The sequence below is a fragment of the Candidatus Thiodubiliella endoseptemdiera genome, assembly GCF_964212635.1.
In the GTDB taxonomy this organism is placed as follows: Bacteria; Pseudomonadota; Gammaproteobacteria; order PS1; family Pseudothioglobaceae; genus Thiodubiliella; species Thiodubiliella endoseptemdiera.
The window spans coordinates 687,322-744,992 of sequence record NZ_OZ156463.1 but is presented as its reverse complement, the minus strand read 5'-3'; the positions used below and the strand labels follow the sequence as shown (position 1 = coordinate 744,992).

Annotated in this window: 48 protein-coding genes (2 of these 48 only partly in view); 23 read left to right on the top strand and 25 right to left on the bottom strand. The window is 36.3% G+C overall.

The genetic code is table 11. The features are described 5' to 3' along the window. On the top strand, positions 1 to 24 hold the end of the coding sequence (locus tag AB8525_RS03875; RefSeq protein ID WP_369178735.1) for a restriction endonuclease. The gene continues 753 nt to the left of window position 1, outside the view; only the last 24 of its 777 coding nucleotides appear in the window; its start codon lies off the left edge, out of view; its stop codon occupies positions 22 to 24. Next, positions 21 to 1,103 carry a site-specific DNA-methyltransferase gene (locus AB8525_RS03870; protein ID WP_369178733.1) on the top strand — a complete coding sequence of 361 codons (1,083 nt, stop codon included), beginning with the start codon at positions 21 to 23 and terminating at the stop codon, positions 1,101 to 1,103. The genes AB8525_RS03875 and AB8525_RS03870 overlap by 4 nt, the downstream gene beginning before the upstream one ends. Before the next feature lie 160 nt (positions 1,104 to 1,263). On the opposite strand, the gene AB8525_RS03865 is transcribed toward AB8525_RS03870, so the two are convergent. The 9 genes from AB8525_RS03865 to AB8525_RS03825 all read right to left on the bottom strand — a co-directional run bounded on the left by AB8525_RS03865 (position 1,264) and on the right by AB8525_RS03825 (position 5,782). Further along, positions 1,264 to 2,205 carry an MBL fold metallo-hydrolase gene (locus AB8525_RS03865; RefSeq protein WP_369178731.1) on the bottom strand — a complete coding sequence of 314 codons (942 nt, stop codon included), beginning with the start codon at positions 2,203 to 2,205 and terminating at the stop codon, positions 1,264 to 1,266. A 53-nt stretch (positions 2,206 to 2,258) separates the two neighbouring features. Then, positions 2,259 to 2,408, bottom strand: coding sequence for a hypothetical protein (locus AB8525_RS03860; RefSeq protein WP_369150026.1), 150 nt, complete (start codon positions 2,406 to 2,408; stop codon positions 2,259 to 2,261). A 29-nt stretch (positions 2,409 to 2,437) separates the two neighbouring features. Beyond that, positions 2,438 to 3,076 (bottom strand): DUF302 domain-containing protein, encoded by a 639-nt coding sequence (locus AB8525_RS03855; RefSeq protein WP_369178729.1) that lies wholly within the window; start codon positions 3,074 to 3,076, stop codon positions 2,438 to 2,440. A 92-nt stretch (positions 3,077 to 3,168) separates the two neighbouring features. Then, positions 3,169 to 3,324, bottom strand: coding sequence for a hypothetical protein (locus AB8525_RS03850; protein WP_369178727.1), 156 nt, complete (start codon positions 3,322 to 3,324; stop codon positions 3,169 to 3,171). A gap of 20 nt (positions 3,325 to 3,344) precedes the next feature. Beyond that, on the bottom strand, positions 3,345 to 3,740 hold the full coding sequence (locus tag AB8525_RS03845) for a CBS domain-containing protein (protein ID WP_369152692.1): 396 nt from the start codon (positions 3,738 to 3,740) through the stop codon (positions 3,345 to 3,347). Then, on the bottom strand, positions 3,737 to 4,087 hold the full coding sequence (locus AB8525_RS03840; protein WP_369152690.1) for a P-II family nitrogen regulator: 351 nt from the start codon (positions 4,085 to 4,087) through the stop codon (positions 3,737 to 3,739). The genes AB8525_RS03845 and AB8525_RS03840 overlap by 4 nt, the downstream gene beginning before the upstream one ends. Positions 4,088 to 4,119: 32 nt before the next feature. Next, positions 4,120 to 4,872, bottom strand: a complete 753-nt coding sequence (locus tag AB8525_RS03835; protein ID WP_369178725.1) for a DUF1538 domain-containing protein — start codon at positions 4,870 to 4,872, stop codon at positions 4,120 to 4,122. Next, the gene (locus AB8525_RS03830; protein ID WP_369178723.1) at positions 4,866 to 5,597 is read right to left on the bottom strand and encodes a DUF1538 family protein; all 732 of its coding nucleotides are present in this window, start codon (positions 5,595 to 5,597) and stop codon (positions 4,866 to 4,868) included. Before AB8525_RS03830 ends, AB8525_RS03835 begins: the two co-directional genes overlap by 7 nt. Further along, on the bottom strand, positions 5,594 to 5,782 hold the full coding sequence (locus AB8525_RS03825; RefSeq protein WP_369152685.1) for a hypothetical protein: 189 nt from the start codon (positions 5,780 to 5,782) through the stop codon (positions 5,594 to 5,596). The genes AB8525_RS03830 and AB8525_RS03825 overlap by 4 nt, the downstream gene beginning before the upstream one ends. 54 nt (positions 5,783 to 5,836) lie before the next feature. On the opposite strand from AB8525_RS03825, the gene mltG reads away from it, so the two are divergent. From mltG to AB8525_RS03800, 5 genes are read left to right on the top strand one after another with little or no spacing between them, the layout of a single operon-like run. Further along, on the top strand, positions 5,837 to 7,633 hold the full coding sequence (gene mltG, locus AB8525_RS03820; RefSeq protein ID WP_369178721.1) for an endolytic transglycosylase MltG: 1,797 nt from the start codon (positions 5,837 to 5,839) through the stop codon (positions 7,631 to 7,633). Positions 7,634 to 7,638: 5 nt separating this feature from the next. Continuing rightward, a complete protein-coding gene (tmk, locus tag AB8525_RS03815; RefSeq protein WP_369178719.1) occupies positions 7,639 to 8,253 on the top strand; it encodes a dTMP kinase in 615 nt (204 codons plus the stop codon). Further along, a complete protein-coding gene (locus AB8525_RS03810) occupies positions 8,250 to 9,254 on the top strand; it encodes a DNA polymerase III subunit delta' (protein WP_369178717.1) in 1,005 nt (334 codons plus the stop codon). Before tmk ends, AB8525_RS03810 begins: the two co-directional genes overlap by 4 nt. Positions 9,255 to 9,257: 3 nt before the next feature. Next, on the top strand, positions 9,258 to 10,541 hold the full coding sequence (gene hemL, locus AB8525_RS03805) for a glutamate-1-semialdehyde 2,1-aminomutase (RefSeq protein ID WP_369178715.1): 1,284 nt from the start codon (positions 9,258 to 9,260) through the stop codon (positions 10,539 to 10,541). 6 nt (positions 10,542 to 10,547) lie between these two features. Next, on the top strand, positions 10,548 to 11,201 hold the full coding sequence (locus tag AB8525_RS03800) for an HAD family hydrolase (RefSeq protein ID WP_369178713.1): 654 nt from the start codon (positions 10,548 to 10,550) through the stop codon (positions 11,199 to 11,201). A 240-nt stretch (positions 11,202 to 11,441) separates the two neighbouring features. Here the strand turns inward: AB8525_RS03800 and AB8525_RS03795 are convergent, their stop codons facing one another. Then, positions 11,442 to 12,671, bottom strand: coding sequence for an IS256 family transposase (locus tag AB8525_RS03795; RefSeq protein ID WP_369150210.1), 1,230 nt, complete (start codon positions 12,669 to 12,671; stop codon positions 11,442 to 11,444). 133 nt (positions 12,672 to 12,804) lie between these two features. On the opposite strand from AB8525_RS03795, the gene AB8525_RS03790 reads away from it, so the two are divergent. The 3 genes from AB8525_RS03790 (at position 12,805) to AB8525_RS03780 (ending at position 18,149) form a co-directional block, all read left to right on the top strand. After that, complete coding sequence (locus tag AB8525_RS03790; protein WP_369178711.1) at positions 12,805 to 13,488, top strand: hypothetical protein; 684 nt, start codon at positions 12,805 to 12,807, stop codon at positions 13,486 to 13,488. Next, positions 13,455 to 17,636, top strand: coding sequence for a tandem-95 repeat protein (locus tag AB8525_RS03785; protein WP_369179007.1), 4,182 nt, complete (start codon positions 13,455 to 13,457; stop codon positions 17,634 to 17,636). The genes AB8525_RS03790 and AB8525_RS03785 overlap by 34 nt, the downstream gene beginning before the upstream one ends. Before the next feature lie 93 nt (positions 17,637 to 17,729). Beyond that, positions 17,730 to 18,149, top strand: a complete 420-nt coding sequence (locus AB8525_RS03780) for an N-acetyltransferase family protein (protein ID WP_369178291.1) — start codon at positions 17,730 to 17,732, stop codon at positions 18,147 to 18,149. Between the two features lie 55 nt (positions 18,150 to 18,204). On the opposite strand, the gene AB8525_RS03775 is transcribed toward AB8525_RS03780, so the two are convergent. After that, a complete protein-coding gene (locus AB8525_RS03775; RefSeq protein WP_369178289.1) occupies positions 18,205 to 18,741 on the bottom strand; it encodes an ATP-binding protein in 537 nt (178 codons plus the stop codon). Positions 18,742 to 18,767: 26 nt separating this feature from the next. Here AB8525_RS03775 and AB8525_RS03770 point away from each other — a divergent pair, with 26 nt between their 5' ends. The 3 genes from AB8525_RS03770 (at position 18,768) to AB8525_RS03760 (ending at position 27,099) form a co-directional block, all read left to right on the top strand. After that, positions 18,768 to 19,124, top strand: a complete 357-nt coding sequence (locus AB8525_RS03770) for a multiprotein-bridging factor 1 family protein (protein ID WP_369150205.1) — start codon at positions 18,768 to 18,770, stop codon at positions 19,122 to 19,124. A 105-nt stretch (positions 19,125 to 19,229) separates the two neighbouring features. Continuing rightward, positions 19,230 to 20,126, top strand: a complete 897-nt coding sequence (locus AB8525_RS03765; protein WP_369152671.1) for a hypothetical protein — start codon at positions 19,230 to 19,232, stop codon at positions 20,124 to 20,126. A gap of 16 nt (positions 20,127 to 20,142) precedes the next feature. Then, a complete protein-coding gene (locus AB8525_RS03760; RefSeq protein ID WP_369178709.1) occupies positions 20,143 to 27,099 on the top strand; it encodes a cadherin-like domain-containing protein in 6,957 nt (2,318 codons plus the stop codon). Between the two features lie 98 nt (positions 27,100 to 27,197). On the opposite strand, the gene AB8525_RS03755 is transcribed toward AB8525_RS03760, so the two are convergent. After that, the gene (locus AB8525_RS03755; RefSeq protein WP_369150197.1) at positions 27,198 to 27,392 is read right to left on the bottom strand and encodes a hypothetical protein; all 195 of its coding nucleotides are present in this window, start codon (positions 27,390 to 27,392) and stop codon (positions 27,198 to 27,200) included. A gap of 49 nt (positions 27,393 to 27,441) precedes the next feature. On the opposite strand from AB8525_RS03755, the gene AB8525_RS03750 reads away from it, so the two are divergent. Then, positions 27,442 to 27,912, top strand: coding sequence for an N-acetyltransferase family protein (locus AB8525_RS03750; RefSeq protein ID WP_369150196.1), 471 nt, complete (start codon positions 27,442 to 27,444; stop codon positions 27,910 to 27,912). 54 nt (positions 27,913 to 27,966) lie between these two features. On the opposite strand, the gene AB8525_RS03745 is transcribed toward AB8525_RS03750, so the two are convergent. The 3 genes from AB8525_RS03745 to AB8525_RS03735 form a co-directional block, all read right to left on the bottom strand. Beyond that, positions 27,967 to 29,196: an IS256 family transposase gene (locus tag AB8525_RS03745; RefSeq protein ID WP_369150210.1), complete on the bottom strand. Its 1,230-nt coding sequence runs from the start codon at positions 29,194 to 29,196 to the stop codon at positions 27,967 to 27,969. Between the two features lie 213 nt (positions 29,197 to 29,409). Next, positions 29,410 to 29,925, bottom strand: coding sequence for a DsrE/DsrF/DrsH-like family protein (locus AB8525_RS03740; protein ID WP_369152668.1), 516 nt, complete (start codon positions 29,923 to 29,925; stop codon positions 29,410 to 29,412). Between the two features lie 28 nt (positions 29,926 to 29,953). Next, on the bottom strand, positions 29,954 to 30,178 hold the full coding sequence (locus AB8525_RS03735; RefSeq protein ID WP_369152666.1) for a sulfurtransferase TusA family protein: 225 nt from the start codon (positions 30,176 to 30,178) through the stop codon (positions 29,954 to 29,956). Between the two features lie 109 nt (positions 30,179 to 30,287). Here AB8525_RS03735 and AB8525_RS03730 point away from each other — a divergent pair, with 109 nt between their 5' ends. After that, entirely contained in the window at positions 30,288 to 31,622 is a 1,335-nt protein-coding gene (locus tag AB8525_RS03730) for a M48 family metalloprotease (protein ID WP_369178707.1), read from the top strand. On the opposite strand, the gene rpiA is transcribed toward AB8525_RS03730, so the two are convergent. From rpiA to AB8525_RS03700, 6 genes are all read right to left on the bottom strand, one after another. Next, a complete protein-coding gene (gene rpiA, locus AB8525_RS03725; RefSeq protein ID WP_369178705.1) occupies positions 31,612 to 32,271 on the bottom strand; it encodes a ribose-5-phosphate isomerase RpiA in 660 nt (219 codons plus the stop codon). The genes AB8525_RS03730 and rpiA overlap by 11 nt on opposite strands. A gap of 722 nt (positions 32,272 to 32,993) precedes the next feature. Beyond that, complete coding sequence (locus tag AB8525_RS03720; protein WP_369179005.1) at positions 32,994 to 33,095, bottom strand: transposase; 102 nt, start codon at positions 33,093 to 33,095, stop codon at positions 32,994 to 32,996. Between the two features lie 265 nt (positions 33,096 to 33,360). Further along, entirely contained in the window at positions 33,361 to 35,958 is a 2,598-nt protein-coding gene (locus tag AB8525_RS03715) for a DEAD/DEAH box helicase family protein (protein ID WP_369178703.1), read from the bottom strand. After that, positions 35,951 to 36,931 carry a virulence RhuM family protein gene (locus tag AB8525_RS03710; protein ID WP_369152656.1) on the bottom strand — a complete coding sequence of 327 codons (981 nt, stop codon included), beginning with the start codon at positions 36,929 to 36,931 and terminating at the stop codon, positions 35,951 to 35,953. Before AB8525_RS03710 ends, AB8525_RS03715 begins: the two co-directional genes overlap by 8 nt. A 25-nt stretch (positions 36,932 to 36,956) precedes the next feature. Further along, on the bottom strand, positions 36,957 to 38,954 hold the full coding sequence (locus AB8525_RS03705; RefSeq protein ID WP_369178701.1) for a DNA methyltransferase: 1,998 nt from the start codon (positions 38,952 to 38,954) through the stop codon (positions 36,957 to 36,959). 185 nt (positions 38,955 to 39,139) lie between these two features. Beyond that, the gene (locus tag AB8525_RS03700) at positions 39,140 to 42,907 is read right to left on the bottom strand and encodes an AAA family ATPase (protein ID WP_369178699.1); all 3,768 of its coding nucleotides are present in this window, start codon (positions 42,905 to 42,907) and stop codon (positions 39,140 to 39,142) included. Positions 42,908 to 43,262: 355 nt separating this feature from the next. Between AB8525_RS03700 and AB8525_RS03695 the strand changes: the two genes are divergently transcribed. The 4 genes from AB8525_RS03695 to AB8525_RS03680 all read left to right on the top strand — a co-directional run bounded on the left by AB8525_RS03695 (position 43,263) and on the right by AB8525_RS03680 (position 45,218). Then, positions 43,263 to 44,447 (top strand): IS3 family transposase, encoded by a 1,185-nt coding sequence (locus tag AB8525_RS03695; RefSeq protein WP_369150786.1) that lies wholly within the window; start codon positions 43,263 to 43,265, stop codon positions 44,445 to 44,447. A gap of 81 nt (positions 44,448 to 44,528) precedes the next feature. Then, a complete protein-coding gene (locus tag AB8525_RS03690; RefSeq protein ID WP_369149988.1) occupies positions 44,529 to 44,675 on the top strand; it encodes a hypothetical protein in 147 nt (48 codons plus the stop codon). Next, positions 44,641 to 45,060, top strand: a complete 420-nt coding sequence (locus AB8525_RS03685) for an IS3 family transposase (RefSeq protein ID WP_369178693.1) — start codon at positions 44,641 to 44,643, stop codon at positions 45,058 to 45,060. Before AB8525_RS03690 ends, AB8525_RS03685 begins: the two co-directional genes overlap by 35 nt. Before the next feature lie 44 nt (positions 45,061 to 45,104). Continuing rightward, a complete protein-coding gene (locus tag AB8525_RS03680; protein ID WP_369179003.1) occupies positions 45,105 to 45,218 on the top strand; it encodes an IS3 family transposase in 114 nt (37 codons plus the stop codon). A 144-nt stretch (positions 45,219 to 45,362) separates the two neighbouring features. Here AB8525_RS03680 and AB8525_RS03675 read toward each other — a convergent pair whose 3' ends face one another. Both AB8525_RS03675 and AB8525_RS03670 read right to left on the bottom strand, forming a co-directional pair. Further along, on the bottom strand, positions 45,363 to 45,995 hold the full coding sequence (locus AB8525_RS03675) for a hypothetical protein (protein ID WP_369178691.1): 633 nt from the start codon (positions 45,993 to 45,995) through the stop codon (positions 45,363 to 45,365). Beyond that, complete coding sequence (locus tag AB8525_RS03670) at positions 45,988 to 49,209, bottom strand: DUF637 domain-containing protein (protein WP_369178697.1); 3,222 nt, start codon at positions 49,207 to 49,209, stop codon at positions 45,988 to 45,990. The genes AB8525_RS03675 and AB8525_RS03670 overlap by 8 nt, the downstream gene beginning before the upstream one ends. A 387-nt stretch (positions 49,210 to 49,596) precedes the next feature. Between AB8525_RS03670 and AB8525_RS03665 the strand changes: the two genes are divergently transcribed. The 4 genes from AB8525_RS03665 to AB8525_RS03650 are packed head-to-tail and all read left to right on the top strand — an operon-like array spanning position 49,597 to position 50,969. Next, a complete protein-coding gene (locus AB8525_RS03665; protein ID WP_369150253.1) occupies positions 49,597 to 49,923 on the top strand; it encodes a transposase in 327 nt (108 codons plus the stop codon). Positions 49,924 to 49,982: 59 nt separating this feature from the next. Continuing rightward, positions 49,983 to 50,426 carry an IS3 family transposase gene (locus AB8525_RS03660; RefSeq protein WP_369178695.1) on the top strand — a complete coding sequence of 148 codons (444 nt, stop codon included), beginning with the start codon at positions 49,983 to 49,985 and terminating at the stop codon, positions 50,424 to 50,426. Continuing rightward, complete coding sequence (locus AB8525_RS03655) at positions 50,392 to 50,811, top strand: IS3 family transposase (protein ID WP_369178693.1); 420 nt, start codon at positions 50,392 to 50,394, stop codon at positions 50,809 to 50,811. The genes AB8525_RS03660 and AB8525_RS03655 overlap by 35 nt, the downstream gene beginning before the upstream one ends. A gap of 44 nt (positions 50,812 to 50,855) precedes the next feature. Beyond that, positions 50,856 to 50,969 carry an IS3 family transposase gene (locus AB8525_RS03650; RefSeq protein ID WP_369179003.1) on the top strand — a complete coding sequence of 38 codons (114 nt, stop codon included), beginning with the start codon at positions 50,856 to 50,858 and terminating at the stop codon, positions 50,967 to 50,969. Between the two features lie 142 nt (positions 50,970 to 51,111). Here the strand turns inward: AB8525_RS03650 and AB8525_RS03645 are convergent, their stop codons facing one another. Further along, positions 51,112 to 51,744 (bottom strand): hypothetical protein, encoded by a 633-nt coding sequence (locus AB8525_RS03645; protein WP_369178691.1) that lies wholly within the window; start codon positions 51,742 to 51,744, stop codon positions 51,112 to 51,114. After that, a protein-coding gene (locus tag AB8525_RS03640; protein WP_369178689.1) for a hypothetical protein crosses the window boundary here: on the bottom strand, positions 51,737 to 57,671 show its 3' portion. It continues 2,600 nt past the right edge of the window; the window shows 5,935 of its 8,535 coding nt (coding positions 2,601–8,535); its start codon lies beyond the right edge, outside the window — the gene reads right to left on this strand; it ends in the stop codon at positions 51,737 to 51,739. The genes AB8525_RS03645 and AB8525_RS03640 overlap by 8 nt, the downstream gene beginning before the upstream one ends.

Sequence of the window (57,671 nt, the reverse complement as noted above, 5' to 3'; positions counted from 1 at the left end):
AGAGAATTTTTATATTCATTATGAAAAACTTACTCATTCACAGTAATAATTTAAGAGGTATTGAATTTTTACTTAAAAATAAAAAACTAGCGGGAAAGGTGGATTTAATTTATATTGATCCACCTTTTGCCACGAATAGTAATTTTACAATTACAAACGGTAGGGCTTCAACGGTTAGTAATTCAAAAAATGGTGATATTGCTTATTCTGACAAATTAAAAGGTAAGGATTTTATTTGTTTTTTAAGGGATAGATTGGTTTTATTAAAAGATTTATTGTCCGAACAAGGCTCTATTTATTTGCATATTGACTACAAGATTGGGCATTATGTCAAAGTAATGATGGATGAGGTTTTTGGAATTGAAAATTTTAGAAATGACATAACTAGAATAAAGTGTAACCCCAAAAATTTTAAGAGAACGGGTTACGGCAACATAAAAGATATGATTTTGTTTTATTCAAAATCCGCTAAACCTATTTGGAATGAGCCAAAACAACCTTATACAGAAAAAGATATTGAAAAATTATTTCCAAAAATAAAACAAGGTAGAAGATATGCAACTGTGCCAATTCACGCCCCTGGAGAAACAGAAAATGGAAAATCTAATCAGCCATTCAAAGGAATTATGCCGCCAGTGGGCAGGCATTGGCGAACTAATGTAGAAACATTAGAAAAATGGGATAAGGAAGGGTTGATTGAATGGTCAAAAACTGGAAACCCAAGAAAGATTATTTTTGTTGATGAGAGAGAGGGAAAAAGAATGCAAGATATTTGGGAATATAAAGACCCTCAATACCCCAATTATCCAACAGAAAAAAATGCGGATATTTTAGATCTAATTATTAAAACTTCATCTAACGAGAAAAGTATAGTTTTAGATTGTTTTTGTGGTTCTGGAACAACCTTAAAATCAGCCCATTTATTGAATAGGCAATGGATAGGAATAGATGAATCAAAATTGGCAATACAGGCAACAACTGAGAAAATAAAAAGCATCGAAAGCAATCTTTTTGTTTTAAAACCAGCGTATCAACTAATGGATTTAAACAATGAAAGAACGGCTAATAAAGCGTTCCAGCAGGCGGTTATCGCCGCACGCTGAACTTGGTTGTTAGGCACATAAAAAACATATGGGACTACCCTTTGCCCCGTCAAACAATGGCGTCAAACAATGTATAGTAATTAGTGTATAGTAATTAGGGTCAGAGTGTCATTTTATACTGAAATTAAAAGTATATCTTAGATTTGTGAATTTAAAATTATTAAGGACAATCTAGCCAAATGCCCAAACCTTGGGCACAGATTTCTAAATCACCTTTAAAGAGTTTGATTTGTTGAGCCTCATCAAGGGCAACACTGTGTTTATTGGCAATGTTTAATAGGTAATTTAATAAGTCTGCTTTAATCACTTTGTGACGATTTTTTTCGTGTTGGGCTTGTTCAGCAATTTTGACAAAACCATCTATGTGTTTAATCAACATATCAGCAGATTTTTGTGTGAATTCAATGCGATTAAAATGTGTTAGATAGGCGTATTTCGGCTGAAGTTGCATCAGTTGATTGATGGTAGTTTTCCAAGTTTTTGGATCAAATTGTATCGGAGTAGTAGGTGGAAAAATTAACTCACCTTGTGGCGTGTCAAATTCACGATAACTTACACCTAAAGTATCGCCAGAGAATATGCCCTGAGATTTTTCATCCCAAATGCAAATATGATGACGGGCATGGCCGGGGGTGTCAATAAATTTTAAGATACGGTTACCGAGTCTGATTTCATCATTGCCTTTGGCAATAATGATTTTGTCTTCAGCGATTGGAATTAAATCACCTAAAAATTGTTTAAAAAATAATTCACCATATACGCCAATAACCCCTGCGCGTAATTTGGATGGATCAATTAGATGATTTGCACCATATTCATGGACGAAAACTTTGGCATTGGGTAGGTGCTTAATTAACTCACCTGCACCACCTGCATGGTCAAGGTGAATGTGGGTAAGAATAATATAATCGACATTTTCTCGTGGGATATTTTTCGCATCTAAAGTGCCAAGTAACATCGGTATGGATAGATAACAGCCAGTATCAATAAAGGCAATGCGTCCGTTATCTTCAATTAAATAGGCAGCAACAAAGTCATCACGCATATGCTGAGTGTCAATGCAAGTAATGCCAAAATCAAGCTCGTGGTAAATAGAGTTCATAAGCTTGTATTTTAGACAATAAAAAACCGCTCAAAAGAGCGGTTTTTTATTATTTAGGTGAGACCTTTGCATAAATAGGGATGATTAGCAAAATGACAGATTTTATTAAATTGGAAATTTTTTAAATCCACTCCTAGCAGGGCTAAGGGTGTTTTTAAAAAGTTTGTAATTTGATGAAAGATGGCGTTTTGATGATTATTCATATTTATGCAAAGGTCTCTAGGTAGCTAGTTTAGAAGTCGCCTGCTGCACCGCCATCCTGAATAGCATTCATAATACGCTTAACTTCAAGGGCTTTTTTTAATAACTTAGGTGGTAATGGAGCACCACCATAAATCATAAAGTCCATATCTAAAGTATAAATCCATCTTTGTCCTTGCTTGTCTTCAATGACAGCAAGACGACAAGGCAGATATGCTGAGAATGCATCTGAATGGTCAACCATAGTCATTGCTGTTCTTGGCGAACAATACTGATAAATCTTCAAATAACGCTGTGCTTTAAAGTCTGGATGACCTTTAGTAACATCTGTTGGATTGGTTTGTAATTCAACCATTTCCGAGAGTGGCAACATACCAACAGAACGGATACTTTCAGCAGTGGCAATAGATTCCATTGCCTCCTCAATATCTTCATTTGTAACATCATCTGCTACTTTAACACGCACAACAGACGCCATAGTAATATCGCCAGTGTCTAATAATTTATTCGCCATCGGCATATAAACTTTTGCCATTGATTCCGGGTGTAATTTTGGTGAAATCATCTCGCTAATGACTTTGGTAGTAATGCCATATTGTACTTGTAATGACACCATATAGTAAGTTGCGATTGCACCGATAATAATCAGTAGGTTCTTAATTATGCTCATTCTTTTCTCCGTATTAATTTGATAAGTTAAAATAGCAGGTTATTCTAACAGTATTTAAATATAGTGCAAGTCTATCACTATATGATAATTTTCTAATATTTGTTGAGACCTTTGCATAAATAGGGATGATTAGCAAAATGACAGATTTTATTAAATTGGAAATTTTTTAAATCCACTCCTAGCAGGGCTAAGGGTGTTTTTAAAAAGTTTGTAATTTGATGAAAGATGGCGTTTTGATGATTATTCATATTTATGCAAAGGTCTCTTGTTATACAACATGTAAACCATTCAGCACAATGTTAGTCAAACTCACTACGCCAATTACTTTACCGCCATCTATGACAGGGCAACGAGACAAGCCAAGTCGCGTTAAAAATCGTGCGCAATAACGAATTTCCATATCAGGATGCACTGAGATAATAGGCTTAGTCATAATCTCATAAGCATTCACACGGTCTAATGCGCGTCCTTCGGCAATGACTTTGGCGGCAATATCAGAAATTAACACTACACCATATTCATCATGTTGGTGTGCTTTATCAATGATTAACATTTTGGTTTTCTTGTGTTGCATATCATTCAGAGCATCCTCCACAGTGCTTTTGCTATCAATAATATCCACTTCTTTCCACATTACATCTCTTACTAATACTGGGGTATTCATAATTTTTCCTCCACGGTTGTTTCTAATGCTTTTATTTGATGTGCCACGCCAACGGCATCTTCCACATCGATTTGAAAGGCGATTCCCTCTTGATCATCGCGATCGAACTCACCCGCTTTTGCCACACTTTCTAAAATTGCCCTAGAAAGGTGTTGCTCAACGAGCAATAATAAAACATCTCTCGGGGTATCAATACTCAACCCCAAAAATGTTTGATTGTGGTTTAGCCCTTCTCCTCGCGCCTGAGAGATGATGGTCGATCCAGTCGCCCCTTCTTCTCTTGCAGCGTTGAGGATGTTGTCAGTTTTGTCACTATCGACAAAGGCAATAATTAATTTAAAGCGCATTGTCCCCTCCCTGTTGGTAATAATTATTTTGATTATTGAATTGCATTGTTTTTTCTCCTATTTAAATAATTGGTAATTTGTGCATACGCTAGCACGCTCATAATGGGGAATAGTGAAGCAAAGGCAATTAATCCAAAACCATCAATCATTGGGTTTCTGCCTTCAATTGTACTCGCTAAACCTAACCCTAGGGCGGCAACTAAAGGTACCGTTACTGTGGAAGTCGTTACCCCGCCTGAATCATACGCCAAGGCAATAATATCTTTGGGGGCAAAGTAAGTTTGAATTAAAACGACTATATAACCAGCAATAATAAAATAATGTATGGGTATGCCCGTTATAATACGATAACTACCAAGAGAAATGCCAATGGCAACCCCGACTGCCACCGCAATACGCAATGACCAAGTTTTGATAGAGCCACCCGATACTTGATTGGCTTTGATTGCTACTGCTAACAAAGACGGTTCGGCAATAGTGGTAGAAAAACCAATGGTAAAAGCAAAAATATACACCCAATAATAACTACTCCAACCCATATTTTTACCAATAAAATCAAGGCTCGTTAATTGTTCAGCCATAATTTTTCCGATAGGGAAGAGTGCTTTTTCCAAGCCAATAATGAAAAATGTCAACCCAATCCAAACCAAAATAAAGCCAATAATAACCCGCTTTAAATGCGGAATTTTTTGCCTAAGAATGAGTGCCTGAAACCCAAACAACACCAAAACAATCGGTGCTACATCGATGAGCATACTGGCAAAAGGTTGTAATAATTCTACCATAACATCCCAAAAATCATCACCGCAACAATTGGTAGTAAGGATGCAATGGCAATCATACCAAAGCCATCAATCATTGGATTTCTGCCACGAATAGAACTTGCTAAACCAACACCAAGTGCAGTGACTAAAGGCACAGTAATGGTACTAGTCGTTACGCCGCCAGAGTCATAGGCAATGCCGATAATATTCTCAGGTGCGAAAAAAGTTGTGATAATTACCAATATATAACCACCCATAATTAAATAAGTCAGTGGCCAGCCTTTAATAATTCTGAGTACACCAAGCAATACCGAAAAGCCCACCGACAGTGCCACCGTATAACGCAAAGTTTGTGCGTAGGTGTTCAAGTCTGCTTCAGTTTTTATAATCCCACCGAGTTGTGCCACATTCGCCGCCTCATTCGCTACAGCGATAAGTGCAGGTTCAGCCACTGTGGTGCCAAACCCTAAGGCAAAAGCAAATATCAACAACCAAACTAATGAGCCTTTTTTAACAAAAGCAAACGCCAAGGCTTCACCAATCGGAAACAATCCTAAATTTAATCCATAGATAAAGAGCGTTAAACCAAGCAACACAAAGCCCGTACCAAGAGCAATATTCGCAAAATCAGGAATTGGTTGCTGCAACACAGCCAACTGAAAAAACGCAATCACTAAGACAATCGGTGCCAAATCTTTGGTGCTGTCGAGTAAGTTTCTAGCAAAAGTAGTGAAAATTCTTTTCATAAAAAAGGGTGTGGCAAAAGGGTATGGCGATTTTGCTCAATGAGACCTTTGCATAAATAGGGATGATTAGCAAAATGACAGATTTTATTAAATTGGAAATTTTTTAAATCCACTCCTAGCAGGGCTAAGGGTGTTTTTAAAAAGTTTGTAATTTGATGAAAGATGGCGTTTTGATGATTATTCATATTTATGCAAAGGTCTCTCAATGTTATTGAGCAGAGTGAATTATAATAGATGCTATGAAAAAAGTCGTTCTAATTAATGGAAAAAAGCAATCTAAGTTGAATGTGTTCAATCGTTTAACGCAATTCGGCGATGGTTTATTCGAAACCTGCGTTATTAAAGACACTAAATTGTTATTTTGGTCAATGCATTTTGACCGATTAGAACAAGGGCGTACTCAACTCAAAATCAACAAAGTGAGTGAGAGACAGTGGCTAAGAGATATTAATAAAGCATTCGGTATTGCCAAATTAGAGCAAGCAGTCGTGAAGATAATATTGTCTCGTGGTGAGAGCGAACGCGGTTATGGATTTAAAAAAAATATCAAACCCACCCGTATCGTCATCGTCTCACCAATGCCCAAACAGACAGCCGATAAATACACACTCAGTATTTGCAATAGTGGCTATGCCAACAATATACCATTGTCCCACATCAAGCATTGTAACCGCCTTGAGCAAGTATTAGCACGCACCAATATGCTTAGTGATGAGTGTATTATGTTGAATGAAAAAGGCAACCCAGTCTCCGTTACACAGGGTAATATTTTTGGCATTAAAGACGGTGTATTATTAACACCAAATTTGGATAATTGCGGGATTGAAGGCACGCGTCGTACAGTAATATTGAAAATTGCCACTGCACTTAAATTACAAGTGAAAGTCGGTGAACTCACATTACAAATGCTTTACGATTGTAATGAAGTCTTTATCAGTAACAGCGTGATTGGTATCAAATCGGTGGACACCATCAATGCTAAGAAATTTACTCAACAGGTCGTCACGCAAAAAATCGCACAGGTTTTGGGAGAAGAAAGTCAGGCAAAGAAAAATATTACCCCACTAAAACCTAAAAAATCCAATATGAAAAAAGCCTTAAGTTTAAGTTTAATTGCTTTTGCATTGTTCTATTGGGCAAATACTATCAAGAGCGAAAAATCCTTTGTTTACCACTTGCCACAAGGGGCGGGGATGAGTGTAACTGCAAGCAATCTTGAAAAACAGGGTGTGATTCAATCGCGTTATTTTTTGATGGCAATGTCAAAAGTGCTTGGTTTTGACGCAAAAATAAAATCAGGATATTACGATATTAATCCTAATATGAGCGTATTTGAGTTGCTGAATAATTTTGCTTCTGCCGAAGTTGCTAGTCGTAATATAACTTTAATTGAAGGCAAAACCATTAGTCATTATTATCAACAATTAATCAATAATAAATTCTTAAAATCCAGCGGTTCATTTGTCGATACTATGCGTTTAGCAGGTATCAAATCTCCTTATGAAGGCTATTTTTGGCCTGATACTTATCAAGTTAATATCGGCGATAGCGTCGCCAGTGTTTTTAAAAGGGCCAATCAAAAATTGCAAAAAAATCTCTACGCAGAATGGCAAAAACGCGATAAAACCCTACGCCTTAATAATGCATCTCAGGCATTAATATTAGCATCTTTAATTGAAAAAGAAACTGCATACAGTGCAGAAAAAACGCAAATATCTGGCGTATTTATACGTCGTTTACGCATTGGAATGCGTCTGCAAACTGACCCAACCGTTGTCTATGCATTGAATTTAAGCAAAAGATACCGTGGCTTTCTTACCCGCAAAGATTTAAAATTTAATAGCCCTTACAACACCTATCAAAACAAAGGACTGCCACCCACTGCCATTTCTTCAGCGAGTGCCAGTTCTTTATACGCAGCAATGCATCCAGCCAAGGGCGATAGTCTATTTTTTGTTTCTAAAAAAGACGGCTCTCACGCTTTTGCAAAAACTTACAAACAGCACCAACTTAACATTAAAAAATATCTAAAATAGCACCCATGCAAAAAGGAAAATTTATTACTGTCGATGGCGTAGAAGGTGCAGGAAAAAGCACGCAAATTAATTTTATTTGTCAACATTTAAAAGGCAAAGGCATTAATGTTATTTTGACCCGTGAACCAGGCGGTACAGAAATTAGCGAAAAAATCCGTGAGTTGCTACTCAGCACTGATTCAAAAATGCATTCAGACACTGAATTACTCTTAATGTTTGCCGCTAGAAACGAGCATATTTATTCAAAAATCTTGCCAACTTTAGAAACAGGTGATTGGGTATTAAGTGACAGATTTACCGATGCTTCTTACGCTTACCAAGGCGGAGGTCGTGGTTTAGACATTAACCGCATTGCCCAGCTAGAGAAATGGGTGGTGCAAGGCTTTACTCCTGATATGACTTTGCTTTTAGATGTGCCTGTTGATATCGGTATGCAGCGTGTGGAATCTAGAGGTGCAAAAGACCGCATAGAGCAAGAAAACCTTGATTTTTTCAACCGTGTGCGTGAGGCTTATATTGCCCGTTCCGAACAATATCCTCAGCGCATTAAATTAATTAATGCATCGGAATCTGTTGATAATACTTCCAATCAAATTCAAGCAATTTTAAATACCTTATGATACTTCCTTGGCACCAAACTGCATTTGTAAAACTCAAACAAATGATTGAGCAAAACCATTTGCCACACGCCTTGTTAATTACAGGCGTGGAAAAAATTGGCAAGTTTGATTTAATGCAGTCATTAGTGAGTATTTTGTTAAATGATGATGAAGTTATTTGCAAAGATAATGTCAAAGAAGACCTTGATCATCCTGTTTTAATCAGGCGTTCTAATTATCCAAATATGATTTATTGCCGTGCGGGCGAACTCAACCCAACTACTAAAAATCGTTCTAAAGAAATTCGTATTGACCAAGTGCGTGAATTTTGCGATGTGCTGAATAAAACAGCAGATACATTACAAATTGGGGTTATTTATTATGCTGACCAAATGAATAATGCAGCGGCGAATAGTTTGCTCAAAACTTTGGAAGAACCAAGAGAAAACACGCTGATTATTTTATTGGCACATAATGTCAAAAATTTACCAGCAACCGTTATTTCTCGTTGTCAAAGTGTGCATATTAGCCCCGCTTATGATGAAGCAACACAGGCGTGGATTGCACAAAATATTGAACATAAAGAAGATTTTGATATTCCCCATTTATTAGAAACCACACATGGTGTGCCGTTTAAAGTGCTTGAAGAATTGGCAGGTGATGGTTTTATGCATTATCAACATTGGCAAGACCAATTGCTAAAACTGGCTATTCATCCGATGATGATTAGTCAAATGGAAGATTTTGAAGGTAATGAAGTGGCAGTGCTCAATTGTTTGCAACATTTGATTATTGAGGGCATTCGCCTCAAATCCCTTAAACACGAAGGCGGTTTGGTTGAGTTGAATCAAATTATTAGTCTAACAAAAATCGCATTTTTGTTTAAATTATTATACGATATTCAAAATGCCATTAACCTATCAAAAACTTCGGTTAATATAAAATTATTATTGGATAATGTGCTGATTGTGTGGTCGCATATCACTCATCTAAAAACTTACCCACAAATTTCAAGAGGATAAAAAATGACAAAATCAGAACAACTGTTTAGCGAAGCACAGGACTACATTCCAGGCGGTGTTAATTCCCCAGTGCGTGCATTTAAAGGCGTGGGTGGCACACCGATTTTTTTCACCAAAGGCGAAGGAGCGTATTTGTTTGACGCTGATGGCAATCAGTATATTGACTATGTCGCATCATGGGGGCCGATGATTTTAGGGCATGCCAATCAAGTCGTGGTTGATGCCGTGAAAGACACCTTGGAAAAAGGCTTGGGCTTTGGTGCACCGACTGAAATTGAAACCACTTTGGCAAAAAAAGTCTGTGCAATGATGCCCTCTATTGAGCTGGTGCGAATGGTCAGTTCAGGTACAGAAGCCACAATGAGTGCCATTCGTTTGGCGCGTGGGCATACAGGCAGAGATAAAATTATCAAATTTGAAGGCTGTTACCATGGGCATTCAGACTCGTTATTAGTCAAAGCAGGTTCCGGTGCTTTGACACTCGGTGTGCCAACTTCTCCCGGCGTGCCAGCAGATTTTGCCAAATATACACTGACTTTAGAATACAACAACATTAACCAAGTGCGTGAAGTATTAAGTGAAACAGGCGAAGAGATTGCTTGTATTATTGTTGAACCAGTGGCAGGCAATATGAATTGTATTCCACCTGTTAAAGGTTTTTTACAAGGCTTGCGTGATTTATGCGATGAGCATGGCGTCCTCTTAATTTTTGACGAAGTAATGACAGGTTTCCGTGTTGCAAAAGGCGGTGCACAGGAAAAATTTGGCGTTAAACCCGACCTGACTACTCTTGGAAAAGTCATCGGTGGAGGTTTACCCGTCGGTGCATTTGGCGGAAAACGAGCAATTATGCAATCCATTGCCCCTCTTGGGCCTGTTTATCAAGCTGGCACACTCTCAGGTAATCCAATGTCAATGTCAGCAGGATTGGCAATGTTAAATGCCATCGATTCGGATGAAAATATGTATCAAAATTTAGAACAAAAAGCCATAAAACTCACTAACGGCATCGTCGAAAAAGCCCGTGAAAATAACATCCCAATGACAGCAAATGTCGTCGGTGGTATGTTCGGCTTATTCTTCACTGATGCAAAATCTGTGACTAATTTTGCACAAACTTCACAATGCAATGTTAAACGCTTCAACAAATTTTTCCACTTAATGCTAGACAAAGGCATCTATCTTGCCCCCAGTGCCTACGAAGCAGGTTTTATTTCCACAGCGCATACCGACGCTGACATTGAATGCACAATCGAATTGGCTAACAACTGTTTTAAGGAATTATAAAACACGATGGCACTTGCATTATTTGACTTAGACAAAACGCTTTTAGCAGGAGACAGCGATTTTCTATGGGGTGAATTTTTGTCTGAAATCGGTGCAGTTGATGTTGACACTTATCAAGTGCAAAATCAGAAATTTTTTGACGATTATGCATGCGGAGAACTGGACATTATTGAGTATTTAGAATTTTGTCTATCAACTTTGGCAAACAATTCTGTCAAACAACTCAACAAATGGCACCAACAATTTATGGTCGAAAAAATTCAACCTATTTTTTTAGAAAAAGCCAAAAAAGTCGTTGATGCCCACAAAAAAAATGGTGATAGAGTAGTCGTAATCACTGCTACCAATTCATTCGTTACCCGTCCAATCGCACAGATTTATGGCATCGATGATTTATTAGCCACTGAGCCTGAAGTCATAGCAGGTGAATTCACAGGCAAAGTACTAGGTGAGCCATGTTTTCAAATCGGCAAAGTCCACAAACTACAACAATGGTGTGAAGAAAATAACGAAACTTTAGAGGGTGCTTATTTTTATTCCGATTCATATAATGATTTGCCATTATTAGAATTAGTTGACAATCCTGTTGTTGTGCATGGTGATGAAAAATTATTAGCCATTGCCAAACAAAAAAACTGGCAATGTATGGACTGGACTTAATTTTTAAGCTTGATTGACGCTGACGATTTTATTTCCAATCTATTGGACATTTGAGGAAATTATAAACACTATGAGAGACCTTTGCATAAATATGAATAATCATCAAAACGCCATCTTTCATCAAATTACAAACTTTTTAAAAACACCCTTAGCCCTGCTAGGAGTGGATTTAAAAAATTTCCAATTTAATAAAATCGAGAGCGTAAATTAAACTGTGTAAATCCGCCTTTTCACTCTTAACTATTTCTCGTATTTTTCCATAATCTCATCAAAAAATATACATAATTGAGGGTAAATCTCACCCCAGTTTCTAACTCTAGTTCTTTGCCATTTTTCCTGTATTTGTTGTGTTGCCAAGTATACCATTTTAAGCGCTGATCCTTGTGTTGGGAATGAGCCCTTAGATTTAGTTTTCTTCTTGATAATAGCATTTAATGATTCTATTGGGTTAGTTGTGTATATCAATGTTCTAACGCTTTGCGGATACTTAAAGAATGTTGATAGCTCACTCCAATGGTTATGCCATGATTTGGCAATATTAGGGTATTTTTTATCCCAAATATGTTTAAATTCATCTAGTGATAATAATGCCTGCTCTTCGTTTAAAGCCGTGTAAACAGCTTTTAAATCTTTAGCAACTGCCTTTGTGTCTTTCCAAGACACAAATCTTAGCGATGAGCGGATTTGGTGAACAATGCAGCGCTGAACCTCAGCTTTTGGGTAAACAGCCTCTATTGCTTTATTAAAGCCATTTAATCCATCAATAGCAAAGATTAAAACATCGTTAATACCACGCTTTTTAATATCGTTTAACACTGTGAGCCAGTACTTAGATGTTTCGTTTTCACCTATCCAAAATCCAATAATCTCTTTTTTACCTTCAAGACTTACACCCAGCATAATATACACAGCAATGTTTTTAACCACAGAATCAATCTTGATTTTAAGTACGGTAGCATCCATAAATATGATGGGATAAATCGCCTCTAAAGGACGATGCTGCCACTCATCTACCTTAACCATAATCTTCTCGGTAATGTTGGATATGGTGGTGGTAGATAGCTCATAACCATACAAATCATCAAGATGATTTTGAATGTCTCTAACGCTCATGCCTTTGGTATAAAGAGACAAGATTAAATCCTCACTGCCGTCTAAAATGACTTCACGCTTTTTGACTAGTTGTGGCTCAAAACTGGCTTGCCTATCTCTGGGGATGGCGACATCTATATTGCCATACTTGGATTTTAAAGTCTTTTTGTTATGCCCATTGCGATAATTACGACCGTCGTTATCTTTTAGTGATAACTGATTTTTTTGATAGCCAAGATGGCTTGATAGTTCTTCTTCGCTAGCAGTTTGAATAACCTCTCGCATTATGTTTTTAAATTCATCTGCGATGTTATCAAGGGAGGTAAATTCCCCTGTTTGGATTTGTCTTTTTAGTTCGTTGTGGTTGATTAAACTCATTTGTGTTTCTCCTTGTATTTTTAATGCTTTTGATTTTATAGGATCAAAAGCTTTTTAAGGATTTACACAGTTTAATTTACGCTCTCATTCTTTACCAATTGCTCAAGGTACATTTACTCAGTCTCAGCAAGAATTGTTAGATAATTTTCAAAACAAACTCACCCAAGCCGAACAAACGCTAACTCAGACCGACACAGACACCACTTTAAAACAAGCCATTGCCGAGATAAACCTTGCAACACAGGAATATGACGAGAATGGCTTTGATGTGCAAGGCTTTGATGAATACGGTGTTAATGCCCAAGGTTTTGACGAGTTTGGTAATTCTTATGCTGATAGTGAAGGTAATTACTATGGGCTGGATGAGACTTATGATGAAGAGGGTTATAACGCTTGGGGTTATGATGAGAGTGGCGTTGATGCTTTTGGTTATGACCAGTGGGGTAATTTTTATGGTGAACCTGATGACGAGTGGAGTGATGATGACGATGATGACCAAGCTCCTGCACCTGGGGATGATGGCTATGATGAAGAATTTGATAATCCTGATAATTGGGATGGCACTGATGATGACTGGGATGATGACCAAACCCTCAGCCTGGTGATGATGGTTATGACGATGAATTTGATAACCCTGATAACTGGGATGGTACTGATGACGATTGGTGGGATGATGACGACGATTGGGGCAGCGATGATGATGATTGGTGGGATGATGACGACGATTGGGGCAATGATGACAGTTCATCAGGTGGTGGCAAAGGCAAACCAGTTGTGCTTGATATGGAAGATGACGGTATTGAAATCACCGAGTTAGATAAAAATGAATCAATTACCTATTTTGATTTTGATGATGATGGTTATGTAGAGAAAACCGCTTGGACAACAGATGCAATTTTGGTTTTTGATGAAAATAACGATGGTCAGATTACCAGCTCTAGTGAAATCGCCTTTGCTAAATTAACAGAGGCTGATGACACGGATCTTCAAGCACTTAAAGCTAAATTTGACTCCAATGATGACAATATACTAAGTTCAAGTGATGCCAAGTTTAATCAATTTAAACTGTGGCAAGATAAAAACCAAAACGGTGCAGTGGATGCAGGCGAGCTTAAAACACTCACCCAAGCAGGTGTTCAATCTATCAATTTGGTTTCTGACGAGGAAAAACAAGAACTAGATGATGGCTCTGTCATCTTTGGCAAAACCACTTTTACTAAAGATGATGGCACTACTGGTGAAGTGGCTGATGTTGCTTTTAAATATAAAACTAGCGGTCATAAAATGGTTGAAACTGACAGCGGCTATGAGATGCGATTAGAACCTGATTCTAATGAGAAAGGCAGTTATTTCCACACTTCAACGGATGCACTCAATATTAACCTTAAGGATAACAATTACGATATTGTCACAGGCAATATTGGCGATGATACGCTAGACGCGTCTACCACTGATTATGCTGTACTAATATCAGGTGGCGCTGGCGATGACATATTACTAGGTGGTAGTGGAAACGACATACTCATTGGTGGTGCAGGACTTGATACCTTTAAGGCGGGTGCTGGTAATGATATGATTACGGTCAATAATGACGACACCTTAACTAGCACCTATATTGATGGTGGTAGCGGATATGACAAGTTAGTAATTAAAGGTGATAGCACTGTTAATATCAATTTAGATGAGCTGAATATAGAATCAGTTACCTTGGGCGATGGCATCTCAACAGTTACAGGTAATAGTGGTGATATCGATTACTTAATTACTGGAGGCACGAACACTGCCACTATTACCACAGCAGGTGGCAAAGACATTATTTATGGTGGCACAGTTGTTGATACTATTCATTCAGGTGCGGGCGATGATTATATTGTTGCAGGCGATGGCAATGATATTGTTAATACTGAAGCTGGTGATGATGTTATCTATGGTGGTGCTGGTAATGATACGATAAATGCGGGTAGTGGCAAGGACACCATTTACCTAGAAGGTGATTTGGATATTATCTCAGGTGGTAGCGATGCCGATACCTTTAAGCTCTCTTATCAAGACCAACAAGCAAAGTCAGGGCTGACTAACTTAATCAAGGATTTTGAGCTAGGTGTTGACACCCTTGATTTAAGCAATGTTAAAAGCCTTCGCTCAATAAATGATATTAGCATTAGTTCTGTTAATCAAAATGGCAAAACTTATGCCAAGATTGAGGTTGGACATAACAAGAACGCCATTTATTTAGAAGGCGTGAGTAGCAGTTCTTTAACTAAAGACAACTTTGAATTCTATAACCATAAGGCAATCAATCTTGCTGAGGTAACGCTCGCAACAAACGAAGACCAAAGTCTCACTATTACCTCAACACAACTCTTAGCGAACGCCATTGACTTTGATGGTGATGACTTAAGTGCGGTGAATTTATCTATTACTGGTAACAATGCCACACTAACAAATAACAATAACGGCACTTGGACACTTACTCCTAAGACTAACTTTAGTGGCAAAATTGAGTTTAGTTACCAGATTAGTGATGGCTATGAACTAACTGATACCAAAGCCAGCGTCAATATTGAAGCAGTGGCTGATAAGGTTGTGGTTGCAAATAACAGCAAGCAAGCACAGTCTTATGGACTCAATATTGAAAATGATTCTTGGGACAAAATTGGTTATCACAAATTAGTTAGTAGTTATGAGAGTTACACTATGCAAGAAGGTAGTTCTGCCTATCTATTGCAAACCACAACCAAAGCAGGTATTAGTGGAGCTAAAACTTATAGTAGCGATATTGACAGTTTCTTAACGCTTAGTGATAGCAGTGTAAAAGATGTGAGTTCTCAAGCAACTAATGGTTCCGCACTAAAGAGTAACTTTATTGTTAGTAAAGGCGATACAGTGAGTTTTCACTATATGTTTGATACCGATGATTATCAACCCTATGTAGACTTTGCTACCTATTCTATTGGCAATGAAATTTATCACTTGTCAAGCGTGGCAGATGTTGGTAATATGGGCAACTCAGGTTGGAAGGAAGTCTCTTTTGTGGCGCAAAGCTCAGGCAATCTCGGCTTTGCCGTGCTTAATCTCAAAGATGGTGCAGTTAATAGTAGCCTTTTGATTGACAATGTTGTTGTTAACGCAGAGAGTAACCAAGTACAAGTGGGTGATGTTTACAAACTACCCCTTGATTTTAATTTAGCAGATAAAGACGGCTCAGAAAGTTTAATCATCGTCATTAAAGGCTTACCGAATAGTGCAACGCTTTCTCACGGCTCACTCCTCACTAATGGTTATTGGCAACTGACCAAAGCACAATATGACAATTTAGAAATCACCTTTAGTGAAAAAAATAAAATTTACAACTTAATCGTTGATGCTATCTCAACAGAAAGCAGTAATGGCAATACTAATGTTGTTAGTCAAACTGCTCAAGTTAAAGTAAGCAGTCCAAGTGCGTTAACAGATTTAGCCTTCTCAGTAGCGGAAGATAATCTACTGGTGATTGATAAAAGTTCTATCATCAACAATATTGGTTTAAGTGATATAACTATCACCAATATTGTAAGTGAAAATTCCATCAGTTCCATTGATGAAAACGGCAATATCAAAATAGTGCCAAATGACAATTATAGTGGGATAGAAACTCTAACCTACACTGCAACTGATAGCAGTGGCAACACTTATCACAGTAATATCAATGTAGAGGTTGTTGCTAGAGCAGACAGTCCACTACTACTTATTGAGGCAAATGACTATGTATTTGATTTTGCCTCAGGCAATCTTAATAACTGGCAAACAGTTGGTGATGTTGATGTGGCGAGTAGTTATGATGGATTTAACTCAGCAGATAATGATGGCTATATGGCAAGGCTAACCACTGGATATGGTTCTGTTGACCAAAGTGTACTTGAGAGTTTTATGAATATGGGTAATGGCAAGCTGGATACCTTTAATGGCAACGCCACCAATGGCTCAGCTATGCAAACAGTGATAGATGTTAAAACAGGCGATGTGGTGTCTTTTGAATATATATTCTCAACCAATGATTATGCACCCTATAATGATTTTGCCTTAGTTAAAATTGGTGGTGATAGTTTCAAACTATCAGATGTTAATGCTGTAGGTGATTTTGGTGCATCCGATGGTTGGCAGAAATTTCAATATATCGCAACCAGTAATGGTAAGCTCAACCTTGCAGTTGCCAACCTTCTAGATACTGCAGTAAGTTCATCACTGATGATTGATAATGTGGTGATTAGCTCAAATAACACTTTAGAAGTAGCATCTAACTCAACCTTAGCATTGCCAATTACAGCAGTATTAAATGATACTGATGGCTCTGAGAGTTTGAGTATTAGTATTAAAAATCTGCCAAGTGAGATAATGCTTAACAACGGAATAAAGCAAGAAGATGGCTCTTACTTACTAAGTCAAAATGATTTAAACAATCTTCAACTCATAACAGGCGACTTTTCAGGTCATCTCAATATAGAAATTGAAGCAACATCAATAGAATCTTCAAATTCAGATACTGCAACAAGTTCTAAAGCGCTAAGTATTGATGTTGTTCAAACAGGTGATGGCTTTGATAATCAACTCATTGGCGATGGAGGTGATAATATTATTAGAGGCTTGGCAGGTGATGACACAATAACTGGCAACCAAGGAGATGATACCTTGAGTGGTGGCTTAGGCAGTGATACATTTGTCTATAGTAATAATAATGGCAATGATACGATTACTGACTTTAGTTTATTTGAAGGTGATAAATTAGACCTCTCAGATTTAGTCGATTATCAAGAGGGGCAGAATACCACTGATTTTATTAGCGTTGAAAATACGAATGGCGATAGTATTATTAGTGTTGATTCTGATGGTGTTGGTATTGGTGAGAGTTATGTGAATATTACACTATCTAATACTAGTCTATCATTTGAAGACTTATCTAATGCTAATGCTTTGATTGTGCTTTAAGTGTTGAATGTTTACTAGGTTGTTGTTATGAAAAGCAAGAATAATCACAAAATAAGCATCTCTTTGGCAAAAGTTGGTGACAAAGATACATTGATGAAATTAGCACAACAAGTCCATCACGAGAGTGTTTTTGCTGATATGCCGTTTAGCAGAGTTAAGTTTAGTGCATTTTATGACAAGATTATTAGTAAAAAGGCAATATGCTTAGTCGCTCGTATTGGTGATGAGATTGTTGGTTTTATTTACGCAACACTTGGTAGTTACTTTATTGCCGATTCACGCCCTATAGCAACTGTTAGCGTTATCTATATTAAGAAACAAATTCGCGATACATTAGCAGGTGGAAAAGTCGCTATGCGTTTAGTTAAGTCTGCAAAGAAATTTGCCAAAGATCATGGTGTGTCTCATTTATTATTTCATGTAACATCAGGCATCAGTATTGCCAATACTGATAGATTTTTTAGAAAAATAGGGGCAAAAACTTTAGGGGGTAATTATGCATTCAAGTTATAAAAGCCCTTAACCAAAGAAGTACGAGTTAATAACTCCAAGTCTTTTATTGCTTAAATTAATTACTTCGCCGATAGCTAATCACCTCAGTAAGATGTTGGGTGTTAACGCTGTCTGAGTTATCTAAGTCTGCAATGGTTCTAGCGACTTTGAGGATACGGTGGTAGGCTCTGGCTGAAAGGTTGAATTTATCAATTGCCATTTCTAATAATTGCTTATTGTCTTTGTCTAGTTTAATGAGTTTGTCAATTTTATCAGGAATGAGTTTGTCATTGATTTTTCCTTGTCTCTTAATTTGTTTATTGTAGGCTTTTAACACTCTTTCTCGTATAACTTCACTTGACTCTGCGCTACTATTGGTTTGTTCAAGTAGTGCCTCTTTAGGCAGTGGTGGCACAGTAAGCACCATGTCAATTCTGTCAAGTAATGGACCTGATATTTTGTTTTTATACCGGTCAATTTGGTCTTCGGTGCAATGGCATTTTGATGTGCCATCGCCATAATACCCACAGGGGCATAGTTTCATTGCCTTGTTGCCGTTTCTTGTATTTACCGTTCCAAAGCCTATTGTAGGAATGCCCAAAGAATTAATCACACTGGGCGACCATATTAAAAAAAAGGTTGGAAAATATACAAACTCAAAAAGATGTTGGGAAAATCATAGGAACTGATAATTTTACTATAGTTAATTGGGAAAAGAATAGCACAAAAAACATACCTGCAAAATACTATCCTAAAATAATGGAGTTTTTAAATTACTGTCCCTTAACTCAAAATATTAAAAATATTAAAAACAAAAATGCACCAAAAACATTAGCCAAAAAAATTAAACTCCACAGACTCCACCAAGGACTTAATCAAAAACAATTTGCTCACCTGCTAAAAGTTGATTCAACCACGGTTAAGTTTTGGGAGGGTGGAGAAAGAAAACCTTCGGAAAAAATGGTCGAGAAATTACGACATTTACGGCTTTTATAAAAACTTTGAACTTGACATTTTTTATAAAAAATTTTAAAAAAATACTTGCAAAAAAAACTGGTTATAATTGGAAAATTGTAATTCAAAAAAATGAGGCTAACAGCAATGATAAAAATAAACAACACAACAAATCTTAAAAACATATCAAAGTATTTTTTAGCAACCACTTTAGCACTTGGGTTGTTAAGTGCAGCTAACACAGTTATTGCCAACCAAAACTCTACGATAGACAACTACAACGACCGCTACACCCCAGAAGGTAGAAAAAAGGCAGGCAAGCGAGGCACCTACAAAAAAGATATCCATGTTTGGGTATACACCTCAGCCTTTGCCAAACGCTTTGGTATGCCAAAGCAGTGGATTGATGATGAATTAAAAGGCGCAGAAGCTTTAGCCTATCGGCTTGATTTAGATGTGTATGGCACCAAGTGTGGTTACTTCTCTGAGGTAGAAAACTGCCGACCGTCTACCGCTTGTATTGTAGATATGTATATTGATGACAAGGCAGATTTGCCTTGGAATACTGAAAATAGGTTTGATAGTCGTTATGGTAGCAAATCTATTGGCGTTCTTATTCCTCAAAATATAAAGGATGATCCAGGTTGGAGGAAACGCGCTATTAAACGAGGTCAACAATATAAGTTGGGGTTGGATCGTCTACGCATTGTATATGGTAAAAATCATCGCAATTCTTTGGGTAATTATTTTACTTTAGAATACGATAGAAACATTTATAAAAATCTAGATTATCTATCAGGTTCTTTAACTTGTCGCACTTTTGGTAAAGGTAGAAATATGAAAATTGTTGTTGAAAACCCACATTTTTTACCTAGTGGCAACATAGACTATCGCATTAAAGACACCGCACATTTAATTGATATACCTGATTCATTTATGCAAAGAATAGAAATCTACGACAAAGCCCAATACGAACCCAATAGCCTGTTTAAGGCACTAAGAGATCGTCTTAGCACGACCACAAAACCAAATCAATCAAAATAACAACGGAGAGAATGCTATGCCAACACAAAATAACAACAATCCAATCACCTACTTTGAATCAGCCCTTTTAGCAGGCGATGTTTACAAAGACCCAAATGATAGAGGTATTAATGGCTGGGAAGTAGAAGGAGACCCTAAAGATAACTTCGACTCAGGTCTACAAATCCAAAATTATCAAAATGCTAACTATCTTAACCATACTGTAATTGCCATTGCTGGCACTAATGGACTGAATGATTTGAATGATAATACATCTTTTTTAACGGGAAGTTTATCCGAGCAGTTTCAACAAGCACTCACCCATGTGGCACAAACCATTGATGCAGCTGTTAAAAACTCAGATGGTGCTAGTCAAACTGATACTTTTTCGGTAACAGGTCATTCCCTAGGGGGTGGTCTTGCCCAAATTGTTGCTTATACTTTTGGCTTAAACGGGGTTGCAATTGATGCTCCAGGTGCGGGTGCTATTGTGGCAAATAATGACTATCAAGTTTTTATTTCTTCACTTAGAGAGTCTTACCCAGATGCCTTTACCGAGGTTGCTGACACACCTAGTGTGGGTGCTAATTTCACCAACATCTCTGAGCAAGGTTCGGCAGTGAGTAGTATTGGCACACACCTAGGCGTTGAAGTAAAAATTGACGCAGTGAGTGACATTCAAACAAATGTAGGACTATTTTTAATGCGCCATCCTACAACTTTTTCACTAGGCTTAGCATTGACTGCCGATGGGTTAATAGACAATCACTCTTTAGAGGCTGCATTAGAATATATTGAACAAAATTATGAGGAAATACAGCAAGATGCTTCGGCTTTGCAATTGGAGCAATTCCAAAGCCAATTGAAAGCTTTGGCACACGAAGTTGCTCAAGGCAACCCAATCGACCAATTCACCTTCGACACCGCCACCCAAGCCCTATCCCCATGGAAAAATGGCAACATCGTAGACCTTAACGACCAAGGTGAGTTGTTTGTTAATGACCCAGATGTTGCCTTTAGTGATATTGGTGATTTGTTTGATGCAGAAGAAGCCATGCTTCAAGAACTACAAGAGGGCTTGATAACCTATGAGGAATTCAGCGCCTTCCAAGACTATGTGTTGGATTATTCCTTGGATGATTATGTTTTTGAACCTAACTATAATTTCGATGAATATACCTACGACCCAATCGGTGCTTTTTATGACTCTCAAAGTGAAGAATATGACAATGCCTTGAGTATTGCTAGTCATACAGGTGTTTTATTGGATGCCAATAACCAGGCTTTAAGCATTGCACAGCTTCAAGCGCTAGATACTAATAATGACGGACAACTCAGCACTAATGAAACCACCAGCCTCAACCTATGGACAGATCTCAATGAAGATGGGCATTTAAATACTGGCGAGTTAGTCAATTTAAGCACCCTTAACCAGCCTATTCAGCAATCTGATTATGGTTTTTATACTCAAGGCAATGGTCTTGTTGCCACTAACCAGCCTAATCAGGCTAATCAAGCAACTGAACCGACCACCCCTGATAGTAACTATCGTCATCTGCGAGATACGATTAACTTTATTGGTACATATGATGGGGTAATTTCTTGGGGTGCCGATGATATTAAAATCGATGAAGGTCGCACTCATATGCTAATCGGCACTGATGGCAATGATGCTTTTGATGTGAACTATTTTTCCAGTTACACCAGATACTTTAGCCTCAACGCACTCACTCACTTCTTAGCAGGCGATGGTAACGATCTGATGGGTGGTAGTAATAGAGCTGATAACCTTTGGGGTGGTAAAGGTAATGATGAACTATTAGGCTATGCTGGAGATGACCATATTTATGGCGAACAAGGCAATGATAAAATATTTGCTGGCGTAGGAGATGATACTGTTCATGGCGGTAGTGGCAACGATGTGATTGTTGGCTTTACTGCTAGTAATGATGCCAAGCAAACCTTAGGTGCAGGAGAAACTGACAATGACACCTTATATGGTGGCGCAGGTGATGATAGTCTGTACGGTGGGCTTGGTAACGACATTATAGATGGCGGTGCTAATGACGATGCCTTGCTAGGCGAGCAAGGCAATGATAAGCTTTGGGGTGGCACAGGTAATGATGAAATCCAAGGTAATGATGGTAATGACGAACTCATGGGTGGTGATGGTGAAGACCGCCTGTTTGGGCAAACTGGTAACGACAAGCTTTGGGGTGGTGAGGGTAATGACCTGCTATTGGGTTTTACCGCTGCTAATCAAGCTAAACAAAGCCTAAGTGCTGGTGAAACTGATGATGACTATCTAAATGGCGGTAGTGGCAATGATGTTTTAATCGCTGGCTTAGGTAGTGATAGGCTTTATGGTGGCACAGGTAATGACGAACTTCAAGGGGGCAAGGGTAATGATAAACTCTATGGCGAGGCAGGTGATGATAACCTGTTTGGTCAAGTCGGTGATGATGTTTTGTATGGTGGGGATGGTAACGATTATTTAGCTGGCTTTACTGCCAGCAATGAAGCCAAACAAACCTTAGATACAGGGGAGAGTGACAACGATCATTTATATGGTGGTGCAGGTCAAGATACTTTGGTTGGTGGCTTAGGTAATGACTACCTCGATGGTGGTGCTGATGCGGATGTTATGGTAGGCGGACAAGGTGATGACATCTATATTGTTAACAGTGTTAATGATAGTATTTATGAGCAAAGCAACCAAGGCTATGACACTGTGATATCTAGCACCAGTTATCTACTGAATGCTAACATTGAAGAGCTTAGATTACTCGAAGGCTTTAATATCCACGGTACTGGCAACGCACAAGATAATAAAATCATCGGTAATAGCAGCGACAACATCATTGATGGTGTAACCGGTGCTGATGAAATGATTGGTGGTTTGGGTGATGATACCTATTATGTTGATAACATCAATGACCAAGTGATTGAAAATGCCAATCAAGGCACAGACACTATCCAAAGTAGCATCAGTCAAACCTTAGGTGAGCATATAGAAAACCTAACTCTGCTTGATTTTTCCAAGGCGGAGAAAGGTCGGGTTGATGGTGAAGATGTTTTAGTTTATGGCTTTCCAAAACGCAATGAACTTGATTATATACAAGGTGATGCTATCGAGAATTACAAAGGCACTTGCGCTTTAACTTCAATTGCTAATTTAATCACCCAAACAGGCACACCTACAACAGAAGGTGAAGTGGTTAATGTGGCTATTAATAACAACTGGGCAATAAATGACCCTAGCCTGCCTGCTAGTCAACTGGGTGGTTCAAACTACCTACAGCAACAAGCCATTTTAAATAGCTACAATATTGACAATGATGTTATTCATGGTTACAACGAAACAGGTATTGCTAACTTGCTTCGTGGTGGTCGTGGGGTGATATTGTCAGTCAATGCAGGCAAACTATGGGACGATCAAAATTATGTTGGTAATGGCGGTGTTAATCATGCGGTAACTTTGACAGGAGCAGTGCACAGTGCCAGCACTGGTGAATTAATGGGATTTTATATCAGTGATTCAGGACGCGGGAAAATTAATGATATGACCCGTTTTGTTGATGTTGAAACTTTCAGAGAAGCGGCTGATGTTATGAATGCTTATAGTATTTATACCGAAAAAGCAGTTAAACTTTGGGATGAAAATATAGACGGTACTGGCAATAACAATGCCAATAATATTATTGGTAATCGTGGGGATAATACTCTAGATGGTTTAGCAGGTGATGACACTATACGAGCGGAGGCTGGCAATGATGTCATTACAGGCGGTTTAGGTGATGACATTTTGGACGGTGGCAGAGGTAATGATACTTATCATTTTAATTTAGGTGATGGCAATGATACTATTATTGACACTCAGGGTGTGGACACTATTGTATTTGGAGAAGGCATACAAATTGCTGATGTTACTGTTACGACAAATGGAAGTGACTTATTACTTACTATAAATGCTCAAAATAGCATTTTGTTAAAAAATACCGCAGAAAATAGAGTAATTGAACGAATTATGTTTACCGATGACAGTGTATGGCACATTAATACGGCTGGGAATGATTTTAATTCAGGCGTAAGAGGGCGTATTTACCTACAAGGAGATGCAATAGAAGGACAAACTTTAACGCTAACAAATACTTTATCTGATGCTGATGGTATAGGTGAGTTAAGCCACCAATGGCAATACTCAACTGATGGACAAACTTGGGTGGATATTGTTGGTGCTACGAGCAGTGAACTAACCTTAGCACAAGCGCATACTGGCAAGTATGTACGAACTGTTGCTAGTTATACCGATGATCGTGGCACTTTAGAAAGTATAACCACATATTCTAGTGCTCAAATAACAGGTGCTGATGGCAACCATATTCCTATAATTAGCGCTGATGTTAGGCTAGATGATGGCTTGCAAGATAAGGATGTATTAATCACCACAGCACAATTATTAGCCAATGCTAGTGATATTGATGGTGATGATTTAACTATTATCAATTTAAGTGTAATTGGCGATAATGCCAGCATAACTAACAATAATGATGGCACTTGGACTCTAACTCCAAATGCTAATTTTAATGGTCAAGTGCAGTTGAGTTATAAGGTTAGCGATACTCACTCTAGTGTTAGTGCAAATGCTGGGGTTAACATCCTTCCAATTAATCACCTGCCAACTGTGAGCGGCGTGGTGAGCCTAGCAGGTACCGAAGATCAAAATTTAACTATCACCAGCGCACAATTACTAGCTAATGTTAGTGATATTGATGGTGATGATTTAACTGTTATCAATCTGAGTGTTGTTGGTGATAATGCCGCTCTAACAGTTAATAATGATGGCACTTGGAGCCTAACGCCGAATGCTAATTTTAATGGTCAAATAGAGTTAAATTATGATATTAGTGATGCTAGGGCAACAATTAGCAGTAGTGCCAATATTGACATAACTCCAGTTAACGATGCCCCAATCATTAGTGCTATTGTCAATCTATCAGGTGCTAAAGATAGAAATGTAAACATCACCACTACGCAATTACTAACTAATGTTAGTGACATCGAAGGTGATGATTTAACCGTAGTTAATTTGAGCGTAGTTGGTAATAATGGCATCCTAACAGTTAATAATAATGGTACTTGGACGCTACACCCAACTACTGGGTTTCTTGGTCAAATAGAGTTAAGTTATGAGGTTAGTGATGGCGAGGCGGCAACTAGTGTAACTGTTAATGTTAATATTATTGATGCAATATTAGGCACTGATGGTGATAATAATCTAAAAGGTGGTTTTGGCAATGACAACATTATTGGACTTAAAGGTGATGATGTTTTAAAGGGTGATTTTGGTAGTGATAAATATTATTATCAAAAAGGTGATGGGAATGATATTATTGATGATTATTCTGGAGAAAATAGGTTAATTCTGGCAGATATAAATGCTGATGAAATAACTATTTCTAGATCTGGCAACGATGCCATCTTAACCATTATCTCTACAGGTGAGACTATTACTTTTAAAGGTCAATTCTTTAATGCTGCAATTAGTGTAATTGAGTTTGCAGATGGTGCTCAGTGGAGTGCTCAGGATATATCAGACAATGCATTTTATATAGGCACTGATGGTGATGATGATATAAGAGGCGGATCTGGCAATGACAAAATTATTGGGCGTAAAGGCAATGATATTTTAAATGGCAACTCTGGGAATGATAAATATTATTATCAAAAAGGTGATGGGAATGATATTATTGATGATTATTCTGGAGAAAATAGGTTAATTCTGGCAGATATAAATGCTGATGAAATAACTATTTCTAGATCTGGCAACGATGCCATCTTAACCATTATCTCTACAGGTGAGACTATTACTTTTGAAAGTCAATTCTTTAGAGCTACAATTGGTGTAATTGAGTTTGCAGATGGTTCTCAGTGGAGTGCTCAGGATATATCAGACAATACATTTTATATAGGCACTGATGGTGATGATGATATACAAGGCAGTCTTTCTAACGATAAAATTATTGGACATAAAGGCGATGATATTCTAAATGGCAGATTTGGGAATGATAAATATTATTATCAAAAAGGTGATGGGAATGATATTATTAATGATTATTCTGGAGATGATTATTTAATTTTAACTGATATAAATGCTGATGAAGTTAGCATTGTTAAATCTGGTTATAACGCTATCTTAACCATTACCCCTACAGGCGAAACTATTACTTTTAATGATCAATTTTTTACAGGTGGTTCAATTGATGTAATTGAGTTTTCAGATGGCACTCAGTGGAGTGCTCAAGATATTTTAAATGCGGTTAATGATGCCCCAATTGTCAGTGCTAATGTCAGTCTAACAACCAATGAAGACCAAGTACTCACTATCACCACAGCACAACTGCTTGCTAATGCCAGCGATGTTGATGGTGATGCGTTAAGTGTGGCTAATCTTTCTGTTGTTGGTAGCAATGCCAGTCTGATTGATAACCAAGATGGTACTTGGACACTAACCCCAAATGCTGACTTCAATGGTCAACTACAACTGAGCTATGAGATTAGTGATGGCACAGCAACTATTACCAGTGCTGTAGATGTGGTGGTTACTACGGTTAATGTCACTCCTAGCGACATTGCTGACAATACCAGCACCACAGGCGAACTAACGCTAAATGATGTTATTATAGGCGATATTGAAACAGCCAACGATACAGACTGGTTCCGTATTGTCTTAGAAGCCAATATAAACTATCAAATTAACCTAGAAGGCTCTCCTACCAGTGCAGGCACATTAAGTGATACTTATTTGCGTGGCATTTATGATGCTAATGGTAATATGATAAATAGCACAACCAATGACGATGGTGGGCAATTATCTAACTCACAACTTGACTTTAACACAACAGAATCTGGCACTTACTATGTCTCTGCTGGAGCCTTTAGTTCAAATACAGGTACTTATTCACTGAGTATTGATGATATGAGTGTTATTTGATAGAAAATGTATTAGTGGTGTAATACTACATTACCTCAGTCTTTCTTAGTGACATCCCATACTTTATTTGAACTTTGTCCGATTTTATTACCAACTTCTTAGGCTTTCTCACTGCCTGTGGTATTCCACCAATTTTTAGTAGCGCTCCATGTCTTGTTTGAGCCTTCGCTGATTTTATTGCCAATTTTTGTGGCGGTGTTGCTGCCAGTTTGTTGGCAACAATATAACGGATGCTTGATCGTTGCTTGTTGTCTTGCTTTTGTACTTTGGTTAAAGGTGTAATGGTCTAACAATCTTGGACACAAAGATAGCCTTATAATACCAAACCATAAGGAGGTCAAAATGACACAAATAACCAAACCAAGAAAAGAACGTACTAACTTTACCATTGAACAGAAATTGGCACAACAAGTCCATCACGAGAGTGTTTTTGCTGATATGCCGTTTAGCAGAATTAAGTTTAGTGCATTTTATGACAAGATTATTAATAAAAAGGCAATATGTTTGGTCGCTCGTATTGGTGATAAGATTGTTGGTTTTATTTACGCAACACTTGGTAGTTACTTTATTGCCGATTCACGCCCTATAGCAACTGTTAGTGTTATCTATATTAAGAAACAAATTCGTGATACATTGGCAGGTGGAAAAGTCGCTATGCGTTTAGTTAAGTCTGCAAAGAAATTTGCCAAAGATCATGGTGTGTCTCATTTATTATTTCATGTAACATCAGGCATCAGTATTGCCAATACTGATAGATTTTTTAGAAAAATAGGGGCAAAAACTTTAGGGGGTAATTATGCGTTTAAGTTATAAAAGTCTTAACGAGAGCGTAAATTAAACTGTGTAAATCCGCCTTTTCACTCTTAACTATTTCTCGTATTTTTCCATAATCTCATCAAAAAATATACATAATTGAGGGTAAATCTCACCCCAGTTTCTAACTCTAGTTCTTTGCCATTTTTCCTGTATTTGTTGTGTTGCCAAGTATACCATTTTAAGCGCTGATCCTTGTGTTGGGAATGAGCCCTTAGATTTAGTTTTCTTCTTGATAATAGCATTTAATGATTCTATTGGGTTAGTTGTGTATATCAATGTTCTAACGCTTTGCGGATACTTAAAGAATGTTGATAGCTCACTCCAATGGTTATGCCATGATTTGGCAATATTAGGGTATTTTTTATCCCAAATATGTTTAAATTCATCTAGTGATAATAATGCCTGCTCTTCGTTTAAAGCCGTGTAAACAGCTTTTAAATCTTTAGCAACTGCCTTTGTGTCTTTCCAAGACACAAATCTTAGCGATGAGCGGATTTGGTGAACAATGCAGCGCTGAACCTCAGCTTTTGGGTAAACAGCCTCTATTGCTTTATTAAAGCCATTTAATCCATCAATAGCAAAGATTAAAACATCGTTAATACCACGCTTTTTAATATCGTTTAACACTGTGAGCCAGTACTTAGATGTTTCGTTTTCACCTATCCAAAATCCAATAATCTCTTTTTTACCTTCAAGACTTACACCCAGCATAATATACACAGCAATGTTTTTAACCACAGAATCAATCTTGATTTTAAGTACGGTAGCATCCATAAATATGATGGGATAAATCGCCTCTAAAGGACGATGCTGCCACTCATCTACCTTAACCATAATCTTCTCGGTAATGTTGGATATGGTGGTGGTAGATAGCTCATAACCATACAAATCATCAAGATGATTTTGAATGTCTCTAACGCTCATGCCTTTGGTATAAAGAGACAAGATTAAATCCTCACTGCCGTCTAAAATGACTTCACGCTTTTTGACTAGTTGTGGCTCAAAACTGGCTTGCCTATCTCTGGGGATGGCGACATCTATATTGCCATACTTGGATTTTAAAGTCTTTTTGTTATGCCCATTGCGATAATTACGACCGTCGTTATCTTTTAGTGATAACTGATTTTTTTGATAGCCAAGATGGCTTGATAGTTCTTCTTCGCTAGCAGTTTGAATAACCTCTCGCATTATGTTTTTAAATTCATCTGCGATGTTATCAAGGGAGGTAAATTCCCCTGTTTGGATTTGTCTTTTTAGTTCGTTGTGGTTGATTAAACTCATTTGTGTTTCTCCTTGTATTTTTAATGCTTTTGATTTTATAGGATCAAAAGCTTTTTAAGGATTTACACAGTTTAATTTACGCTCTCGGTCTGAATGAATGACGGCTAGTACTGCAAAGGTCTATTTATAAGTAAAAAAAATCGCCCTCATCTTTTAGCAAGCAATAAAAAACCTCCAAAAGGAGGTTTTTTATTAATAGGTAATAATAGGTTGTTACATATAAAGGTTATGGTTTGAACCATCACATTCATCAAAATAAGTTGCCGCACCTGCAAATTCAACGCCATCAATGAAGTCGTCTTTACTATAGCCAAATAAATCAACAGTCATCTCACAAGCAATAAATTTAACATCAAATTCTTGACACATAGCACGAAGTTCATCTAATTTTGCAACGCCATTTTTTTTCATGGTTTTTTTCATTAAATAAGTTGCTAAGTGCTCTGTGAATGGCAAAGACCAAAAAATATTTGGAATTTTAGGGCCAAAGTCAATTTTTTGTAGCCATTTAGGACCCATAGGGAGTTTCATTGGCATAGCAGGGTTTCCCATAGGAGAGACCCGTAACTTAGAAGTGTCTTTAAGTAAAAGATTAAGTCCATAAAAAGTAAAGAAGATAGTCACTTCTTTATCCATTGCCACGCCAGTAGAGGCAATAATAAAAGGTGGAAACGCCCAATCAAAAGTACCTTTAGTAGCGATAATTGTCATTTTTTTGCTGTCTGACATAATAAATCTCCCCGTTTAGAATTTTATTTTAAGCCTTCTCAATAGTAAAGACATATTTACCACTGTCTTCTACTGTTGAAATAAGTTTGTTACCTGTTTGATTGCAAAAAGCCTCAATATCTTTTACTGAACCAGCATCGGTCGAGATTACATCTAAGATTTTGCCTGTATCCATTTTGGATAGTGCTTTCTTAGTTTTTAAAATTGGTAATGGGCAGTTTAAGCCTGATGCGTCTAAAGTTTCGTCAGCCATGTTGGGACTCCTTGTTAATGTTAAATTATAAAAAACATATTAGAAATTTCTAATAAGTCCGACTATTTTATCTTATATCAGGTTGAATAGTCAAATATAATGTCATCCTATGAATAAGTTTTTTTTAACATTGTTACTAACTCCACTTTTTGCCTTTGCATTGAGCATTCCTAATTTACAGCCGATAGAATCTCTAGATGAAAAAAAGCGAGGCAGGGAATTTTTACAATTAATTTGGGGGACAGGGATAGTTATTTCCGATATTGAGACAATGACTTATCTCAAAAAATTGGGGCAAGAACTGGTGATTTATAGTGAAAATCCCAATAAACATTTTGATTTTTTCTTTTTAAAAAATGACAGTATTAATGCCTTTGCGGGTGCGTATGGCTATATTGGCGTGCATACGGGGATGTTGTTAAGTTCAGATACCGAGGCTGAATTAGCGGGTGTGCTTGCACACGAGATATCGCATGTAACGCAAAATCATTTGGTGCGTTACGCCAAAAAAGCGAGCAAAAATAATTATTTGATGTTGGCAGGTGTACTGGCTGCGGCGTTGGTTGATAATAACAAAGCATCGGAGGCTATTTTTTCTACCACCATTGCTGGCGTGTTGCAACAAGGGATTAACTTTACCCGTGAGCATGAATGGGAGGCAGACAGAATTGGCACGGCTATGCTGAAAAAATCGGGATTTAACCCACAAGGAATGGCAAATTTCTTTAAAAAATTAAAAGACGATGCGAACGCCCAAGAATTTTTACAATCCCATCCGCTTAGCATTAATCGAATTGCCGACAGTTTGCAACGCTCAGCTCGGTCTGGGAAAGGCGATCGTAAAGATTCGTTTGCGTATGCGGTGATTAAGGCCAAATTGTATTATCAAGATAAACATAAAATTAAACCTGAAAAAGATCAAGCAATTACTAAATATATGCAGGCTTATCAGGCGTTTGAAAAAGAGGAGTATGTAAAGGCTAAAAAATATGTTGATAAACTATTGGCCATTAATGGCACCAAACCTAGTAATATTTTGGCGGGACGCATTGCTTCTAAAATGGGTAATATTAAGTTGTCGCAGCAATATTTTGCTAAAAATAGGATAACAGAAGAGGATGAGGCTAGTCTTTATTATTCTGCTAAAGCCTATTTAGACAACCATCAATACCATTCAGGCATTGCTATTTTAAAGCCATTTTTACGCATCAATCAAGGCAGTTATGAGACTTATAAACTGTTGGCATTGCTTTATGTCAAGCAAGGTAGTGAAGGGCGTTCGCACATTCAAAGTGCCAAAGCCTTGGTCGTGCAAGGTGAATTGGATAAGGCAATTGGGCATTATGAGCGTGCAAAAATGCTGGTCGGTTCTCAGGATTTATACGATATTATTACCGTCAAAATTAACGAATTACAACAGACGATAGACTTATTTAAGCCGTAACTACACGAACCCCATTCGGCGTGCCGAGTAGTAAAACATCCGCAGGGCTATTTGCAAATAAACCGTTGGTTACAACGCCGACAATGCTATTAAGTTCTGTTTCCATTGCCTTTGGGTCGGTAATTTTTAAATCACTGATGTCTAAAATCAAGTTGCCATTATCGGTGGTAAATTCTCTGAGTTTTATCGTGCCACCAATGCGTTTGCTGATTTCACGACTGACATAATTGGCACTCATCGGAATAACTTCCACAGGCAATGGGAAGTCACCCATCACGGCAACTAACTTGGATTCGTCAGCAATACAGACAAATTTATCAGCTACCGACGCCACAATTTTTTCCCGCGTGAGTGCACCGCCGCCGCCTTTAATTAGGTTGAGCCCATCATCAGATTCATCAGCACCATCGATATAAACTGACATTTTTTCCACATCATTTAAGTCAAAAACTGTAATTCCATGCGATTTTAAACGCTCAGCCGTGGCTTCAGAGCTTGCTACTGTGCCTTTTATCTGGTCTTTTATCGTTGCCAAAGCATCAATAAAAAAATTTGCCGTTGAACCCGTTCCAACCCCTATAATGGTGTCTTTAACGATATAGTTTAATGCCTCAATTGCAACTGCTTGTTTCATTTCATCTTGTGTCATAATATTCCCCTAAGTAATTGACGACATTATACATATATGAAAACCTTTTATTAACCCAGAACAACTTATGAAACACATAAAGCAGCCTTTTTTCCACTCAGAAACTCGTCAAATAACTGTAGTTTTGTTGCCTTGTTGCCGTCATTGAAATTTGTTGTCCCATGGGCTATATCTCAACCCTTGTTATTACCAAAAAAATTAATCACACTTGGCGACCATATTAAAAAGAAAAGAATGCAAAGCAAGCTCTCTCAAAAGCAATTGACTCAATTACTTCATGTTTGCACTCCAACTATTCTACATTGGGAAAAGAATCAAACTAAAAGTATCTCAACAAAACATCGTGAGAAAATTACAGAATTTTTGAAATATTGTCCGCTAATTTAAGCGTTGATTTTTACAATTAACTTTTGTGCTATTTTGTAAAATTTTTCTTTCTTTAAATCATCCTTGCTTAATTTATTAATATTTTTCATAAAGGCTTGTCGTATCTCTTTTTTCTCAGTCTCTTTAAATGGCTTTTTTTAGTTTTTGAATTTTTTTCTTTAACTGTTCCATTAGAGGTTTATTATCGTCAAATGATATATTGAGAGACCTTTGCATAAATATGAATAATCATCAAAACGCCATCTTTCATCAAATTACAAACTTTTTAAAAACACCCTTAGCCCTGCTAGGAGGGGATTTAAAAAATTTCCAATTTAATAAAATCTGTCATTTTGCTAATCATCCCTATTTATGCAAAGGTCTCCTCTGGCAATTTGTTTCTCTAATGCCTCATCACTTAGGCCGTGCCAAGCTTGAAGAATGAGAATCTTGAACATCATTAGTGGTGGGTAGCTGGGTGCACCTCGCTTGGATGAATACAGGTTTGAAAGTGTTTGTTCTATCTCAGGCCAATTGATAATGTTATGCACATCGTCTAGTTCCGATAGGGATTTGTGTTCAACGACAAGAGAATCTGAGAATGAGTTTTAGGCTGTTTGTTTCCAGGACATTTTTTTGATTTTTGTGGCTGTTTTTAGATGGGTGTTGTTTTACCATGTTGGTGGGTTTGGGTTGATTTATGCAAAGGTCTCACGATGGGTTTTATTGAATTGTCAATTTTGACTTAAACTTATTTTTAAAGTCGTTTTCATTACTGTGATTATAAAACTCTAAGCCGATAATTTTGTATTCATCGTTGCTATAAGTTGTTGTGTTGTTTACACCAGTTAATGTCTTGTAATTGTTCTCAATTTCCAATAAAAAATCCTCTTTCCATTCATCTGCTTGTTGTAAGTGCACCCCTTTAGGTTCTATGAAGAATTGATAATGACATTGATTTGCCTTATTTTGACTAAGTAAAACAAAATCAGGCTCAAATCTTCTGCCTTGTGCAAAATCATACAAAGCAAAGTGCCTCTCATTTCTGATTAAACACACATTGTCGTAATTATGGCGTATGTCGTCAATAATTGTGTGAATAAGTTCAATTAGCTTTTCCTCTTCGCTAGTGCCGTAAAACTTCTCAAACACAAACCAATCGTGGGCTATTTCTTGTATTTGTTTTTCTTTATCTTGAGGTATTAGCAAAGTTTTTTCTGTAAAAACTTCCTGTGCAGAATGAGGGTAAAAAACCTTAGTGCCTTCAAACTCAACAGCATTGCCTTTTATTTCTGCCTCTAGTGCATTTAAAAACGAGTTAGCGATTGCTAACTTTTGTTCACTAGATAAATTGCTGGCATCACCTGTTATGTTTATTTCAAATCCGCCTAGATAATCACCACCTAAAAAATCCTTGATAGAGTTTAAATTAGGAAAGGTTTTTATTAGGCTATTAAAAGCAAAAGTGTCAAATCCTAATAGGGCATTTTTAATAATGTTCACCCCCAATAACTCTATTAACCTATAACTTTTATTGGCTTTATCGGCTTGCTTTGTATCGTCATCAAAAATTTCATTTAAACTGCCTTTACCGCTTTGTAATTCATAAGAGAAATTAGTTTTAGCAATACCAAAATCAGCCATATTCTTAACGGTGTTGTACTTTTTGACAATTCTATTGTTTTTAAAAATTAACTTATTTTTAAAATGGCTATTGTCTTTGACGCCTGATTTTAACTCTAACTTTAGTTCTATTGGCTCTTGTCCTTCTTTTGCTAATAATCCCTGTTCTACCAATGCTTGTTTAATTTCACTAATATATTGACTTTCATTACTGCTATGAAAATACAATTCTTCTAAAATCCTTAATTCGTTATCAATATCCATGTCAAACTTTCTCACATATGGATTATCATCAGAATTTATTTTAAAAGCACAATACCTTGCGCCTCTGCCTATTAATTGCGCTTCTTGAGTAGTTTTTTTGCTGATTTTTTTGCCTTGACTGCCACCTTTTGCTTGCCCCTCATACAAACGCACAATATCAAACAGGTTTAACACATCCCAACCTTCATTAAGTTTGTCAACGGTAAAAATTGCTCTAATGCTGTTATTTTTATCTTCTAAATTATTAAGTCGTTTTTGATTAAGTTCTAATTCTTTATCGCTATTGGTGCAAAGGCATTTTTTTTCATCAAAGGCGATTTTTATTTTTTCAATGAGTAAATTTAAACCAATATCATTTTTATCAAAAAAATCAAAGGCTTGTGTTAAAACCTTGATATCAGTTTGACTTTTTATCGCCTCCAAACCGCTAACTTCTAGATTGTCAATTAGTGTGTGAAAAAGTGCTTGATTGTCTTTACTTTCAGCGATTTTAGATGACTTAAATAACACCACAGGTTTGATGTTTAGCTTGTAATTAATCGCTATTTGCTCACGATACATTGAAACTACCAATGCTTGTAATATGCGTGTTGGTTTATCGGTATCGCTTTTAAATAGGTTGATTTTCTTACTAAAACCGTCTTCAACAAAGTTTTTTAAATCATATTGATAGATGATTTTATCTAGGTATTTTTCTCTAATATCCTTGTTGTCTAGCTCTATCGTGGCACTAAATTCTAACAGAATATTATCTTTATGAGCTTTAAAGATTTTTTCTACTGTGTTTTCCCAACTGGCTTTAGGGTTGCCGTCTTTGTCAAATAATTCGGTTTGTTTTTTAGTGCTGGCATTAATATGATGGGCTTCATCGGCAATCAAAGCTATTTTATTTTCTTTAAAATCTTCAATAGTCAGTGAGTTTTCTTTTTCATTATGAAAATTACTAAACAAGCCTTGAATAGTGGTAAAGCAGATATTAATATCATCGTGTGATGAATAAGCAAAGTTATCCACCGCCTTAATGTTTACTTGTTTATTGTTGATAGTGATTTTATCGTTAAATAGATACTTGCTAGATTGGGCGTTGATAAAGTTATCTTTGGTTTTTTCTACAATCTGCCCACGATTAACAAAAAATAAGAAGTTGCGATAGCCCATTGAATATAAATACAAAATCAACCCTGCCATCATCACCGTTTTACCGCTACCTGTTGCCATATGAAAGGCTAGATGAATATTACTTTGTGGCTTTATATAGGCTTGCGCATCATTAGTTTCATAGTATTTATAAAACCGTGTAAAGGCTTGTTTTTGATACTTTCTTAACGCTAGTTTTGGGTTAAGATTGTTATTAACAAACGGATACCTAACATCTGTTCGCAATTCTCTACCAAACTCTTTTTCTATGCCATCAAATAAAAATTTATTACTCATCTTTAACCTTTATTTGTTTGATGGCTTTATCAAAATCAGAAACATAGTTTTTGTCTTGCAAAACTCTAAACTTATCATATTCCCCATAAGCTTTTATTTGTGCTTGCAGTTTTGTAATCTTGCTGTTATCTTGCAAAATAGGGTGTCCAGATAGCTCTAAAAAACCTTGTAAAAAATCTTCCCAATCAGCCATATTCATTATTTGCTTGTTTCTCGCTTTATTTTCTGCCATATCTAGGTAAGAAGTAACAATTAATTCCAATTTCTTAATATGGGCTTGACTTAGGTAATTTTTAGCAATAGCCACATCAGATTTTAATATTTTCTCATTGGGTGCATTTTTCCAACTAGTAAGCCCCATATTTGTTTTTTTGTAATCAGCGGTGGTGTAGATAATTTCAGCAGCTGTTTTACCAGTAATCGCCCAATGTAGTTTATTTTGCACACTGGCAAAGAAATGCTGGGTAATGCTATCTTGCGAGTCATAATCAGCGGAAAGGGTGTAAATATCAGTAATTTTTTGATAAATTCTGCGCTCACTTAGGCGTATTTCACGAATGCGTTCAAGCATTTCATCAAAATAATCTTGCCCAAAGTGCTTGATTTGTTTTAATCGTTCATCATCCATCACAAAGCCCTTGATGGTGTATTCTTGCAAAATAGTATTTGCCCACTTGCGAAACTGTGTTGCACGGTAAGAATTAACCCTAAATCCTACGGCAATAATGGCAGATAGATTGTAATATTTTAGTTTTCTTGATACTTTTCTATCACCTTCGTTTCCAACTAACGAGAAATCCTCGGTAGTTGCTTTTTCAACTAATTCCCCTTCTTTGAAAATATTTTTTAAATGCAAAGAAACATTATCAGTTGAGCATTCAAATAAACTACCCATTAATTTTTGCGTTAGCCATAAAGTATCTTTGGCAAACAATACATCAATATTAACCTTGCCTGTTTCTGTTTGAAACATTACAAAGTTTGCAAACTTTTCTATATCATTTACCATAAAAATCGGTATTTAGTGTTTTGGTTTTTTCATCTACTTTTAAATCTTTATCATCAATTTCTGATAGATTTTTATACAGTTGATTTTTATTAAGAATTGAGATTAAAAATTCTTGCTGTTCGCTAAGGCTAAGCGTTTTAAATTCGCCTTTTTCTTGTGCTAATTTTTCACTTTCAACATCGTAATTTAAAAAGGCTTTATCGATTATTTCATCATAAAGTTTTAAGATGTTCTTATCCGTGGCAATAGATAATTCATCAATAAAATACTGATTGTATTTAGCAAGTTCAAAATAAATAAATTCACCGCCACCTTGCCAATTAACGCTTTTAGAAATACCGCCATTATCAAACTCAATACTTTCTAATAATTCGCCGTCTTTTTTAACGGTTTCGCCGATAACTTTTTGCATTCTTTTAACGGCAATATCCTCAATATAATCCATTTGTTCAATGCCGATATATTGCCGTCCCATTTTATGGGCTACCGCACAAGTTGTGCCACTGCCCAAGTGGTAGTCTAGGACTATATCGCCTTTTTGGGTGGATAATTCTATTATTTTTTGCAATAATTCCTCTGGTTTTGGGTGACTAAATATTTTACTCCCGAATATTTTTATAATTTCTGACGATGCATGGGTATTTAAAACACCTTGAATTAAATTTTTATGTGGTGCAGACCTTGATACTGGATTATTTTTGTTGTCAACTTTTAAATAGTTTTTATAGCAAACAGACCATCCGCTTTTTTTATCTTTTGACCTTCTAAATTCTAAAAAATTATTTTCTATTGCCCATAAAATTTTATTTTTACTCCACTTCCAAATCCAGCCATCGTTAACATATGATTTTCTGCCATTTGGGAAAGAAATGGAGCCGTCTGGACATTTAATACCAAAATTCAAAGAATCTGAATATTGAAGTCCGCCTCTATCTAAATTATCTATGTAATAAGCACCCCTTGTTTTTTCATATTTATCTTTCAATCTGTATCTATTAATATCATAAGATTTTGTGTTTTTTGTAAGAGAAAGGCTATTTTTGTTTTTAGCGTATAAAATACTAAATTCTGTAATTACAGCAATTTCTTTAGCATCAGATGCACCTGTTTTTTTCTCCCATATCATATTACAGACAAATTCATCACGTCCAAAAATCTCATCCATCAAAACCTTCAAATAAGCCTGTTCATTATCATCACACTGCACAAAAATAACCCCATCCTCACTTAACAATTCCCTTGCCACTTCAAGGCGATTTTTCATAAAAGTTAGCCAAGTTGAGTGATTAAAATTATCGTTATAATTAAAACTGTCGTTGCCTGTGTTATAAGGTGGGTCAATGTAGATGAGTTTAACTTTGCCTGCAAAATTGCTTTTCAGTGTGTGTAAGGCTAATAAATTATTGCCTTTAATAATGAGATTGTCTTTAATTGTGCCGTTTTTATCACGGGTAAATTGCACTTTAGCACTCACGCCTTTTTGGGTATATTTTTTAGCACTGGTTATCACTTTTTTATCCAAAAGGCGGTTAATCTCATCTTTGGCTAAAACCTCATTAAAAAATATCTCTTTGCGTTTTTCGTCGTCTTTACTTTGCCCGCCCTCAAGCACACAATCTTTAAATGGAAAGGATAAAACAACATCATTAATCTGCTGAATATGTTTGTTAGATATTGTTAAACCAACTTTATTAGAAAACTTAGTATAACTATCAATCAGAAAATCTTTATCATCAATATAATCAATAAACTTACGATAATTAAAGATAGTAGCATTGTCTATTTCATCAAAAAAATGTTCTTTTGTGTCTTTATCGTTTAGCAAGAGTTTAATTAAATTAGTATCGAACTTTTCGCTAGCGTCTTTAATGTTTTGCTTAAGTAAAACACCTTCTTTATCAGTGAATTTATCAAGGGTTTTTAACAGTTGCTCTAGTTGTTCGTTAAATTTCATTTTTGTTTGATATTCCAGAAATATAAATTGCATTTTATACCGTCCAACCTGTCCAACCCGTCCATTTTTTTACCGCTGGACAGTCTGTTATAAAGTAGCCTATCCCCATTATTTTTCCCATTATTTTTATCCCCATTATTTTTTATCCCCATTATTTTTTTATTGATAATTGATGATATGATGAGATTGTTTGAGAGGTGATTGATGGATTTTAAAATTTAATAGTCCTCCATAAAATCCCTCTTCTTTTCACTATTTATTTGTTGCTCAATATATGCAATTTGTTGCTCTAAATACCGCTTATGTTTTAAAAAATTTATTGATGATGTGAATCCAATTAACGATGTATAAAATTCCTTGTCTTTTTGTAAATATGGAACGCGGCTACCCGAAGATACAAAAACATTAGGCTCAAATGAAAGCTTTTTAAAGAGCTTGTATGAGTCATTTTTTTGTAAAAAATAGGCTATAAACTCTTTTCTGTTTCCATGCGAAAGTTCGCTAATAAATTCAAAAATAAACACCATTTTATTTTCATCTTTTGAAAATTCAGCAATATATTTCTTTGTAATATGATCTATTTTACTTTGAATATCTTCGCTACCTTGCGGGCATGATAAGAAGCTTTTTAATATTTCGCCACTTCGCCACACTTTTTTAGATTTAGAAATATCAAAAATTGTTTCTATTATGTTGAAAAAAATTGCTTCAAAATCATCCCTTGACCAAAATATTTTCAAATCAATATGTATATTGTGTGAACTAATAACATCTTTTTTTTCAAATTTTTTATGAATAAATTTTTCTAAAAAAGAACTATCTAAAGTAACAAGTTTATTTAAAGCACTTGAACTATAATCAAAATATTGGCTTTTATTTACGCATAATAAATAAGCTTGTTTTAACAATTCTAAATCATTTCTAAAATACATCTCTAAATGTTTGGATATACCTGAATGTGAATTAAAAAAGTTTTCAATCCCATTTATAAAGTATTCATTTTCACTATTAGCCCTATCTATTAAAACATGGGCAACCTTAACAAAAATATTTGGCTCAATAGAAAGATAATTTTCTAAAAAATTTACATGAAGCGGTATAGATTGCAATTCAGAATTTTGATAAAGATTTAGTATTTCTTTAATATCATTTTTGTCAATTAGGTCATTTGAAAGATACTGAAAAAATCTAAACAACCAAGAGTTTTTTAAATTATAAGAATATTTTTGCAGGAGTTTATAAGCATGTTCTTTGCCTAAAATATCGATTAAATCCGTAGGGTTTTGGTTGATACTAAATGGGTTTGATAATTCAAGATATTTTTCAAATACTTGAGCGTATAGCAATTGGTTTTGTTTAGCTAGTATACAAAATAAATCTGCTAAATTTTCTTGAATCTTGTAATTATCACTACTATTATTAAAAATCGTATAACACCTATCAAATAACAATTCCCAATCAAGTAAATCATAGTTTTTCACTAATTTTGCTAGCCTGTCTTTTTTAATTTCATCCCAATCAGTCTTTTCATCTTTGTTTCTAGGCTCCTCTAAAGCAATTTCAGCCATGTCTAGCGTTATAATTTTTTCTAGCTCGTATATTGGATGTTGAAATTTATTACGAATGCTTGATTCATATAAAATATTGCACCTATCAAATCCATCTAAACATTCATTGGCAGCTTTTGTATGTTTATAAATATTAGGGTCAAAGTTAGTCTGAATAAATTGTATGATATTTTCGCTATCCCATTTTTCTACTTCGGAAAGTCCATATTGAGAATAATACACCTTAGATGGGTAATCTTTAATTAATCGTATAATGTCGTTTTGATATTTACTATCTTTATACAGAATAGACAAGTGTTTAAATATACTATTTCTAATTTTTTGCAGTTCATCGGTCTCTTGTAGTTTAAAGTGTTGTAACGTAAATTGCACACCTTTAGATTTACTATCTTGAAATTCGACTTTAAGAAACTCTTTGCAAATTTGAATGAATAATTTACAAATAAGTTCATTTTTGCCATTACTACAATTTTGCCAAACAGTCTCCAATAAAGTCTTTTCTTTCTCGTATCCCCGACGATAACTTTCATATTTGAAACCATACTCATCGGCTAAAATTTGTAGTGTATCTAAAAAAATTGACGGTCTTTTTTCAAAATAAGTGAGAATAAGTTGGGTGATTGGACTTATAGTTTGTGCGTTGTCGTATTGAAAAACTACAAGTTGCTTTAATATTTCATCATTTATGACATTTGTATTTCTCCTTGTCCAAAAATCAAGAGAATTTATATCAAACTCTTCATTTGCAATATTGTTAATTTTCTCTCTAAAGTAAATCAAAATATCTGTTTGCTTCAAATACCAAAAAACATCCATCACACGATATAAATTTTGTTCGTTATTTAAACATTTTTTCCATAGATTGTTTACAGGTTCTTTGAGTGAATCAACAATATATTGGGAGTTAAAAATATTTAAAAGAGGGTTAAGAATATCTGTAAATTTTGCTTTATATTGAGGAAAAAGATTTTCTAAAAAGGTATCAATTGGTATTTTTTTATTGAAAAATACTATTTTATAAAATAAATATGTAGATAATATCTGATCTGATATTTTTACAACTTTATTTTCATATAAATCAAATATTTCAAGATTATGTAGTTTTTCAACATCTTTCCAAAAATCATTTGATGGTATATTAAAAATAGTTTCAATTAATTTGAATTGCTCTTGATTTTCTTTGTCCACAACCCTAAAGAATGAAACAATCACAATAGTTAACAAAAGACTATCCTTGCTAAAGATTTCTAAATCCTTTTTTATATTTGAAAAATATTCATCATATAACGATGTAACATTGTATAAGGCATCTAAATTATTTTTTTCTTTTGCTATAGATGAAGCCATTAAAGCCAAACGAGGGTTTCCCTGTGATATGTTAACAATTCTTTCAAGATAGCTAGGATTTGTAATTTCATACTCATCTTTTATAATCTGTGTAATAGAGTCGTCATTTAATGCCTGTAATTCAAATTCGGATGAATTTAACTTTAAAGGTATTGTTTGTAAAACTCGATTTTTTGCATAATCTCTTACAGTGGCAACTATTTTAATACTGCCATTTTTAAGTTTTTCACCATAATAATTTTGAATATATTCCAGGGCAGTATGAATTCTATTAACATCATCAATCAAAACAAGATAAGATTTTTTTTCATCATCAAAATATGAAACCATATCATCAAAAATGTTTGCACCTCTGTTTAAAATAGATCTAAATAAAAAGTTGTTTTTTTTAGAGTATTCCTTGCAAACCTCAAGTGCTAGCTTGGTCTTTCCTATACCTGCAACACCTGTTATCAAAACTATAGCCGAATTTTTGATACTCGCATGTAAGTCCTCAGATTCTTTTTCTCTGCATAAAAGTGTAGTGTTTAAAGAGGTAGAGAAATTATTTGAATTATAATTTTTAATAAAATCGTCATAGTCTAATATTTGCCCTGTATCAATTGAGATATCTAGAAATTCTTTCGCTATGTTTGAGTAATTATTAAATAGTTTATTTGCAATTGTTGAGTTTCCTAAGACCATACAATCAATATTTTGTTCTGTACATTTGGCTTTTAAGTTTTCAACTTCACTAGGATTTAAATCTGAATTGCAAGCAAGTATTATTTTTTCAATTTTATTTACAGGAATACCTGTTTTTTCCTCCTCAAAACATTTGCCCAAATCCTGTAAGAACTTATTTGCAATACTAGTTTTTTGAGTTGTATATTCTATAAATATATAATTACCATTTTCTAAATTTACATAACTATCAGGTGTGCCTGTTTTCGGTTTATTTTCTCCTAACTTGGCACCATTCGAAACTATGCTATATGAATAGTGTTTTGCTAAATAAGCATCCATTAGTTTATGAAAAACTGTTGCGTCAATTTCTTTTAATGATTTTTCTATTTGGTTAATTTTGGACATTTTTTTAATAACTATTAAAGGCAATGATATTCTATCAATATAAAGGATCAAATTAAAACTAAATTTGTCATAATAATTCTACGAATTATTACAGTTTAGTAAAATAAGTTAGTTCTAATAAGGATTTTATTACTTTTACAAAAATATTATTAACGCTTTATGCCGCCGTTTCTCCAAAATCCAACTGGCTTATTAACTAAAAAATTTACTTTCATATCAAAACAAGTATCATAAATTCAATATTTCATAACTATTCCAATGGTTCAAAATATAAAACCCCAACAATTTCAGACAACAATCTAAACTTTCTTATTTCAAACCCGTTAAACTAAACAAAAAAAATCGGAGTAAAAAAATGAGTAAAAAACGAACCAAATACACCTCAGCATTTAAAACAAAATTAGTGCTTGAGTTATTACAAAATGAAAGCACCTTGGTGCAGATTGCTAGCAAGCATAACATCCTTCCACAAAACCTACAAAACTGGAAGAAAACCTTCCTTGCTAATGCTGAAATTGCCATGGAGCCATCCAAGGCGGTTAAAGAATACAAAGAAGAGCTTGTTAAATCACAAAAACAAAATGAGCGCTTAACAGCTCTGGTAGGCAAGGTAACCGTAGAGAAGGAATGGTTAGCAAAAAAGCTAAAAAGCTTGGGCTTATCTAATCTTAAACAATTAGTTGACTTCAAGCCGTCTTCAACATCTGCAACACAACCTTTATCAATTAATCAACAATGCCAACTGTTGAGCATTAACAGGAGTGGCTTATATTACACACCGCGTACCAATGTGCGTAAAGATAAAATTAAATCTCATATCACCAAGGTGTTTGAACAAATACCTATTTACGGTGAGAAAAAAGTGCATCAACAACTACTTGAAGACGGTTACAAGGTAAGTTTAAACACAGTGGCTCGTTATCGCCAAGCGTTGGGGTTAAAAGCGGTGTTAGCGGTTAAACAGGTTAATACAGCCATACCAATCAAAGCACATAAAAAATACAGTTATAAGCTTCGAGGTCTTGGTATTAACCACGCTAATCAAGTTTGGAGTACAGACATCACCTACATTAAGATTGCGGGAGGTATGGTGTATATGGCTGCTATTATTGATTGGCATTCCAAGGCTGTTTTATCACACAGAATATCCAACACAATGGATTCACAGTTAGTGATGAGCGTACTCAACGATGCTTTAGAAAAATACCCGCACCCAGAGATATTTAATACCGATCAAGGCAGTCAATACACCAGTGAGGTGCACACCAAGCGACTCAAAAAACTGGGTATTACTATCTCAATGGACGGCAAAGGCAGAGCCACAGATAATATCTGCATTGAACGCTTCTGGAGAAGTGCTAAATGTGAAAGGATTTATTTAAACGAATACCAAACTATCAGTGAGTTAACCACGGATGTAGATGATTATATTGAGTTTTATAATCACCAAAGATTCCATGAAACATTGAAATATAAAAAACCAATGGATGTGTATCAAGAAAGTATAAAATTGAATCAGAAAAAGAAGAGGGCTTCTTAGGGTTTGCTATATAAGAAAATTTAGAAAGTTGTTTGAGGTTTTGGGGTAATGTACTTTGCTAATAGAGACCTTTGCATAAATATGAATAATCATCAAAACGCCATCTTTCATCAAATTACAAACTTTTTAAAAACACCCTTAGCCCTGCTAGGAGTGGATTTAAAAAATTTCCAATTTAATAAAATCTGTCATTTTGCTAATCATCCCTATTTATGCAAAGGTCTCTAATAATATACTGAACAGGGAATTTATTGCAACAACACCCAATAGCAAATGGGTAAGCGACACTACCTTTGTTTGGACGCAGCAAGGTTGGTTGTATTTAGCAACTGTGATTGATTTATACTCACGCAAAGTTGCTGGTTGGTCAATGGGCAAGAATAATGACACAGCGCTCGTAATTGACGCCCTGAGCATGGCAATCAAAAACAAGCCAAGACAACAGCAAGTATTGCTGCATTCAGATCAAGGCTCTACTTACAGGGCTTATGAGTATTTAGCATTATTTAAAGCAAATAACATTACCCAAAGCATGAGTAGAAAAGGAGAATGCTATGATAATGCAGTCGCTGAGAGCTTTTTTAACACACTCAAAACCGAGCTAGCGAGCTAGTCAATCAACAAACCTACCAAACCAGAGCGCAAGCAACAAGTGCAATCTTTGAATATATTGAAGTGTTTTACAACAAGATTAGACGACATTCAACGATTGGTTATTATTCACCCAATGATTATGAACAAGCGTTTTATAAGGAGAATTACCCAACTTAACAAAAGCCTTTTAGGCTTAAGTTGGGTTGGCTTCGCTAATTTGGGGGGGCAAGCCCCCCCCAAACCCCATTGTTCAATCAAAAAGAACAAGGGTATAATTTATTGAAGTGGTGTCCAGTCAAGTGGGGGAACCGAACTCTGACCCTAATTTAGGGCTTTCGGATGGCTTTTGGTTAAAAGAAGGAGCGTTAAAGTTAGCATAGCGGTCAATGAAATTAAAAATAAATTATCTTGATAGTATGGGCTATCTATATTTAAATACAGTGTACCACTAAATATATATCTTAAAAAAAAATCACTGATAGCGATAAAAAAAACGAATGAGTATTTAGAAATAATTTTTCTAGTTTTGAAAAGAATTTCATATAAAAAATTCAATAAAAATAACACTGCGAATGTTTGGTATATTAGCATTAATCCACTTAATATTAAGTTCTGAATTGAGTTTGGAAAAAAAATAAAAAATAAAAAATAAAAAATAAAAAATAAAAAATAAAAAATAAAAAATAAAAAATAAAAAATAAAAAACAGTTGGTGTTTTTTAATAAAAAAATATTCTTCAACTACAATATAAATTTGAATTATGAATAAAATCCAATATATAGCAAAATTTGCAATTAAACTGATAAAAAATATTAAATAATGAGATCCTTCATCTAAATCATAATTATTTACAAAAGCTAAAAACGCTGTAAACAAACAAACGACAACCGCAAAAAAAGATGGCCATAATATGTCATAATCATCTTTTAGGGTTTTAACCAATATATTACTCATTTAACTTTGTTTGAATTTTATCGAGTGCTTGTTTGCTATTCGTGTCCACATGATCGCCATATACTGCATCTTTAATCAATGATATTACAGGGCTGACAAAATGCCCAATTCCAACTTTATTAGATACTTCAATTTCAACGTTGATTACTTTTGGATTGTTGTCTATGGTTTGTTTTGCAGGGAAATTTTTTCTGTCTTTTTCAGTTAAACCAATATTGTCAATTCCTCCTAGTCTTTGAATTATATCGCTCCTGTCAGAAGCGTTAATGATTCTAGCCTTAGGTTTATAAGCATCAAAATTTATTTTATAATCATCTCTATTAGGCGTTGATAAAAATAATCCACCATCAATTACTTGAGCGTATCCTTGATTCACTAGTTTATTTGTTACTAATTTTTGCACATTACCTCCATGAGAGTGTCCTGATAGGTAAATTGGTTCATTGGGGTTATTTTTTAGTTCTTGAATTATTTTATTTGTTACTTTTTCTGCAAGTTGCTCTCTTGATGGTTTGTTGTTTTCAAGGTTCTGTTCTCCATTTTTACCAAGAGCTATTACCTCTAGTTTGTCATCATTAAAAAAATCTTTTAGTTTATCAGTAAAGCTTTTTTCCACATCTTTTTTAGATGAAAATGTTCCAGGTACATGAATAATAAAATTATTCTCAACCGCATTACTAGCCGCTTGATCAGCTGTCCCAACATCCTTACCCAAACCTTGAGCAATAACAGCAGTCCCCACTCTCGCTAAAGCAGTCGTGTCTTTCTTGTATTGATCAAACTCTGCCTTAGTCATTTTGCTAATGTCTTTGCCTTGATACTTACCAACTTGCTCTGCAATAACCTCCCCAACAACCGCCCCAACCGCACCACTGCCACAATCCTTACCTTGTATCTTTGCTCCTGCACAACCCAGTGCGGCATGGGCTGCTTTGTGTCCTATCTCTCCTAGGTTGACTTTGTTGTCGCCTATTAGGTTGGCACCTTTGGCAAGCCCCGTTGTTAAAACACTGCTTGCTAGATTGGTTTTAAGGTTGTCTGCTAGAGAGCCGCCGTTAATAGCAGTGCTTACTGCTGTTGTTATGGCGGTGTTTTGTAGTCCGTTTTGTAAGTTGGTGTTGAAGTCTACATTGGGGTTGTAACTGGTGGTTTCAACGCCTTTTGCGTTTAGTGTTTTTGCACCGTATTGGTCTAGGGTATATTGACTAGCACCTGCTGTTAATGCAGTTTTTAGCATGGCTTTAGGGTCAATCGCTAGACTGTTGCCAGTGATGCCTGCGGTAAGTACGGCTGCGGCTAATTGTGTTTTTACACTTGCCATAGCGGCGTTTATGAAGCCATTGGCAGTGCCACCAGTCAGAGCAGTAGCAGCTACTTGGACAATAATTGCACCTAGTCCACTGAGGGTGGTGGTGGATTCATCCCAGTTTTTGTTGGAGATGTTGACATCACTTAGGGTGATGCCTTGGGCTTTGAGTTGTTGGCTAAGTTGGGTGTTGAGGGCATCGGCTGAACTAAGTTGTTTGAGTTGTTGTATTTGAGTGGGGGTTAGTTGGGTATTGGCTAACTGATTATTGGTTAAGCGTTTGTTGGTTAGTTGATTATTGGTTAATTGCTGATTATTAATACTGAGTTTGTCTTTGGCTTTTATTACTGCGATGACTTTGGTTTGTTTGTTGTGTCCTTTGTCGGTGATGGTCTTGGTTAAAAAGCCTGATGATTCAGTTTGGATTTGTTTGAAGTCTAGGTCTTTGTCTGAGACTAGGTTGAGTAGGTCGGTGGTGATTTTGATGGTGTCTGCTTTGAGTTTGGAGGCTTGGACTTGGGTAATTTTATTAGTAATAATTAAGTCTTTGGCTTGGAGGGTGCTTTGGATGTTATCTGTGGTGCTGGTTGTGGTGGTATCGTTGTGCCCGCCACCAAACAAACCGCCTTTTGATTCTGAGTGGAGTTGGGTGTTCGTGGTGTCTTTGACTGAGGCAATGTTTAGGGCTTTGCTTTGGATGTTGATTTGGTTGTCTGCTTGGAGGTTTGCACCTTTGATGATAACTTGTTCGTTAGCGCTGATGTTAATGTCAGTGGCTTTTATTTGGCTTTTAAGGTTGGTGGTTGCGTTTTCTTTGAGATAGTTTTTGCTATTGCCTGAGTAAAAGTCGCCTACTTGTTGGGTGGTGGTTAAGACAACATTATTAGCATTTAAATCTAGTTTGTTATCAGCATTTAGGTTTGAGCCAGCAAGGTTGATGTTTTTATTGGTGGTTAGGGTGATGTTGTTGGCGATGATGTTGGATTGTTCGCCGATGAGTTTTTTGGTGTCTTTGGTAGAGCCTTGTGAGTAATCTACATTTTTCTCAAAGCGGATGTTGTTGATGTTGCCGTTGATGCTGGTGAGGGTGATGTCTTTGGCTTGGATATTGGCACTAATGTTGCTGATGTCGTTGTTTGCAAGTAGGGTTAGGGTGTTGCCTGCTTGCAGGGTGCCACCTTGGTTGAGGATGTTGTCTAATGCACTCACTGAGAGGTTGTCTCCTGCTTTGACGAGACCTGTGTTTTTGAGTTGGTTAACAGTAAGACTAATGTCTTTGCCTGCAATGATTTTACTGCCTTCAACTTGGTATTGATGGGTGTTGGCTATGTAAACTCTTGGGATTAGGGCTTGGGTTGTTGTGCCGTTGGCTAGGGTGATGGTTTGAGGTTCCATCCAGACGATATCTTGGGTGAGTTGTGCAATTTGTTCAGGGGTAAGGCTAATACCGGGGGAGAGTTCTAGGTCTTTTTGTTGGGTGATGGCATTGTCCATCAATTGTTGGTATTGGGCGTTATCACTAGTGATGTCTTTGGTTAGGAATCTTCTGCCTGTTTGTTGTAAAAGTTGTTCTTTAATCAGTTTTTGTTCGTAGAAGCCATCGCCGATGCGTTTGAGTGTTTTGTCAGGGTTAAAGTTAATGTGTTTGAGTAAGTAATCAGAACTGATAAAGTTATTATAAAGAGTGAACTCTGGGTTGGTTTCTATGAGGTAGTCTGTTTGTGGGTTTTGGGATTGGACGAATAAACCTGTGGTGCCAGTGGGTAGAGTGATGGGTAATGGGGTTTGGGTGACTATGGTTGGGTTGGTAGATTGAGTGTTGGTGGTTTGGGTTTGGATGGTTGCGTTTACGACTGGGCTGAATGCTAAGTAGAGAGAGAAATAGGTGATTAGCAGTTTTTTGAACATGGAGGTATTTTAACTGGGTTTGGGTTGGGTTGGATTGGATATGGATTGTATTTTTGTGGTTATAAAGTAGCCTATCCCCATTATTTTTTTTGGGTTTGGATGGTTGCGTTTACGACTGGGCTGAATGCTAAGTAGAGGGAGAAATAGGTGATTAGCAGTTTTTTGAACATGGAGGTATTTTAACTGGGTTTGGGTTGGATTGGATATGGATTGTATTTTTGTGGTTATAAAGTAGCCTATCCCCATTATTTTTTTGCTAATTATTTGAATAAATTACACTCTGACCCTAATTATTCATGACCCTAATTATTCACTCTGACCCTAATTATTCACTCTGAAACTCCCCCAATAAACTGGACACTAAATTTTAACATTTAGGAGTCCAAAATGACAAGAAAATACACAGCCTTCACCAAAGCCTTTAAACTAGAAACCCTAGCACTAGCAAATCAACCAAATACTTGCATTGCACAGCTTGCAAGAGATTTAGGTTTACGCAGAAACATGATCTACAAATGGAGGATTGAATTGAATCAAAAACAAGATAAAGCCTTTAAAAGAACCGCCGATACTGCCAACACAGCACATCACAAAGCAACACATTCGGCGTTATTAAAGCAAAACAAACAACTTGCAAAAGACCTTAAACTGGCTCAAATGGAGGTAGAAATCCTAAAAAAGGCTCAAGCCTTCTTCAAAGGTCAAAACAGTTAAGATTTAAGTTTATCGCCTCAGAGGCGATAAACTACCCAATCACTGTTTTGTGTCGCTGTATGCAGGTATCCAAGAGCGGATACTACTACTGGAAGCATACACCACAAAGACCTAGAAGTAGGCAGAACGATAAAATCGTATTACAAATCATTCAAGCCTTTAAAAATAGTAGGCAAACCTATGGTTCGCCTAGGATTTATCACGAACTAAAAGCCCAAGGCGTTAAGGTTAGCCTGAATAAGGTGGCGAGGCTGATGAACAAAAACAACATATATGCCCATTTTAGTATTCGCCATAAAAAGGCAAAAATACCTAGAAACAATATTAACTTTGCTAATAGAGACCTTTGCATAAATATGAATAATCATCAAAACGCCATCTTTCATCAAATTACAAACTTTTTAAAAACACCCTTAGCCCTGCTAGGAGTGGATTTAAAAAATTTCCAATTTAATAAAATCTGTCATTTTGCTAATCATCCCTATTTATGCAAAGGTCTCTAATAATATACTGAACAGGGAATTTATTGCAACAACACCCAATAGCAAATGGGTAAGCGACACTACCTTTGTTTGGACGCAGCAAGGTTGGTTGTATTTAGCAACTGTGATTGATTTATACTCACGCAAAGTTGCTGGTTGGTCAATGGGCAAGAATAATGACACAGCGCTCGTAATTGACGCCCTGAGCATGGCAATCAAAAACAAGCCAAGACAACAGCAAGTATTGCTGCATTCAGATCAAGGCTCTACTTACAGGGCTTATGAGTATTTAGCATTATTTAAAGCAAATAACATTACCCAAAGCATGAGTAGAAAAGGAGAATGCTATGATAATGCAGTCGCTGAGAGCTTTTTTAACACACTCAAAACCGAGCTAGCGAGCTAGTCAATCAACAAACCTACCAAACCAGAGCGCAAGCAACAAGTGCAATCTTTGAATATATTGAAGTGTTTTACAACAAGATTAGACGACATTCAACGATTGGTTATTATTCACCCAATGATTATGAACAAGCGTTTTATAAGGAGAATTACCCAACTTAACAAAAGCCTTTTAGGCTTAAGTTGGGTTGGCTTCGCTAATTTGGGGGGGCAAGCCCCCCCAACCCCATTGTTCAATCAAAAAGAACAAGGGTATAATTTATTGAAGTGGTGTCCAGTCAAGTGGGGGAACCGAACTCTGACCCTAATTTAGGGCTTTCGGATGGCTTTTGGTTAAAAGAAGGAGCGTTAAAGTTAGCATAGCGGTCAATGAAATTAAAAATAAATTATCTTGATAGTATGGGCTATCTATATTTAAATACAGTGTACCACTAAATATATATCTTAAAAAAAAATCACTGATAGCGATAAAAAAAACGAATGAGTATTTAGAAATAATTTTTCTAGTTTTGAAAAGAATTTCATATAAAAAATTCAATAAAAATAACACTGCGAATGTTTGGTATATTAGCATTAATCCACTTAATATTAAGTTCTGAATTGAGTTTGGAAAAAAAATAAAAAATAAAAAATAAAAAATAAAAAATAAAAAATAAAAAATAAAAAATAAAAAATAAAAAATAAAAAACAGTTGGTGTTTTTTAATAAAAAAATATTCTTCAACTACAATATAAATTTGAATTATGAATAAAATCCAATATATAGCAAAATTTGCAATTAAACTGATAAAAAATATTAAATAATGAGATCCTTCATCTAAATCATAATTATTTACAAAAGCTAAAAACGCTGTAAACAAACAAACGACAACCGCAAAAAAAGATGGCCATAATATGTCATAATCATCTTTTAGGGTTTTAACCAATATATTACTCATTTAACTTTGTTTGAATTTTATCGAGTGCTTGTTTGCTATTCGTGTCCACATGATCGCCATATACTGCATCTTTAATCAATGATATTACAGGGCTGACAAAATGCCCAATTCCAACTTTATTAGATACTTCAATTTCAACGTTGATTACTTTTGGATTGTTGTCTATGGTTTGTTTTGCAGGGAAATTTTTTCTGTCTTTTTCAGTTAAACCAATATTGTCAATTCCTCCTAGTCTTTGAATTATATCGCTCCTGTCAGAAGCGTTAATGATTCTAGCCTTAGGTTTATAAGCATCAAAATTTATTTTATAATCATCTCTATTAGGCGTTGATAAAAATAATCCACCATCAATTACTTGAGCGTATCCTTGATTCACTAGTTTATTTGTTACTAATTTTTGCACATTACCTCCATGAGAGTGTCCTGATAGGTAAATTGGTTCATTGGGGTTATTTTTTAGTTCTTGAATTATTTTATTTGTTACTTTTTCTGCAAGTTGCTCTCTTGATGGTTTGTTGTTTTCAAGGTTCTGTTCTCCATTTTTACCAAGAGCTATTACCTCTAGTTTGTCATCATTAAAAAAATCTTTTAGTTTATCAGTAAAGCTTTTTTCCACATCTTTTTTAGATGAAAATGTTCCAGGTACATGAATAATAAAATTATTCTCAACCGCATTACTAGCCGCTTGATCAGCTGTCCCAACATCCTTACCCAAACCTTGAGCAATAACAGCAGTCCCCACTCTCGCTAAAGCAGTCGTGTCTTTCTTGTATTGATCAAACTCTGCCTTAGTCATTTTGCTAATGTCTTTGCCTTGATACTTACCAACTTGCTCTGCAATAACCTCCCCAACAACCGCCCCAACCGCACCACTGCCACAATCCTTACCTTGTATCTTTGCTCCTGCACAACCCAGTGCGGCATGGGCTGCTTTGTGTCCTATCTCTCCTAGGTTGACTTTGTTGTCGCCTATTAGGTTGGCACCTTTGGCAAGCCCCGTTGTTAAAACACTGCTTGCTAGATTGGTTTTAAGGTTGTCTGCTAGAGAGCCGCCGTTAATAGCAGTGCTTACTGCTGTTGTTATGGCGGTGTTTTGTAGTCCGTTTTGTAAGTTGGTGTTGAAGTCTACATTGGGGTTGTAACTGGTGGTTTCAACGCCTTTTGCGTTTAGTGTTTTTGCACCGTATTGGTCTAGGGTATATTGACTAGCACCTGCTGTTAATGCAGTTTTTAGCATGGCTTTAGGGTCAATCGCTAGACTGTTGCCAGTGATGCCTGCGGTAAGTACGGCTGCGGCTAATTGTGTTTTTACACTTGCCATAGCGGCGTTTATGAAGCCATTGGCAGTGCCACCAGTCAGAGCAGTAGCAGCTACTTGGACAATAATTGCACCTAGTCCACTGAGGGTGGTGGTGGATTCATCCCAGTTTTTGTTGGAGATGTTGACATCACTTAGGGTGATGCCTTGGGCTTTGAGTTGTTGGCTAAGTTGGGTGTTGAGGGCATCGGCTGAACTAAGTTGTTTGAGTTGTTGTATTTGAGTGGGGGTTAGTTGGGTATTGGCTAACTGATTATTGGTTAAGCGTTTGTTGGTTAGTTGATTATTGGTTAATTGCTGATTATTAATACTGAGTTTGTCTTTGGCTTTTATTACTGCGATGACTTTGGTTTGTTTGTTGTGTCCTTTGTCGGTGATGGTCTTGGTTAAAAAGCCTGATGATTCAGTTTGGATTTGTTTGAAGTCTAGGTCTTTGTCTGAGACTAGGTTGAGTAGGTCGGTGGTGATTTTGATGGTGTTTGCTTGGAGTTTGGAGGCTTGGACTTGGGTAATTTTATTAGTAATAATTAAGTCTTTGGCTTGGAGGGTGCTTTGGATGTTATCTGTGGTGCTGGTTGTGGTGGTATCGTTGTGCCCGCCACCAAACAAACCGCCTTTTGATTCTGAGTGGAGTTGGGTGTTCGTGGTGTCTTTGACTGAGGCAATGTTTAGGGCTTTGCTTTGGATGTTGATTTGGTTGTCTGCTTGGAGGTTTGCACCTTTGATGATAACTTGTTCGTTAGCGCTGATGTTAATGTCAGTGGCTTTGATTTGGCTTTTAAGGTTGGTGGTTGAGTTTTCTTTGAGGTAGTTTTTGCTATTGCCTGAGTAAAAGTCGCCTACTTGTTGGGTGGTGGTTAAGACAACATTATTAGCATTTAAATCTAGTTTGTTATCAGTGTTTAGGTTTGAGCCAGCAAGGTTGATGTTTTTATTGGTGGTTAGGGTGATGTTGTTGGCGATGATGTTGGATTGTTCGCCGATGAGTTTTTTGGTGTCTTTGGTAGAGCCTTGTGAGTAATCTACATTTTTCTCAAAGCGGATGTTGTTGATGTTGCCGTTGATGCTGGTGAGGGTGATGTTTTTGGCTTGGATATTGGCACTAATGTTGTTGATGTCGTTGTTGGCAAGTAGGGTTAGGGTGTTGCCTGCTTGCAGGGTGCCACCTTGGTTGAGGATGTTGTCTAATGCACTAACTGAGAGGTTGTCTCCTGCTTTGATGAGACCTGTGTTTTTGAGTTGGTTAACAGTAAGACTAATGTCTTTGCCTGCAATGATTTTACTGCCTTCAACTTGGTATTGATGGGTGTTGGCTATGTAAACTCTTGGGATTAGGGCTTGGGTTGTTGTGCCGTTGGCTAGGGTGATGGTTTGAGGTTCCATCCAGACGATATCTTGGGTGAGTTGTGCAATTTGTTCAGGGGTAAGGCTAATACCGGGGGAGAGTTCTAGGTCTTTTTGTTGGGTGATGGCATTGTCCATCAATTGTTGGTATTGGGCGTTATCACTAGTGATGTCTTTGGTTAGGAATCTTCTGCCTGTTTGTTGTAAAAGTTGTTCTTTAATCAGTTTTTGTTCGTAGAAGCCATCGCCGATGCGTTTGAGTGTTTTATCAGGGTTAAAGTTAATGTGTTTGAGTAAGTAATCAGAACTGATAAAGTTATTATAAAGAGTGAACTCTGGGTTGGTTTCTATGAGGTAGTCTGTTTGTGGGTTTTGGGATTGGACGAATAAACCTGTGGTGCCAGTGGGTAGAGTGATGGGTAATGGGGTTTGGGTGACTATGGTTGGGTTGGTAGATTGAGTGTTGGTGGTTTGGGTTTGGGTATCTACTTTGTTATTGGCAACGGCTTGAGTGTCGGTGGTTTGGGTTTGGGTGTTTACCTTATCCTTAGTAACGGCTTTTTGGTTGGTAGTTTGAGTTTGGGTGTTGATGGCGGTGTTGGTAACAGCTTGAGTGTTGGTGGTTTGGGTTTGGGTGTTCACCTCATCCTTAGTAACAGCTTTTTGGTTGGTAGTTTGAGTTTGGGTGTTGATGGCGGTGTTGGTAACAGCTTGAGTGTTGGTGGTTTGGGTTTGGGTGGTTACTGTTTGAACATTAACATTATTATCTTGCTGGGCAATAGACTGGGTATTGGCAGTTGTGGTTGTGGTTTGGGTTTGACTAGGGGTGGTGGAGACAGAAACGCCGCTGTTGATGTTGCCGTTGTTTAGGTTGTTGATGTTGCCAGTGATGCTTCCGCCTGCTTGGATAGTGGAGGCGATGGTTTGGATAATTTTTCTGGATTTGTCGATAGAGGTTCCTGCATAAACTTGTCGGTTACCATGAGAGGTGCAAAATATAACAAATCTTTTTTTGCAAAAACGCTGATTGCGATACTTTGCCGTACTGATTGTTGTTAATTCAACAATTTGTAATGCATCATTGTCCACTACTTGCGAAGCCAAATGCATATCTCCTGCAGCACTAATTAATGAGTACTGATTTTTAATACTGTCCACAGTTAAATTCATATTACTACCTGAATTAAGCCGTGCAGATTTAGGGTTGCTATTTAAAATCACTCTTTCAACAGTTGTAGTTTTCACATCTTTACAATTGCTACCACAATCATTGGTTACAGTATCTTCTGAGACTGTTTCTCCTCCTGTTATTGTTTGAGTACTTGCATCATAGCTACCTGTTACACTGGGTATGTCGGTCTTGTTCTCAAGTGATTTCGCATAAATATTGATATTTCCCTGATAAGTCTGAATCGTGGCTTTGTCATTAATAACCTTGTTGGTTTTGTTATTGTCTGCATCTTTGGCAATGGTTAGATTGTTAAAAGCAAAGATATTAGCATCTTCGGTGTTATTTAGCTTGTTAACAACATAAAGCTTCATATCGTTGCCTGAGAATAGGGTTTGGTTGTTGGTTAGGTTGTTACTTGTGGTTAAAGTTAAATCTTGTGCGGCATTAAAAAAGCCGTTATTGGTAATATTTTGTGCGGTTACATTTAGGTTTTCTTTACTGCTAATTCTTGAATGGTTGATAACATCACTTGTGATGTTAATATTACTATTACCAGTACCGCCACTAATGGTTTTGTTATTGGTTAGATTATCTGCGTTGATGGTTAATGCACCTTCACTAGAGATAAGATTATTGTTGGTTAAGTCGCCTTGGGTGATTAAGTCAAAATTACCATTAGCAGTTAACTCAGCGTTGTTAATAATATAATCTTTAGCATCAATGGTTAAATCACCGCCACTGCCAATATTGGAGCCAACAGTGTTATTAAGGTGTGGAATGATAATCTTTAAATCTTTATTGGCATAAATTTTAGAGTTGTTGACATCAATGCTATCAGTATCCAATATCATAGATTTAGCACTAATATCACCATTCGTATTATCAATGTTTTGTTCAATATCAACATTACTAGCACCATAAGCAATTAACTTGGCATTTTGATTGTTAAAGTTATTTGCCTTAATAGTGATGTCGCCTAAAGCGATAATTTTAGAATTTTGATTATTAAGATTATTAACGCTAGTTATGCTTAAAGTGTTATCACTGGATATTTGATTGTTATTATCTAAATTATTAGTAGCAATTGTTAAGTTGTTTTTAGCGTGAATTGTGCCACTATTGGTTATGTCTTCAGTTGTTAATGTTGCATTATTGGCGATTATGTATTTTTGATTGTTTAGAGTTTTAGCATTGAGTGTTAGAGTTTGGTTGGATTGGGTTGTGCCTTGATTAGTAAATAGGTTGCTAATATTCAATAGCATATTATTGACTGCTAATAGGGCTGTGTCAGTAATGCTTAGATTGTTGGTAGTAATGTTGGTGTTGTTGGCACTGATTTTTGTGTTTGCGCCTGTGGTTGTTATATTGGTGGCTGTAATATTTAGTTCGTTTGTTGCCGTAATATCACCTGAGTTGTTCAGTGTATTAGCAAAAATGCTTTGGTTGTTATTAGCATGTAGTGTGCCTGCATTGGTGATGAGGTTGGTTTTGGTGTTATCAATACTGTCTAAAGATTTTTTAATGTTGAGGTTGTTGCCTGCAACGATGCTACTATCTGTTTGATTGTCTAGCTCATTGGTGGCTAGATTTATATTTTGTGTGGCTTGGATGGTGCCTTGGTTGGTGGTTTTGATAGTTGCGGTAATGTTGGTATTTTTAGCAATGATATTGGCTTGGTTGTCAAGTTCATTGGTTGTTAGTGTGAATTGGTTGTCTGCTTGGATGTTGCCAGCAGTGTTGGTGAGTTTGTTGGTATTGTTAATGGTTAAATCATTGACTGTTAAGATATTACCTGAGTTGGTTATATCGTCGGTGATTACTGTCATGTTAGTGGTAATGATGTCTTTTTGGTTGTCTAAGGTCTTGGCGTTTAAGTTTAGGGTTTGATTGGCTTGGATTTTGCCGTTATTTGTTAAAAGGTTGGCGATTTGTAAATCAATGTCTTTGACTGCTAAGATGTTGGTACTGGTGTTGGTTAAGTTATTGGCAGTGATATTGGTATTGTTGGCATTTATCTCGCCACCTGTGGTGCTAATATCGGTGACTGTTATGCTTAAATCCTTGCTTGCACCGATGTTGCCGTTGGTGTTGGTG

What these genes read in the sequence shown, in the direction of transcription:
- AB8525_RS03835 (WP_369178725.1), bottom strand. Translation starts at nt 4,872, where the DNA reads ATGGTAGAATTATTACAACCTTTTGCCAGTATGCTCATCGATGTAGCA.
- AB8525_RS03845 (WP_369152692.1), bottom strand. Translation starts at nt 3,740, where the DNA reads ATGAATACCCCAGTATTAGTAAGAGATGTAATGTGGAAAGAAGTGGAT.
- AB8525_RS03850 (WP_369178727.1), bottom strand. Translation starts at nt 3,324, where the DNA reads ATGAATAATCATCAAAACGCCATCTTTCATCAAATTACAAACTTTTTA.
- mltG (WP_369178721.1), top strand. Translation starts at nt 5,837, where the DNA reads ATGAAAAAAGTCGTTCTAATTAATGGAAAAAAGCAATCTAAGTTGAAT.
- AB8525_RS03760 (WP_369178709.1), top strand. Translation starts at nt 20,143, where the DNA reads ATGCCAACACAAAATAACAACAATCCAATCACCTACTTTGAATCAGCC.
- AB8525_RS03800 (WP_369178713.1), top strand. Translation starts at nt 10,548, where the DNA reads ATGGCACTTGCATTATTTGACTTAGACAAAACGCTTTTAGCAGGAGAC.
- tmk (WP_369178719.1), top strand. Translation starts at nt 7,639, where the DNA reads ATGCAAAAAGGAAAATTTATTACTGTCGATGGCGTAGAAGGTGCAGGA.
- AB8525_RS03865 (WP_369178731.1), bottom strand. Translation starts at nt 2,205, where the DNA reads ATGAACTCTATTTACCACGAGCTTGATTTTGGCATTACTTGCATTGAC.
- AB8525_RS03765 (WP_369152671.1), top strand. Translation starts at nt 19,230, where the DNA reads ATGATAAAAATAAACAACACAACAAATCTTAAAAACATATCAAAGTAT.
- AB8525_RS03840 (WP_369152690.1), bottom strand. Translation starts at nt 4,087, where the DNA reads ATGCGCTTTAAATTAATTATTGCCTTTGTCGATAGTGACAAAACTGAC.
- AB8525_RS03740 (WP_369152668.1), bottom strand. Translation starts at nt 29,925, where the DNA reads ATGTCAGACAGCAAAAAAATGACAATTATCGCTACTAAAGGTACTTTT.
- AB8525_RS03665 (WP_369150253.1), top strand. Translation starts at nt 49,597, where the DNA reads ATGACAAGAAAATACACAGCCTTCACCAAAGCCTTTAAACTAGAAACC.
- AB8525_RS03870 (WP_369178733.1), top strand. Translation starts at nt 21, where the DNA reads ATGAAAAACTTACTCATTCACAGTAATAATTTAAGAGGTATTGAATTT.
- AB8525_RS03705 (WP_369178701.1), bottom strand. Translation starts at nt 38,954, where the DNA reads ATGCAATTTATATTTCTGGAATATCAAACAAAAATGAAATTTAACGAA.
- hemL (WP_369178715.1), top strand. Translation starts at nt 9,258, where the DNA reads ATGACAAAATCAGAACAACTGTTTAGCGAAGCACAGGACTACATTCCA.
- AB8525_RS03735 (WP_369152666.1), bottom strand. Translation starts at nt 30,178, where the DNA reads ATGGCTGACGAAACTTTAGACGCATCAGGCTTAAACTGCCCATTACCA.
- AB8525_RS03785 (WP_369179007.1), top strand. Translation starts at nt 13,455, where the DNA reads ATGGAAGATGACGGTATTGAAATCACCGAGTTAGATAAAAATGAATCA.
- AB8525_RS03690 (WP_369149988.1), top strand. Translation starts at nt 44,529, where the DNA reads ATGAATAATCATCAAAACGCCATCTTTCATCAAATTACAAACTTTTTA.
- AB8525_RS03670 (WP_369178697.1), bottom strand. Translation starts at nt 49,209, where the DNA reads ATGTTCAAAAAACTGCTAATCACCTATTTCTCTCTCTACTTAGCATTC.
- AB8525_RS03750 (WP_369150196.1), top strand. Translation starts at nt 27,442, where the DNA reads ATGACACAAATAACCAAACCAAGAAAAGAACGTACTAACTTTACCATT.
- AB8525_RS03730 (WP_369178707.1), top strand. Translation starts at nt 30,288, where the DNA reads ATGAATAAGTTTTTTTTAACATTGTTACTAACTCCACTTTTTGCCTTT.
- AB8525_RS03660 (WP_369178695.1), top strand. Translation starts at nt 49,983, where the DNA reads ATGCAGGTATCCAAGAGCGGATACTACTACTGGAAGCATACACCACAA.
- AB8525_RS03830 (WP_369178723.1), bottom strand. Translation starts at nt 5,597, where the DNA reads ATGAAAAGAATTTTCACTACTTTTGCTAGAAACTTACTCGACAGCACC.
- rpiA (WP_369178705.1), bottom strand. Translation starts at nt 32,271, where the DNA reads ATGACACAAGATGAAATGAAACAAGCAGTTGCAATTGAGGCATTAAAC.
- AB8525_RS03780 (WP_369178291.1), top strand. Translation starts at nt 17,730, where the DNA reads ATGAAATTAGCACAACAAGTCCATCACGAGAGTGTTTTTGCTGATATG.
- AB8525_RS03810 (WP_369178717.1), top strand. Translation starts at nt 8,250, where the DNA reads ATGATACTTCCTTGGCACCAAACTGCATTTGTAAAACTCAAACAAATG.
- AB8525_RS03855 (WP_369178729.1), bottom strand. Translation starts at nt 3,076, where the DNA reads ATGAGCATAATTAAGAACCTACTGATTATTATCGGTGCAATCGCAACT.
- AB8525_RS03700 (WP_369178699.1), bottom strand. Translation starts at nt 42,907, where the DNA reads ATGTCCAAAATTAACCAAATAGAAAAATCATTAAAAGAAATTGACGCA.
- AB8525_RS03645 (WP_369178691.1), bottom strand. Translation starts at nt 51,744, where the DNA reads ATGAGTAATATATTGGTTAAAACCCTAAAAGATGATTATGACATATTA.
- AB8525_RS03795 (WP_369150210.1), bottom strand. Translation starts at nt 12,671, where the DNA reads ATGAGTTTAATCAACCACAACGAACTAAAAAGACAAATCCAAACAGGG.
- AB8525_RS03715 (WP_369178703.1), bottom strand. Translation starts at nt 35,958, where the DNA reads ATGAGTAATAAATTTTTATTTGATGGCATAGAAAAAGAGTTTGGTAGA.
- AB8525_RS03860 (WP_369150026.1), bottom strand. Translation starts at nt 2,408, where the DNA reads ATGAATAATCATCAAAACGCCATCTTTCATCAAATTACAAACTTTTTA.
- AB8525_RS03675 (WP_369178691.1), bottom strand. Translation starts at nt 45,995, where the DNA reads ATGAGTAATATATTGGTTAAAACCCTAAAAGATGATTATGACATATTA.
- AB8525_RS03745 (WP_369150210.1), bottom strand. Translation starts at nt 29,196, where the DNA reads ATGAGTTTAATCAACCACAACGAACTAAAAAGACAAATCCAAACAGGG.
- AB8525_RS03695 (WP_369150786.1), top strand. Translation starts at nt 43,263, where the DNA reads ATGAGTAAAAAACGAACCAAATACACCTCAGCATTTAAAACAAAATTA.
- AB8525_RS03720 (WP_369179005.1), bottom strand. Translation starts at nt 33,095, where the DNA reads ATGTTCAAGATTCTCATTCTTCAAGCTTGGCACGGCCTAAGTGATGAG.
- AB8525_RS03710 (WP_369152656.1), bottom strand. Translation starts at nt 36,931, where the DNA reads ATGTTTCAAACAGAAACAGGCAAGGTTAATATTGATGTATTGTTTGCC.
- AB8525_RS03825 (WP_369152685.1), bottom strand. Translation starts at nt 5,782, where the DNA reads ATGAATAATCATCAAAACGCCATCTTTCATCAAATTACAAACTTTTTA.